We start from the raw sequence: 57,671 nt of genomic DNA on the forward strand, positions 1-57,671 counted from the left end.
GTCGTATTAAGAGAACTTTCCCTGATGATTGGGCGGCTGTTTGGATTAGGGGTCTTTATTCTAACGGTCATGAATGAGCCTTCACTGCGAACGCTAACCTGGTTAATTATTGTCCTAGGAGCCTTTCCGCTGATTGGCTGGATCTTTATGCGCAAGATGTTGACACACACGGAAGGACAAGGTACGGCGTCGTCATAATGCTTAGACCAGGGTTGGGTCTTACACACATTGCTTATCACTAGGTGGAGCTTCCTGTATGCAAGTGCTGCCTGCTATATGTATTGAAAAAGGTACGTTCAAGGATGTAACTCCTGTGAATGTACCTTTTTTTGTACCTGTTTTGAATTTAACTGCTTCAATTGCTGTTATGTCCAGACTTTAGTTACATCCCTATACTTGTTCGCTTACCCTTTTTATACCGGAGAAGGCTTGCTGGTTCTTGTAAGTGAAAATAGATCCAGGTCGGCGTGCTTTGTACCCGTAGCAATGAGCTCCGTAATCAACCTTGCACCAATCATGCTGTACACAGTACCGTTGCCTCCATACCCTTCTACGAAGTATGAATGTGGGTAATCCGGATGAGAGCCAATGAAAGGGAGGCCATCATGCGTACTACCGAAGACCGCTTCCCAAGCATAATCCACCTCAAGGTCGGATAAAGGGAAATATTCAGCAATCCGTTGCAGTAAAATATCACCCTTGTGAGCCGCCTTGATCTGACGTTGATCCTCACGTGGGCGATCTTCATCAAGTCCACCTGCAACAATTCGTCCATCCGGTGTAGTTCGCATGTACAGATAAGGTCTGGCAGTTTCCCATATCATGCATTGCTCATACCAGCTACTGAGATCCTTCAGTGGTTTGGTGGCAATGGCGTAAGTGCTCTTCAGATATGCTCCGCGGTCATTCTTGATCTCTTGAGTTTCATATCCTGTTGAAAAAATAACATGTTTAGCTCGAATTGTTCCCTGTGGTGTATAACACACCACCCCATCTTCATTGTAGTCGCAATGCGTCATGGCGGTGTGATTGAAGACTTTGGCTCCCTGACGGGAGGCCGAGTCGATGAGAGAGTGAACCAAGCGATACGGATTGACCTCCGCATCACCGCTCGTATACAATGCCGCTCTTTTATTAAAAGGGAACACGGAACGAATCTTCTCTTCATTCCAGAGCTCCACATCGAATCCATAATGCTTCAGATTGCGATATTCCGCTTCAAGCATGACCACATCATCCTTACCACTTGCGCAATATAGGCTTGTGCGAGGCACAAACCAAGGATCGATATCTAGCTTATGAGCAATGTCGGCTAGCTGCTGCATTGCCTCTCGGCACAACTCATAAAATCTTACTCCTGTCTGTTCTCCAAATGTCTCGATGCAGGAGGTTAGTGTCTTATCATTCGTATATTGGAGTAAGCCCGTGTTCGCCATACTACTGCCATGCCCGATCTCTCTCTTGTCAATGAGGATGGTTTGAATGCCACGTTCGGTTAGAAGTTTGGCAGATAATGCTCCAGCCATTCCACCGCCAATAATCAGGCAATCACATGTCAGATTCTCCTCCAGGACAGGGTAATTGCGTTGCGGTTGGAACGTGGTTGGCCAGTACGTTGTTCCGTTAATTAGTTCCACAATAGACCACCTCGGTTCATTTGATGAAGTATACTTTTTCAGGACAAGGTAACAATAATCTCGCATAAACTTTAGGTTAAGGAGGTCAGACATCTATGCAATATTCACAAATGCAAGCACTGAGCCCGAAAGAACTGAGTTATATTGCGGACTCAATTTCCAATGAAGAAATGCTGATTAAACAGTGTGCTGCTACAGCATCCATCTCACACCAACCACAGATTAGGCAGGCATTGAACCAATATGTTCACGCCCATGAACAACATCTGAACACGCTGATCCAGGCACTGCATCAACATCAATCCCTTGCACCTTCCCAGTCGCAATAAACCTCAAACCGTTCGCAAGTGATTTTAATGTTTAGGAGGAAAATACGTGTACACACAATCTTTGTCATCCAGTGGGAATTTTATGCAAGAACAAGACTTATTGAAGTCGATTCTTGCAGATTTGAGACGAACTTCACGGGAATATACGACAGCAACTACGGAAGCTTCCTGTCCTACGATTCGTAGAATGTTCAATGATCTGACGAATGATACTTTGCGTTTACAGGGTGAATTGTTCAATTTGATGCAACAAAACAGCATGTATTCTGTATCGTCCAAAGCACTTCGTACAGATGTAGACAAGCAGCTTCAGTCAGCACAGCAGACACAGCAGAAATGTCAGCAATTCATTCAGGATAAGAATACGCAAAGCAGTCCATACACTCAGGCACCCAATGTACCCCAGCATCAGCCTAGTTACGGTAATCCTTATTACATGTAACCTCCGTAAAAGGGGTTTGAAGCACAAGCCTGTTAGCAGACCATACCACCGCTTGCCTGAATTCGAGGCAGGCGGTTTTTGTCTTTGCATCAACGTTAAATTCATGTAATATAAGTATTAATTCATTGAAGAGATAGCTCGAATACGTACGTTACGGAACTTGGATGACGCTGGAGGGAAACACATGAAGGATTTGAACGACCTGCAATTGAAAGTTCTAAATCTGTTGAAGGAAGACGCGAGAAGGACTCCCGCGCTGCTATCTACGCTGCTCGGAGAGTCGGAAGATAAGATTAAGAATGTCGTCGCACAGCTGGAGCAAGAGCATGTCATCGTCAAATACGCAACGGTTGTAAACTGGAGCAAAATTGATGACGAGAAAGTCACAGCACTGATCGAAGTTCAGATTACGCCAGAGCGTGGTCGGGGATTCGAAGGTATTGCTGAACGAATCTACTTGTATCCTCAAGTAAAATCGGTTTATCTCATGTCGGGAGCATATGATTTGCTCGTTGAAGTTGAAGGTGGCAACCTTCGTGAAGTTGCTAATTTTGTATCCGAGAAACTGTCTCCAATAGATTCAGTGCTCTCCACCAAAACGAATTTTATTCTCAAAAAATATAAGCAGGACGGGATTATTTTTGAAGACCATCAGGAAGACAACCGTCTCATGATCTCGCCGTAAAGGAAGATGTGTCATGATAGTGAATGAACAGACAACAGGGAACAACAAGAAAATGACTTCGTATCTGGCACCTTTGGTACAGCAGATACCGCCATCCGGAATTCGTAAGTTTTTTGATCTGGTTGGTGATAACAAAGACATCATTACACTTGGTGTCGGGGAACCGGACTTTGTTACGCCATGGCACATGAGGGAAGCTTGTGTGTATTCATTGGAAAGAGGTATGACTAGTTATACATCCAATGCCGGTATGCCGAAGCTGAGAGAAGCGATCAGCGATTATTTGCATACCCAATTTGATACGAAATATGATCCGAAAGACGAAATTATCGTAACGGTTGGCGGCAGTGAAGCGATTGACCTCGCATTGCGGGCCTTGATCGTACCTGGAGATGAAATTCTGATTCCAGAGCCGTCTTATGTAGCATATTCCCCAATCGCTTCAATCGGTGGTGGTGTGCCTGTTGGTGTGGAAACCTACGCCAAAGATCAATTCAAAGTGACAGCAGAGGCACTCGAGGCAAGCATTACGCCTAAATCCAAAGTTGTGATTCTATGTTATCCAAGCAATCCAACCGGAGCGATTATGACGTATGAAGAATGGCTTCCGATTGCTGAAGTGATCAAGAAGCATGATCTTATTGTTATTGCTGATGAGATCTATGCTGAGTTAACGTATACACAAAAACACGTTAGCTTCGCTTCAATCCCTGATATGAAGGAACGTACAATTCTAGTCAGTGGATTCTCCAAAGCATTTGCAATGACCGGCTGGCGAATTGGATACATGTGTGGGCATCCTGAACTTATTGCAGCAATGCTCAAAATCCATCAGTATACGGTTATGTGTGCTCCAGCGATGGGGCAAGTTGCTGCACTGGAGGCCTTAACGAACGGATTAGGTGAGAAGGACAGAATGGTGGAGTCCTATAATCAGCGCAGAAGACTGATCGTGCAAGGCTTCCGTGATATCGGCTTAGACTGTCATGAACCTCAGGGGGCATTTTATGCCTTCCCAAGTATTCAAAAGACAGGCCTGACTTCCGATGTCTTCGCAGAGCGACTGCTTACGGAAAATAAGGTTGCTGCTGTGCCTGGGAATGTGTTTGGGCCACAAGGTGAAGGTTTCCTTCGTTGTTCTTATGCAACTTCAGTGACCCAATTGAATGAAGCTTTGGAACGAATCGGAAATTTTGTTTACAAGCTACAAAAAGAGGGTTAATAAGTAAGAGGATTCTTTTGTATGGTTAGAAAAGGATACACGAATGATACAATTTGTTATATTAGAAAAAATGACTTTCTTTTACAAATTATTGTGATATAATTTCAATTTGAAATAACTTTTTCTAACATTTAACATTCGGAAAAACATTTTCCAAGGAGGGGTTAGCTTGTTTTGTGTTGAATATGATTTACCGACGAATCGTGGGCAATATTTGGCTGAAGGCGATCATGGCGACCGATGGTCGGTGAAACCGGATCACGCATCATTGCATGACATTTCCTTGGAAGATGAAATTCATCTGCTGCGTCTGAAGATGGAGCAGATCTTCCTTGAAGAAAAATCATTCACTTCTGACATCGTTATCGAGATCAGCAGTTTGCTGGATCTGAAGATTAACGAATACATGAGAGCTAATCCGATCAAAGGCAAGTAATGCCTTGCCCGATGTATGTGATATAATTTGCTGTGATTGTAGGCTATCGAAACGTTACGTATATTGGCTATAGGGAGACCCTGAGGGGTCTCTTTTTTTTGTGGAATGAGTCGAATCATCGCCTAAGAAGGCGTGCTTGTTTTTTTGCGTGGAACAATTGTGATATATTGGACATAGGAGACAAAAGGGGGAGCTGGAATGAAAAGAGTTTGGGGTCTTATCGCAATCATCTCCATAATTTTGGTGCTTACTGGTTGTGGAGGAAAGAGTGGATTCACGATTTTTATAATTGATAACCAGGGTGATCCGTCCGTTATTTCAGAACAATTGCAGGCGAATTTGCAACAAAAACTAGGTGAAGAGCCTAAAGTGGAAGTTGTCACCAGTGCGATGTATGATGTACAGAAAATACTGGTTGAGTATGCCGCAGGTGGACATGATATTTTTATACTGCCTGAAGCAGACATGAAACAATATGGCAACAATGGTTCAAACGTATCTTTGGATGATACATTCGATCAAGAGAAATACGCACGCGGTGTGTTTGAAGGTGGAGTATTTGTCGAGGATGGCACAGGAGATGATGGGTCTGATATCAAAAAAGAAACACATCTCTATGGAATTCCGCTTGAAGACATGAAGATGTTCCAAGAAGTCCAGTATGCTGCGAAGAATTTATTTGCTACCATTCCAGTATCGGCTTCCAATATTGAAGAAGCGAAGAAAGTCTTGAAGGCATTAACAGAGTAAAAGGTGTACAACCTAGCTACAGAAGGAGGGGAGCGGATTGTTGATTACGGTCACTGGGGGTATAGGTAGTGGTAAAACGAAGTTTGCCCTTAGTTATGCGGCGGGGATCAGCCGGGAAGGCATCTATTTATCCACTGGCGATCATGAAGCGATCATTCCGGAATTTCCATCCGCTCACTATCGGGTCATTGAAGCTGGGAATGGTCAACATCTGACAGAGGTTATTCATCAGATTAATCGAGAATCTAATCTATTTCTGGCAGATCGTCGGATTGTAATCGTGGATAGTTTAACCTCGTGGATGGTTGCTGGTTTTAGGGCGTATAAGGATTTGGGTGAACAGCGGGGAGAAACGCAGCAGTTGCTGGATGCGATGTTATCTTACCAGGGAAAGATGCTTGTTATCACTAACGAAATGCATGGTTCACTGAACCCGACAGAAGAGGAACGTATCTTTGCTGCAAGGATGGCTTCTGTAAACCGGGCACTTCAGGCGCACTCTGAACAGGTCTATATGCTCGTATCAGGCTTAGCGATGGAGCTTAAGGGGCGTTCAGTACGCTATGAATAAGTCGTCTTATATCATATGAGTCATGGCAAAATGCTACATAATGGACATTTAATAAAGAAAGACGTGCGGTCTATAGGAGACGGCACGTCTTTCTTCGTAGGGGCACGAGTGAGTGACTGAGGAAATGATTTGGTTAGACTCTTCCCTTTATGTAACGCGAATTTACATTAGGGTGTAGCTTAAGTCAAATTCAAATAAGAGCTGGCGGAATTCTAAGACATAGTCTAGTTCCGAGATTTACTCCGTTTGATCCACCAAATGACGAAGCCTACAATAAGGACAGCGAGAATGATGTAAATCACAAGGGAGTACACATCCATAAAGCTCAGAATACTTTCCCATGAGGCTCCAAGTGCGGCTCCAACAGAGACGAGAATAATATTCCATATCAATGTACCGATTGTGGTAAAAAGCACGAATAATCCAAACTTCATATTGGACATACCCGCAGGGATGGAGATCAGGCTACGAACAAGAGGAATCATACGGCAGAACAAGACAGTCCACATTCCGTACTTATCGAACCATGCATCTACACGATGAATATCCTCTTTTTTAATACGTAAAATATGCCCCCAGCGGTCTACAATTTTCTCCAATTGATTCACATCAATCAGCAGCCCAATGGCATATAAAATGATAGCTCCAAGCACAGATCCAATCGTAGCAGCAATAATAACGCCAGGCAGTGTGAGGCTAGTATAGGTGGTCATGAATCCGCCGAAGGGCAAAATAATCTCAGAAGGAATGGGCGGAAATACATTCTCAAGAGCAATGATCAGTGCGATTCCTATGTATCCGTAGTGCTCCATGAAATCGGTTATCCAGTTCTGCATCATCGTCTCCTCTCTTATGGGGTTTAATTAATTTCGTGTATACTCAGCATTACAACCCAATTCAATATACGAGGCAAGCTTCCAGGCGGTTTCTGAAAAAAATGCATTTCCGTATCGAATGGTGGTCAAGTATACTGGTTAAGTTGAAGTTAAGGAATGTTCGCATTATTCATTAACCCGAATATTCTACCGCGCGAATCAATAACAATTGGAGGGATTAGCATGGGCATATACACACGAACAGGCGATGAAGGCCAAACATCAGTGATTGGTGGACGAGTCATCAAGGATGATGATCGAGTAGAGGCATATGGCACGATCGATGAACTGAATTGTTTTGTGGGACAGGCAATCAGTTTAATTGATCAAGCGACAGGGCAATTCGAGGATCTCCGGGAGCATTTGCTTGAGGTACAGCAAGAGTTGTTTGACTGTGGATCAGATCTCGCTTTTGTAAGAATTAGTGAGACAAAATATAAAGTTCGTGATGAGATGGTTACTAGACTGGAACAATGGATTGACATGTATGATGCAGAGAATCCAAAGGTAGAACGGTTCATTTTGCCAGGGGGAAGCCTGCTATCTTCTACACTGCATGTATGCCGTACCGTGTGTCGTCGTGCGGAACGCCGTGCGGTTACTCTTGGACAACATACAGATATTAATCCATCGGTAAGACGTTATTTAAACCGTTTATCGGATTATTTCTTCGTGGTTGCACGGACAGCCAATGCGAGACAACAGGTAGCTGACATTGAATATGTGCGGAGCAAAAAAGTTTTCCGCCGCAAAGAATGAGCCTGTATTATTCGCCGCTTGTCTATACGATTCCTGAGCAGGAGGATGGCTGGCTGCTGAAGACCGTGCTACAGCGGCGGCTGCAAATATCACGTAAACTGTTGTCGAGATTGAAGCTCACGGAGCAAGGAATCATGTTAAACGGAGAGCGTGTGTATATCAGCGTGAAGGTGTCTGCAGGGGATAGACTCGAAGTTCGTATGGAACAAGAAGAGTCGGATGACATTTTGCCAGAAGAGCTGCCTTTTAACATTCTATATGAAGATGAACATCTACTAATTGTTAACAAAGATTCGGGCATTATCGTGCATCCCACGCATGGACATTATACAGGTACGTTGGCTAATGGCGTCGTTCATTATTGGAAGGCAAAAGCAGAGCGGTTCCGCTTCCGCCCGATCCACCGTCTGGATCAGGAGACATCAGGCGTGCTCGCGATAGCCAAAAATCCTTATGTGCACCAGCATGTGTCAGAGCAGATGATTGCGGGAACGGTCGATAAAAAATATATGGCTATTGTGCATGGTTGCCCTGCTGAGTTGCAAGGTGCGGTAGATGGCCCGATTGACCGTGATCCGGAAGAGCCTCATCGCCGAATCGTAACACCTGATGGTTATGCCGCAAGAACCTTATACAACGTGGTAACGACATGGGGAAATGGCAGTGCCAGTGTAGTGAATCTGAAACTGGAGAGTGGGCGAACGCATCAAATTCGTGTGCATATGACATCTATTGGTTGTCCGCTAATTGGTGATCGAATGTATAAGACATTGCCAAGTGACGGAATCGATTCTGAGACAGTAACGATGCGTAACGAGCGGGATGGTTGGATTGATCGTCAAGCGCTTCATGCGTATGAGCTATCATTCGACCATCCTATTCTGAAGCAGCGCATGACATTTCAGGCACCACTGCCCCCAGATCTGGAAGCATTGGAGAAACGCCTTGATGCCGAAGCGCAACCCAGAGAGGATCGCATCTGATTTTCGCAGCCATGCCGAGTATTTGAGCAGTCCACATGAAATGGATTGCTTGAGAAATAAAACTGCAATGCGATGGTATCGATTTCGAGCGACTTTTGGATTTGCAAAGCAAACCAAGGAAAGCGAGAAACTGATACCAGAGCTAAGGAGGAGCAATGAGTCAATTAAAAGTATATCAGTATGCCAAATGCGGTACATGCCGCAAAGCAGTGAAGTGGCTGGAGGCTCAAGAGCATCAGCTTGAGTTAATTCCTATTTTTGATAACCCGCCTACCGAAGCTGAGCTTACCGATTTGATCCAGAAGAGCGGGCTTGAGGTTAAGAAATTTTTCAATACCAGCGGAGAGGTCTACAAAGAGCAGCAGCTGAAGGATAAGTTGCCGGGTATGTCGGCCGAAGAGCAGATTCGTCTCTTGGCTTCGAATGGTCGCCTCATCAAACGTCCAATTGTAACCGACGGAGAAAAAGTCACCGTGGGCTTCAAAGAAGATACGTATGAGCAGGAATGGAACAATCGTTAAGAACTGCGGATAACTTGGAATCTACCGTAATTGAAAAGGTAGGAGAATCACTGCCCTGAATGTTAAAATTCAGGGCTTTTTTGGCTGACCGATAAGTGGTAGAACTATGCTATAATGATAGAGTTATTTTGCAATTTTATTTTATTGGTTACACACAAGATAGGAGAGAGTAAACACAAGTGAATCAACGTAATGAACCTACTTTGTTGCTGGTAGACGGTATGGCAGTGTTGTTCCGGGCATTTTACGCAACATCTGCAAGCGGATATATTAGGCGTACAAAGGCAGGCTTGCCCACCAATGCAGTTTACGGATTTATCCGTTATTTCTGGGATGCGGTTCAGACCTTTGGGCCAAGTCACGTCATCTGTTGTTGGGATATGGGTGGTAAGACGTTTCGTGGCGAAGAGTACGCCGCTTACAAAGGCAATCGTCCCGAAGCCCCGAATGATCTAATTCCGCAGTTTGACCTGATCCGTGAAGTCATGGATAGTCTGAATATTCCGAACATTGGAGCTGCTGGATATGAGGCTGACGACTGCATTGGCACGTTGGCGAAATATTACACAGAGCAGACAGACATGAATGTGATGGTACTGACGGGTGATCATGACATGTTGCAACTGATTAATGATCGTACAAGCATTATTATTATGAAAAAAGGTCATGGCAACTATATGGTGTACACACCAGAGTCGCTTATGACGGAGAAACAGCTTACACCTCGCCAGGTCATTGATATGAAGGGCTTGATGGGGGATGCGAGTGACAATTATCCAGGGGTTCGAGGCATTGGTGAGAAGACGGCATTGAAGCTTGTTCAGGAGTATGGTTCGATCGAAGGTATTCTGGACAATTTGGATAAGCTGACACCTTCTGTACGCAAAAAGATTGAGAACGATCTGGAGATGCTTCATCTGTCTCGCAAATTAGCAGAGATTCACTGCGCGGTTCCAGTTGCATGTGCACTGGATATGTGTGAATTACGTCTAGATCCGGATATGGTGATGGACAAGTTTGAACAACTTGAGATGAAGAGCCTTGGCTCTTGGATGGGAGTGGCAATAGGGTGAGCAGTATTCAATCACAAAGAACAAGTAAGAGATGGTGGACAGGAGCTATGGCTCTTGTCCTAGCTTTACCGGTATTATTGTCAGGGGCAGTAAGTGCTCCACAGACAGTCGAAGCCAAAGCAGCAATCAGTACAAAAGTGCAGAAAGTAAAAGCAGCAGGACGTAGTTTCACCGTACAAACGGTTAGTATTCCAAAAGGCACACCAGTGACAGTAGGATTAGCGAAAAAGCAGGTAGGACAGACCGCAACATTGCCTTCCATTGTCAAAGCGTATGGGGCGCAAGCCGCGATTAACGGAGCTTTCTTTGAGGCTTATAATGGTGCTCCAGATCCATATGGCATGTTAATAGCTAATGGTAGAGTAATACATATAGGAAGATACGGTACAAGCATTGGTTTTAAAGAAGATGGCACAGCTATTATGGATTCACTTCGTGTAAACTTAACAGGCATGGTAACGACGCCAGAAGGCAAATCCCGCAGTTGGTATGCTACCTTTATTAACAGAACGCCTTCTGCAAATGCAAGCATTACGATGCTGTATACGCCTGAGCGTGGTTCAACGGTTGGGTTCAAAGGTGGTACAGCAGTAGTGATCGAGAAAGGGATCGTGACGAAAAAAGTACCGAATACCAATATTGCCATTCCGAAGAATGGTTCAGTTCTGGTCTTCACAGGTAGCCACAAATCAAACGCTGATCGTTTCGTAGTTGGCTCCACCGTTGAGATGAATTACAAGTACACGAATGCAGCAGGCAAGGAAATTCCTTGGGATGAAGTCGTTACTGCTGTTGGTGCCGGTCCTCGTCTCGTTAAGGATGGGAAAGTTTCCATTAATCCAGCAAGTGAGGGCTTCAAGGATCCGAAAATTCTCAACGCCTCTGGTGCAAGAAGTGGTATTGCCATTATGGCCGATGGTTCGGTTCTTCTGGCGACCGTTTCCGGAGCAACGATGAAGGAATGGGCTGCTGTAATGCAGAAGCTTGGAGCGAAGCAGGCGATGAATCTGGATGGTGGTGCATCTTCAGGCATGTATGCGGGTGGCAAGATGCTTACTTCTCCAGGTCGATTGCTCAGCAATACACTTGTTTTTGGCGGCTCTGTTAAATAAGACGTTGAACAAAGAAGGGGAGGAATGCACAAGTGAAACTCACACAACCATCCGAATTGGGCGACAGCCCTACGGCTGTGCTAGCCATAAATGTAGGTCAGCCTAAGCCCTTGCCTGGTCAGAAACGTGAAGTGCTGAGCGGAATTGTGAAGACTCCCGTTTCGAGTCCTGTTTTCTTGTCATTCACAGGCATGACGGGGGATGCACAGGCAGACCTAGAACATCATGGGGGACCCGACAAGGCGGTTTGTGTTTATGACCATAGTCGTTATCCGTTGCTGGAGCAATTGATGAATCGCAAGCTGGAGTGGGGCGCTTGTGGTGAAAATTTGACGGTCGAGGGCTGTGCAGAGGATCTGGTGCGAATTGGCGATGTGTATCAATTAGGCGATGCCATGGTTCAGGTTAGCCAGCCCAGACAGCCTTGCTTCAAGCTGGCAGCTCGGTATGATTATAAGGGGTTACCTGTATATTTTCAGGAAAGTGGTTATACCGGTTTTTATTTTCGTGTGTTACAAGAAGGAGAAGTGAAGCCAGGGTCTGCGTTCAGACGAATCAGCACGGATCTAACATCCATGACGATTCTGGAAGCGAACCGGGTGATGCATCAGGGTAAGCAGGATGCGGAGGGCATTCGTGCTCTGCTGGCCATTACAACGCTCTCGGACAGTTGGAGACAGACGTTGGTGAAGCGTTTGGACAAGCTGGAGGGTTAGTCTTTGGATTGAACAATTAGAATGATCGATGACAGAATGGAATTCCTTTTTAACTTAATTGAGGAGTGTGACGAACATGACGATCTTAGGCGCAATTGAAGCTGGAGGCACGAAGTTTGTATGTGGTATTGGGAATGAAAAGGGAGAGGTTCTGGAACGAGCTAGCTTTCCTACGACAACACCTGAAGAAACGATGGCGCAAGTCATTGCTTTCTTTGAAGGTAAAAATATTGAAGCACTAGGTGTAGGTTCCTTTGGTCCGATTGACCCGATTGAAGGCAGTCCAACTTATGGATACATTACAACTACACCCAAACCGCATTGGGGGCAATACAACCTTATTGGCAAATTGAAGGAACACTATGATGTGCCAATGACGTTTGATACCGATGTAAATGGAGCTGCACTTGGTGAAGCGACTTGGGGCGCAGCCAAAGGATTAGATAGTTGCTTGTATATTACGGTGGGTACAGGAATTGGTGCAGGTGCTGTAGTATCTGGTCAAATGGTGCATGGATTGTCTCATCCAGAGATGGGACATATCATTGTACGTAGACATCCGGAGGATACCTTCGAAGGCTTCTGCCCTTATCATAGCGATTGCCTAGAAGGACTTGCTGCAGGTCCAGCGATTAACAAACGATGGGAACAGCCAGCTTATGAGCTATCACCGGACCATAAAGCATGGGAGATTGAAGCCCATTACTTGGCACACGCACTGATGAACTATGTTCTGATTCTCTCTCCACAGAAAATTGTGATGGGCGGCGGTGTGATGAAGCAGGAGCAGCTCTTCCCGTTGGTACGCAAAAAATTACAGGAATTGCTGAATGGTTATGTACAGCATCCAGCACTTCAGTCCGATATCGATCAATATGTGGTTTCACCGGGTCTTGGAGATAACGCAGGGCTGTGCGGCTCCTTGGCACTTGCGAAGCTTGCATTAAATAAATAAAGTATACAGTACGAAATGATTGACGAATTTTTCCAATATGGTATGATATGAGCAACAGCATAGCACGGTTTGTTGAGGAAGCACCTCTCTTGCATTCATTCTGCAGGAGGGGTGTTTTTTTGTGCCTTTTTTGAAGGTGATAAGGGTGAGCCTTACAAGCGGTGTAGCTGAAACTCGAAGGAGGGATTGGTCAATGGAAGTCATTTTTATGAACAGATTAGCTAGAAGTACAGGTCAGAATGAAGAGCTCGCACAAGTGTGGATTGGCGAAGAGGAAGGAGCATGGCATCTGGGGTGGAGCTTGTACGAAGAAGGGGATCGAGAGGATATTATTTGGTATGAGGGCAGTTCATGGGAAGAGCTTATGCACATTTATCGGCATCAACTAGCACTACAGATGAGTGCAGGGTTCCGACCGTTACTGCAAGGGTTATTTCATGAAATTGAAGAGCTGCGATCACGAAATTATGGCGGACAACGGCTCCAATGTTACAGTGAATTGTATGCCAATGAGACATTGTACGAAGACTTATGCGCATGGCGTAGAAAGAGAGCTGCATCTGACCGAAAAGCACCTTATTTTATTGCAACGAACCGATTGCTTCGCATGATTAGCTCGTATGTGCCGTTGACGATGGATGAACTGATGCAGTTGCCGGGTGTTGGAGAGAGCAAGGCCTCGGAGTATGGTCAAGCATGGCTGGAGCTAACAAACGGGGTGGAGCGTTCCACCGTATTTCCACTCGACTGGGTATACTCTGCATTGAAAGAAGAGGAGTATGAGAACTGGCTGTATCGACAGAAAGAGCAGAAGTATAAGCAGGAACTAGATAAGTTCAAGACACGTAAGCAAGTACTGGAAGGTATGAAGGAAGGGCATACGTTAGAGGAGATTGTTAACCGTTCGGGTTTGTCACGTCGAGAGCTAATCGAATTACTGGAGATCTTGGATTTAGAGGGATATGATACGGATTGTCTTCTTGATGCAGAGCTTGCGATTATGCCTGAACAAGAACAGGAAGCCGTTTGGAGCGCGTATGAGGAGCTAGGAGATACGTTTCTGAAGCCTGTGTTACATAAAGTATATGGTGAAGAGAAGCCAGGCGGAGGTAGCCTGGAGCAAGTATATGAAAAGCTTCGTATGATCCGGATTCGTTATCGTCGTCATGTAGAGACAGAGCAAAACGCCGGTTGATGACGGATTAAACTCAAAAAAAGACGAGGCCTTATTCCCGGTAGGGAGGCTTCGTCTTCTGTTCTTTTTTAGATGTTGATTCTGCAGCTATTCAGATCCAGTCTTTTTTGCGGAAAATGAAGAACATACTCAGGCCAAGTGTTACCATAAGCCCAATCACAACAAAGTATGAATACTTCCAGTGCAATTCTGGCATAAATTCGAAGTTCATCCCATAGATCCCGGTAATAACGGTCAAGGGCATGAACACTGTCGTGATGGCGGTAAACACACGCATGATCTCATTCGCTCGGTTAGCGATACTGGATTGGTAAGCCTCACGTAAGTTGCCCATCAGATCCCGATAGGTTTCGAATGTCTCGGATATTTTCACTGCATTCTCATAAATGTCGCTGAAGTATTTCTGCAATTGATCATCAATGAGACGAAGGTCTTTTTTGTTGAGTGTATTAATGACTTCTTTTTGAGGGCCAAGCACTTTTTTGAGCCAGAGTATCTCACTACGAAGCCCGATTATTTCGTTTAGGTGAGATTTTTTGGTGTGCATTAGGATATCTTCCTCAAGCTTTTCGATCCGTGCCTCAATCCGATCACCGACAGTAAAATAATTATCGACAATTAAGTCAACCAGCAAATATAACAGACGATCTGGAGTGCTAACTTCCTGTTCCCATAGAATAGGTTTTAGAGTTCGCAGCTCACTGACTTTCTGTTTAGTCACACTGATAATAAAATGTCTGCCCAAGAACAGGTTGACGGCACGTAAAAATATCTCTTCATCATCAAAACGAATGCTATTAATGACTATAAAATAATGACTTTCATAAATTTCGATCTTCGGACGCTGTTCCTCGTCACTTAAGCAGTCTTCGACCGCCAGGTCATGCATCATAAATAGCGGCTGAAGCACGGCCAGATCATCCACATCTGCATCAATCCAGTAAAAGCCCTCCGCTGGTGGAGTCAGCGCTTGCTGAATGTCATCCACCGGGATAAATACACCGTTGTTTACCAACCGGATTTTCATCGTTATCGACTCCTTCTGCACCCGCCGGGTTGGCGGATCTTCATCATTATGGGCGCAAAAAGAATAGATCAGCCGGTCGGCAGCGGAGCCTGGTGATCAGGTCTGCGTTCGCTCTATATGCAAACGGAAGTAACGTCCCGCTGCCGGCATGCTGATGTCAATTCTCTATGCTGTTTGTCGGAATTCGGCTGCCAGTCAGGCCTCGGGTCGCCATCCATTGATTATGTCACCTCTCACATAAGGGTTTACAACACCTGTTTAGTATACCGCTGGTCCAAGGTGCTTTCAAGCGCAAAAATGTGTCTATTTCGCGCTCTGAGGCAGTGTATGATGGGAGGTGAAAAACGGTTCCGAGATGGATTAACTTCAGATGAACTGTAGCTTGACGTGGACGGATTAATGTTTTAAAGTAAACGGAAAGCAATTAAATTTCAAAATTAAATACAGCGAAATCTTATCAAGAGTAGGTGGAGGGACTGGCCCGATGAAACCCGGCAACCGGCGGTATACCGCACGGTGCTAATTCTTGCAGCGACTAAGTACCCAAGAGGTACTGTTGTAACTGAGAGATGAGAGAGGCGCATATCTGTTTACATATGACCTTTCTCGGAATCCGAGGAAGGTCTTTGTTATATGCCCCGACTTCTCAGCACTGATTTTCGCTAAGGAACTTGAGCTTGTTTCACTGCTTTAGATGTAGAAATCTAAGCTTGTCAGCAAGCTCAGGGCAGCAAATGCTGCAATCTATTTATGCTCAAGGAGGAGTTTGACACCATGCCAATCAAAATACCAGACACTTTACCTGCCAAGGAAGTGCTTGCAGGAGAGAACATCTTTGTCATGGACGAGACATCCGCATATCAACAGGATATTCGTCCGCTTCGTATCGCTATATTAAACCTTATGCCAACCAAAGAAACGACAGAGACGCAGCTCTTACGTTTGGTGGGGAATACACCTATACAGGTTGACATCGTTCTGGTGCATCCAAAATCCCATACGTCAAAGAACACTTCTCAGGAGTACCTGGATGAATTTTACAAAACATTTGATGAAATCGAGCATCGCCGCTTCGATGGTATGATCATTACAGGTGCACCTGTAGAACAGATGGATTTCGAGGACGTGAACTATTGGAAGGAAATCCAGGAAATCTTCGAATGGACCAAAACCAATGTAACTTCAACCATGCATATCTGTTGGGCCTCACAGGCAGGCTTATATCATCACTTCGGCGTTCCTAAAGTTTCACTGGACGAAAAATGCTTTGGCGTATTTCCACACACGATTAACAAATCTCATGTCCCACTCTTGCGTGGTTTCGATGAAGTGTTTAATGTCCCTCATTCACGTCACACTGAAGTGCGTCATGAAGATATTGAGAAGGACGAGCGTCTAGAAATTTTGGCTGAATCTGAGGATGCAGGTATTTTCCTAGTTGCAACCAAAGACGGTAAACAGATTTTCGTTACCGGACATGCTGAGTACGATCCGTTATCCCTCAAATGGGAATATGATCGTGATGCAGCCAAAGGATTAAATGTAGCGCTACCTAAAAATTATTTCCCGAAAGATGATCCTTCCCGTGTTCCTCCAGCGACATGGCGGGCTCATGCTAACTTATTATTCTCTAATTGGCTCAATTACTATGTGTATCAAGAAACACCTTACGATATTGGTCCGCAAATTTAATCGAGATAACAGGGGGATTCTGCAATGGAAGATAACAAGTTGAAAATCGAAAGCCGCTTAGCTCAAATTGGTTCTATTAATGAACCGGTCACAGGTGCAATTAACTTTCCAATCTATCAAGCAACAGCGTTTCGTCATCCGAAGCTTGGACAGAGCACGGGATTTGACTATATTCGTACAACCAATCCAACACGTAAAGTGTTGGAGGAAGCGGCCGCTGCACTGGAGTCTGGTGATGCAGGTTTTGCCTGTAGCTCAGGCATGGCAGCACTGCAAACGATTTTTGCATTGTTCAGTCAAGGAGATCATCTGATTGTATCACTCGATCTGTACGGGGGCACATATCGTCTGCTTGAACGGATTCTGTCTCGTTTTGGTGTAACAGCAAGCTATGTCGATACGAATGATCTGGTTGCACTAGAGAAAGTTCTCCAGCCGAATACCAAAGCGGTCTTTATTGAGACACCAACGAATCCGCTGATGATGATTACAGATGTTGAAGCGGTAAGCACATGGGCGAAGAGCCATAACCTGTTGACTATTGTGGACAACACGTTGTTGACTCCATTCTTCCAACGTCCAATCGAGCTTGGTGCGGATATCGTCATTCACAGTGCAACGAAGTACCTTGGTGGACATAACGATGTCCTTGCTGGATTGATTGTGACCAAAGGAGAGGAACTGTCAGCAGAAATGGCATTTCTACACAACTCCATTGGTGCAGTGTTATCTCCAACAGATTCCTACCAGTTGATGAAGGGGATGAAAACATTGGCTCTTCGGATGGAGCGCCATGAATATAACGCATTGACGATCGCGAAGTATCTTTTGGAGCATCCAGCTGTTGGTGAAGTCTATCACCCAGGATTGTCGGATCATCCCGGATATGAGGTGCAGAACAAGCAATCCAGCGGTAACACAGGTATCTTTTCTTTCAAAGTGAAGGATGCTCGTTACGTAGAGCCATTGCTGCGTCATATTAAACTCATCGCATTTGCTGAAAGCTTAGGCGGTGTTGAATCATTAATGACATATCCAGCAGTACAAACTCATGCCGATATCCCGATTGAGATCCGTGATGCTGTCGGTGTAGATGATCGTTTGTTGCGCTTCTCCGTTGGTATTGAGCACGCCGAGGATCTTATCGCAGATCTAGCCAATGCGCTCGCAGCAGCAAAACTCGAAATTGAAGGAGGAGCACATCATGAGTGAACAGAATAAAAATTCCGGTTCTTCTAATTCTTCTGAATTGAAATTCGATACCAAACTGCTGCATTTCGGGGACGAGGTAGATAAAACAACGGGAGCTTCCAGTGTGCCGATCTATCAGGCATCCACCTTCCATCACTTTGATATTTTCAATCCACCACAACATGATTACAGTCGTTCCGGGAACCCAACACGTCAGGCTTTGGAGGATTACATCACGCTGCTTGAAGGCGGGGTACGTGGTTTTGCGTATTCTTCAGGGATGGCAGCGATCTCCAGTGTGTTCATGATGTTCTCGGCAGGGGATCACATCATCGTGACAGAGGATGTATACGGTGGAACGTACCGCTTGCTAACCTCGATTCTTAATCGGATGCAGATCGAAACGACATTTGTAGATATGACTAAAATCGAAGAAGTGAAGGCAGCGATTCAACCGAATACAAAGGCTGTTTATATGGAGACCCCTTCCAATCCAACGCTGAAAATTACGGATATTGCAGCAGTGACATCATGGGCTCAGGAGCATGAACTCGTTACCATTTTGGATAACACATTTATGACTCCTTACTACCAGCGTCCAATAGAGCTAGGTGTAGATATCGTTGTACATAGTGCAACCAAGTTCCTTGGTGGTCACAGCGATGTGTTGGCAGGGCTTGCCGTGGCTCGTACAGAAGCGCTTGGCAAACAGCTCAAGCAGTTACAGAACGGGTTGGGAACTGTGCTTGGTGCACAAGAGTCCTGGCTGCTGATGCGTGGTATGAAGACACTTGGCGCTCGTATGGCACACAGTGAACAGAGCACAGCCAAGCTTGCAGCATGGCTGAATGAACGAAGTGATGTTTCAGCCGTTTATTATCCAGGGTTACAAGAACATCCAGGTCGCGATGTGCATGAACGCCAATCAACTGGCTACGGTGCCGTCGTATCATTTGATGTAGGTTCTGGTGATCGTGCCAAAGCAGTGCTTAATCGTGTGAAACTGCCAATCGTTGCTGTAAGCTTGGGAGCGGTAGAGAGTATACTGTCTTACCCAGCCATGATGTCTCATGCTGCTATGCCTGCGGCGGTTCGTCGTGATCGCGGAATTACGGATGGATTGCTTCGCTTCTCGGTCGGTCTTGAGGACATTGATGATCTGATTGCAGATTTGGAGCAAGCACTAGAGGAATCCAAGTAAGACAGGCTAAATTTTCTCTGAGCGTAGTAAATAAAAACAATTGGATATGTACGTGTTTTTGAACAATCTCTATATGTCTGAATTTTCACTTATTTTTAAAGCACCTGCTCATAAGGTGCTTTTTTTCACATGTAACCTGTGTTACGATAGTTGGAGTACAGAAATACGATGTTTTCACCGGAACTTGTGTATCTAATCCACAAGCTAGGATGATCGTTATCATATTTTCACTTCATGAGGGAGGCTTTTTTATAATGAGTACGGTAGACCGTATCTTAGATAAAGCCCTTCGGGGCGAGCGTTTGGATTTGGAAGATACGATTCAACTATTTGAATCGGACGAAGTGGACAAAATTGGGGCAGCAGCTAATGTCATTATGAAACGTATGCACCCTGAACCATACAGAACATTCGTAATTGGGCGTAACATCAACTACACAAACGTATGCGATGTATACTGCCGTTTTTGTGCTTTCTATCGTAGACCTGGTTCCGATGAAGGCTATGTATTGCCGGATGAACTAATCTTCCAGAAGATTCAGGAAACAGAAGACGTTAACGGTACAGAGATTCTTATGCAAGGTGGTACAAACCCAAATTTGCCATTTAGCTACTACACAGACATTCTCAGAGAGATTAAAGTGCGTTTCCCGAATATCACGATGCACTCCTTCTCTCCAGCTGAAATTATGAAGATGGTTGAAGTATCGGATGGTCTTTCACTGGAAGAGGTTGTTCGTGCGATTCACGAAGCGGGGTTGGATTCCCTTCCAGGTGGCGGCGCTGAGATTCTAGACGACCGCACACGTCGCAAGATCAGTCGTCTTAAAGGCTCATGGCGCGATTGGATGGACGTTATGCAAACGGCTCACCGGATTGGTATGAATACAACAGCAACGATGGTAATTGGTCTTGGTGAATCCATGGAAGAGCGTGCATTGCATCTGATGCGTGTTCGTGAAGCTCAGGATGAATGTATCGCTAATAAATATGATTCCGAAGGATTCTTGGCATTTATTCCGTGGACATTCCAGCCGGACAATACGAATCTCAAGTTAGAGCGTCAGACACCTCAAGAGTATCTAAAAACGGTAGCAATCAGCCGTCTCGTGCTGGATAATATCAAAAACATTCAATCCTCATGGGTTACAATGGGACCTGAGATTGGTAAGAAATCACTGGAGTTTGGTTGCAATGACTTCGGTAGCACAATGATCGAGGAGAATGTCGTATCCGCTGCAGGTGCAACCTACAAAGTAAACATTGGTTCAATTCTGCAACTAATTCGTGAAGCAGGCTATATTCCAGCGCAACGTAATACGAGATATGAAATTTTGCGTATGTTTGATGAGGAAGAGAACACCCTTGAGCAAGACTTCGTTATGCAAAACTAGTTATACATTGAGCATAAGCTTTTGATACCTTAAGAAGCCATAATGCCGCGATGATCCTTCATACAGAAGGACGTCGTGGCTTTTTGCATTCACCGACCATTATTTCCCATTTATACAATGGCAGAAACCTAATCAGATCATGAAACAGTATATAATTCACATTTGAAGGTATTTTATATTCTTTTTGAACTGTTACAATGAAAAGGCAATGCAGTTAGATGAGATCAGATGACATATGAGGAGAGGGGCAGGATGATGAAGCAAAGATTACTTGGAAGAACAGGACTGAACGTGCCCGTACTAAGCTTCGGCGCATCCTCATTAGGTTCGGTATTTCGTGATATTGATCCTAACGAAGGCATTCGAACTGTACATGCTGCACTAGATGCAGGAATGAACTATATTGATGTATCTCCTTATTATGGATTAACGAAAGCCGAGACCGTACTAGGTAATGCAATTCGTAATGTGCCACGTCAATCCTACACGTTATCAACGAAGGTAGGACGGTATGGTGAGGATGAGTTTGATTTTTCACGTAAGCGCATTCAGGAAAGTGTACAGCAGAGCTTAAAACGACTTCACACCGACTATTTGGATATGTTGTTTCTTCATGATATCGAATTTGTACCCGTTGAAATCATCATTGAAGAAGCTTTTCCAACTTTGTTAGAACTCAAAGAGCAAGGAGTCATTCGATATGCGGGCATATGTGGACTGCCGTTAACCTTGTTTGAGAAAGTATTACCACAGATCGAAGCCGATGCAATCATCTCGTATTGTCATTACACCTTGAATGATACGTCGTTATTGTCGTTACTACCACTATTGGAGAAACGTAATGTTGGACTTGTGAATGCTTCGCCACTCGCCATGGGGTTGTTAAGCACCAGAGGTGCATCAGCTTGGCATCCTGCGAGCGAAAAAGTGAAGCAGGTTTGTCTGGAGGCAGCACAATTCTGTGCCGAGCAAGGTAGTGATATCGCTAAGCTGGCTGTACAATATGCAACCGCCAATGATCAGATTCCAACCACTCTAGTGAGTAGTGCAAGTGTTGAGAATATTCGGAAGAACGCTGGTTGGGTAGATGAGACGTTAGACGAGGAATTGCTCTCAGCCGTGCTCCGTATACTTGCACCGATTCATAATGAAACCTGGCCAAGTGGTCTTTCAGAATATAATTGAGATCATCCAGAAAGCTTCTAAGGGGGAATAGAGATGAGAGCTGTCGTATGTGAAGAAGTTGAACATTTATCTTTACAGGATGTGCCTGAGCCTGAACGAACAGAGCATGAAGCGATTGTTTCAATTAAACGCATTGGTATCTGTGGTACAGACCTTCATGCATATAAGGGGAACCAACCCTTTTTTACGTATCCTCGCATTTTAGGACATGAATTGGCAGGCGTCATCGAGGAGATCGGACAGAACGAAGCAGGCCTACAGATCGGTGACACGGTTAGCATTATTCCCTATTTGCACTGTGGGCGATGTATTGCTTGTCGTTCAGGTAAAACCAATTGCTGTGTCTCTATGCAGGTGATGGGGGTACATGTGGATGGAGGCATGCGGGAAAGAATAGCCGTGCCTGTAACCCATCTATTGCGAGCGGATGGGCTGACGCTGGATGAAGCTGCTATGGTGGAACCCCTAAGTATTGGAGCTCATGCCGTAAGGAGGGCTAGATTACAACCCGGAGAACAGGTTGTTGTCATTGGTGCAGGGCCGATCGGGCTTGGTGTAATGGCATTTGCGAAACAAGCGGGAGCTAAGGTTATTGCCGTGGATCGTAATCAGGAGCGATTGGAACTTAGCCGCTCTTTGGCAGGGGCAGACGTCCTGGTACAAGCAACAGGACAAGCGGTAGAACAAGTCAGAGAAGTTACGGGAGGAGATTACGCCACCACAGTCTTCGATGCAACAGGCAACGTGAATTCGATGAATGAAGCCATTCAGTATGTTGCTCATGGTGGGCAGTTGATATATGTAGGTTTGGTCAAAGCGGATATTACCTTCCATGACCCGGAGTTTCATAAACGGGAGATGAGTATAATGGGAAGTCGGAATGCGACGCGAGAGGACTTTGAACAGGTCATGCAGGTTTTGCGAGCGAAGAAGCTGGATTTGGATACCTACCTTACGCATCGAACGCCATTTGACCTGTTACCTTCGGCAATTGAGCAGTGGCTGCTTCCAGAGTCTAGAGTCGTAAAAGCGATCGTTGAATTATAGAGTTCGTTCCTCACAATCATAAATACTAAAAACTCTCTCAGATCTTCAGGATAACAAGTATCCAGAAGGTAGAGAGAGTTTTTGGTGTCTTACCTATATAGTATTAATCGTGTTTAAGAAGTAAAGATCACTTCTCTGGATTGGTCACAAGACCCGCATGGGGATCAATGTGTCGCACGATTGATTTGAGCCAGATCATTTCAAGAAAGTGAACCTCGTAATAGAGTGCGCCTGGAAAATGTTGAACCCATCCATCGCTTGCAGCTGATTGTATAGAATGACTAGACGGGTTAGATGTTACAGGTTCTCTGCGCAATCGTTTCCGCAAAGCCTGCGTGACTTGATCCCTTTGCGCGGTTAAAATATACACCTTGCGTTTCGCAGAGAATCCACGGAAAGCCACGTACACCATTTCATAAGCAATCAGATATGCGATGACAGAATACATGGCCTGATCCCAACCAAATACAACACCTGCAGCCGTTAGAATCAGCAAGTTAAGCAGCATGATTATTTTTTCGATAAGCATCCGTTTCCCGCTAAATAAACGTTCAGGTGGCCGAGAAGACGGATCACCGATTTCCAGCGTATCCAGTGTCCCGCCATAACGCACCACTAGCCCAATTCCTATTCCCAGACATAACCCGCCGAACATCGCTGCGGCAAGTGGATGTTCTACTAGTGGTGGCATGGGATGAAGCACGATGGCACCGATCGAAAAGACAACCAGACCCAACACAGTAACGAGTACAAACTTTTTCTGCACGATCTTATAGGATAAAAATATAAATGGAACGTTGAATAAGAAGAGGAATAATCCAATTCTCATCTCAGTCCAATGGGCAAATAACGATGAAATGCCCGTAATGCCTCCAATAATGATTTTATTGGGATGAAGGAACAATTCAAGTCCCACGGAGGCCAGAATGCCACCTGCTATCACAAGTAAAAGATTTAACAGGCGACGGCTCGATGAGATTCTGGTCTTGGTGGTTTGTGGCGCCGGATTAGCCGATATCAGAGGTGCCTTCATACGTCATCCTCCTTTGTGCGGTTCCGAGCCCTTCTCCCTGGGTAATTCACAGAAAGATCGGCGTAGAGCCGCGAGTTGCTATATAATGCCTATTCAGATAGACATGTTATCCTTCTTTTTGCAAAACCTTAGGTTCTTCTTTTTTCTTGCGTGGATCTTTGAACTTGAATATTTTATCCAAAATTCTAAACACATGTTTGGACTCTTTGGTCAACAATGGTCCAAGGATTGCCAGAATGAGTACATACAACGCGGCAAATGGTTGAATCATTGCCATCAGTCCCCCGGCTTTACCCATGTTGGCCAAGATAATGGAAAATTCACCACGTGACACAATGGTTAATCCAATATTAGCCGATGCTTTTGGAGATAAGCCTGCGCTACGTCCAGCCAGCATGCCTGCAAGGAAATTACCAAACAATGTTAGAGCTACTGCAATCAGAGCTAACCACACGGCATCGCCACCCAGAGACAACGGATCAATGGAGAGCCCGAAGCTGAAGAAGAAGATAGCTCCAAAGAAGTCACGGAACGGCAGAATCAAGTGCTCAATCCGTTTAGCGTGTTCCGTTTCAGCAAGAACGAGTCCGACTAACAAAGCCCCAATGGCTTCAGCAACATGAATGGTTTCAGAGAAACCGGCCACGAGGAACAATGCACCGAATACAACGAGTGAGAATATCTCGTTAGATCGTATTTTAAGCAGTTTATTCAATAATGGCGTTGCTTTGCGTCCAAGAATAATCACAATTAACATGAACCCAAGGGCAATAAGTGCGGACATAATGACGCCTCCGATGGAGGATGAATCACTGAGTACCAGTCCGGACAAGATCGAGATGTATACAGCGAGAAACACATCTTCAAACATGATGATTCCCAGGATCATTTCAGTCTCTGGATTAGCTGTACGTTTCAGATCGACGAGTACCTTGGCTACAATGGCACTTGATGAAATAGTGGTGATACCTGCAATAACCAATGCTTCTGCAACTGGGAAACCGGAAGCAAAACCGAATATTAATCCCAGTGTAAAGTTAATACCGATATAGATCGAGCCGCCAACTGCAATAGAGCGACCCGATTTAACTAAACGACCTACCGAGAATTCAAGACCAAGGTAGAAGAGAAGGAACAAAATACCAATCCGACCCATGAAATCAATAAACGGCTGACTCTCAATGAAACGGAAGTCCATATGCCAAATCTTCATGGCATGTGGCCCAACGGCCATTCCGACTAAAATATAAAACGGAACAACCGAAAAACGTAGTTTAGCAGATAGGAGTCCGGCTGCTGCAATGAGCACCAGCGCCAGACCCACTTCGAATATCAAATGATCCATTCACTCACCCCCTCCCGCTCAGGAGGAGGGATTTAAACAGTTTCTGTTGATTGCGTTCGCCAACGGCTACCACCGTGGATTCTGCACTGATAACTACCTCCGGACCTGGGCTGATATGTTTTTTGTGGTTTTTCTCAACAACGGCAATAACCGTTGCTCCAGAGTTTTGACGTACGTCTAGTTCGCCAATGGATTTACCGATACATCCGTAGGATGCCTCAATTTTGTACCATTCAATGATCAGATCATCAAAAGTAACTTCAATGTTCTCAAGTTGTTTCGGCTTATAGGTCAAGCCGCCGACAATAGCAGCGATCTGTCTTGCTTCATAATCATCCAGGGTGATCATGGAGATGCTTTGATCTGGATCATCGTATTCAAAGTGATACATTTCACGACGTCCATCATCGTGAATAATGATTACAATTTTATCGCCACTGCTCGTTTCAATCTGAAATTTCTTACCGATACCTGGTAGATCCGTTTCGCGTACATCCATGGATAGTTGCCTCCTTAAAATGAGGGCTGGCCACAGAAGACAGGCTTATTTCCCGTAAATAGAATGATCTAACGATGGGAAGAAACATTAAATATGCGGGTAAACAGAGCCAGGGACTCCTGACACACAGCCGTTTTGTTTTGAATTGAATATGAAATATGGGTATGACAAAAGAGTGCTGCAAAGATTGGCATCAAAGCCAATAGGGTATTGTTATCTAACTTAGCTAAAAGAGTATTGAGTTATGCACAAGTATTCCGTCTTTTCATAAATGAGTAAAGAGGAACCTCTATGCAAAGCAACCTTAAATACGCTGCAACGACTAGCGAAGAGTGTACACGTATTTTGGTGCTATAGGAGTGGGGGAAACATACATACTGGTGTATTTGATAGGTAGCAGAATTAATCTGCGCTTAAACAGACAAATCAACGGTTTAAAGGGCAGACGTGGCGTCGGAATCCGAAGTATCAATAGCAATGCAAGCACAAGAAAGACTGGTTTCTTATGCACAACTGCAAGGAGTTTCGCCATCACTTGTGGGTATCTACGGATGACGGGCTTCTGTTGAGACTCTGGAATCTGAATCATTATTTCCTTGTTAGAGTTGGAATCAACAGATACGCCGACAGCGGATTCTGTCTGCATCGGAATAGGGAAGCAGAGGGCTTGGAATACGCACAAAATGATAATCAAAACGCTGCGAAGAATTCTTGGTTGTGTTCTCATTCTGGCTTCCCCCCTTTTCCGTGAAACATACTGTTATAAAAATAATAACACATTTTTGACTGATCTCCAAACCACTTTCGAAAATAGAATGCAATTTTTTGTGAATAAAGACCTCATATGATCAGCAATATGTAGTAGAAAACTAGGAAATAAGCCGCTAGATCTTGTACTTTAGAACGATTAGGAATGAATGTGGCAATTTGCCGAAATATACTGAGAAATCATGACACGCTTTCCATCAATCCGCTTCGTATATCCCCATACACCTTGCCATATACTTTGAACAGGACGGAAAGGAGTGATTCTTGTGGAACTGTTTACCGTATGGACAGATGTATCCGGGCAGGAGGAAGCGGATCAATTTCATCACTGTATCAAGGAAAAAACCAAAGGTTTACATATAAGTAAAAGAGGCTTCAGACTTACCTTCAAACATAACGATGGAAGGGCAGTCTGGGTATGCAGAGGTAATGAGAATCACAATGACTTCCAACAATGGCTACCACAGATTAGTGAATTATTTGCTAATGGCTTGGCTGATTTTATTATGCTTACCCGTGAGCGACATATGGTGGAAGATATGATCTCCAAAGCATGCTCTGTCATGGATGAGCACGAAGTAGAGAAGGTGAACCGGATTTGTATGCCGTTGTTAATCAATGGTGATCTGGATCAGCCAGGGCTTCGTGATCGTAGACGTTCAACTCTCGCAAGTGGATTGAAGCGGGATTTGGAGGAAGTTCATTTTTTTCATCTGGATGGGATTGTGAACTTTCGAATGAAGCAGTACAAACAAGAGCTGCATGAACTGGTGGAGTATGCTCTGGATGAGTTTTGGATGGATCGTCAATATGAAGAGTTCATGGGCTTGCTTAAATATTTTGTTTTCTTCCAGGAAGCAAAAGTGCCATTAATTCATCTCGTTCATAAAGGAAAGCATGAATTCCAAGTGTACGATGCTGCGCTGAATCTGTTGCCTGTGCAAAAGGATGAACAGGTTGTGGTGGAGATGCCTGGACTGGAACTGGAGATGGATATAGAAGATATGATCGTAAGTACGCTTATATCGATCTCGCCTGAGAAAGTGATGCTGCATACCAGCACGGCGGATATGCCCATTATTAATACCATTCGCCAGATCTTTGAGGACAAGGTGCAGTTATGTCATCATTGCCCGGAATGCGAGGTGCTGCGTTCGGGATTACTGACTGGTCTTGACGCAAGCGATCTCGGCAATTATAATAACTGTTGATCCACGAATTATGGGTCGCATTACTTATAATGACTAATGAACCAAAAGCGTTGACAAAGATATGAGCCACTCGAATGGTCGGTGCAGAGAGAGGAAACCTTGGCTGAAATTTCCTCCGGATGCCACGTTTGGTTTACCCCTTTGTAGTTGCGGTTTTGAAAGCGGAATGGTAAGAGCCTATGGTAAGATATCATAAGGATACAAAGCCGTGAGTAAGGATCTGCCGGGTCATGCCCGTTATCGTCATGCCAATGAGGGCTGTACATCCAGATCGGATGAATCAGCTGAATTAGGGTGGAACCACGAGTATATTACACTCGTCCCTTTACCGGGACGGGTGTTTTTTGCGTTTTTTTGCCTTTGTGCGAAAGAGTGCAATAGATAATCAGTCCATTATTGAATGGACAAAGGTTACATTTACAGGAGGAATGAGACAAATGGCAGTTAACATTAAACTCCCTGATGGTTCCGTACGTGAGTACGCTGAGGGAAGCAGTATCGAGGATGTAGCGGCTTCGATTAGTAGTGGCCTGCGCAAAAATGCAGTAGCGGGTAAATTGGATGGCATCGTAGTGGACTTGTCCACAACGCTTCATGAAGGTGCACTGGTAGAGATCGTAACGTTGGATTCACCAGAAGGTCTGGAAGTAATGCGTCACAGTACAGCTCACTTGATGGCTCAAGCAGTTAAGCGTCTATACGGTAACAAAGAGGTTCATCTGGGCGTAGGGCCTGTTATTGAAGATGGTTTCTATTATGATATGGATCTGGAACAACCACTCAATCCTGAAGATCTGCAGAAGATTGAGAAGGAAATGGAACGTATCGTTAACGAGAATCTGCCCATTGTTCGTAAGGAAGTTAGCCGTGCTGATGCAATCAAAACGTTTGAAGAAGTGGGCGACCCTTACAAGCTTGAATTGATTCGTGATCTACCAGAAGATAGCGTGATTACCATCTACGAGCAAGGTGAATTCTTCGACTTGTGCCGTGGACCACACGTACCATCAACAAGCAAAATCAAAGTATTTAAGCTGATGAATGTTGCAGGTGCATACTGGCGCGGAGACAGCAAAAACAAAATGTTGCAACGTATTTACGGTACTGCATTTGTGAAGAAAGCACAGTTGGATGAACATCTGCACTTGCTTGAAGAAGCTCGCAAACGTGACCACCGCAAATTGGGTAAAGAGCTGGAAATGTTCACATTCTCTCAATTGGTGGGACAAGGCCTGCCAATCTGGCTGCCTAACGGTGCCAAATTGCGTCGTACTTTGGAACGTTATATTGTAGATTTGGAAGAAAGTCTGGGATACCAGCACGTATACACACCTGTTCTCGGTAACGTAGAACTGTATAAAACGTCCGGTCACTGGGAGCACTACCAAGAGGATATGTTCCCGAAAATGGTTATGGACAATGAGGAACTGGTTCTTCGTCCAATGAACTGTCCTCACCATATGATGGTGTACAAGTCCAGTATGCATAGCTACCGTGATCTTCCGATCCGGATTGCTGAGCTTGGTATGATGCACCGTTATGAAATGTCAGGAGCACTCACAGGGCTGCACCGTGTACGTGCAATGACATTGAATGACTCTCACATCTTTGCACGTCCAGACCAAATTAAAGAAGAGTTCGCTCGTGTAATCGAGTTGATTCAAACGGTGTATAAGGACTTTGGTATTCATGAATACCGCTTCCGCTTGTCTTATCGTGATCCACAAGATACAGAAAAGTATTTCCAAAATGATGAAATGTGGGAAATGTCCCAACGCATGCTGCGTGAAGTTGTGGAAGAACTGGATCTACCATTCTATGAAGCCGAAGGTGAAGCGGCATTCTATGGTCCGAAGCTGGACGTTCAGATCAAAACAGCACTGGGCAAAGAAGAAACGCTCTCTACTGTGCAGTTGGACTTCCTGTTGCCAGAGCGCTTTGAGCTTGAATATGTCGGAGATGATGGACAGAAGCACCGTCCAGTTGTTATCCACCGCGGCGTAATCAGCACAATGGAACGCTTCACAGCATTCTTGCTCGAGAACTTTGCTGGAGCTTTCCCGCTGTGGCTCTCTCCTGTACAAGCAAAAGTAATCCCGGTATCGGGCAACTTCGAAGATTATGCGCGTGAGGTTGAAGAGAAGCTGAAACGTGCGGGCATCTCGGCGGAAGCAGACTTGCGGAACGAGAAGTTAGGATACAAAATCCGTGAAGCTCAGCTTGAGAAACTTCCTTACATGTTTGTCGTTGGTGAGAATGAGCGTAATGCTGGTAGTGTCTCTGTGCGTAAGCGTGGAGAAGGCGATCTCGGCATGAAGCCACTCGATGAAATTATTACTCAACTCAAAGAAGAAATTACGACACGTCTCGTGTAATGTTCTAAAAATAAGGTTATCACCGTCTGGTACAGTGGATTCGTCTGCTGTGCCAGACTTTTTTTATTTTGCCAGATACCTGTATAACGTGAATGCTTTTTGGAAAACCTTTGCAGTGAGGGGAGGTTTTATGATGAAAAAGCAATTTATATTACAACAGGGTAGTTTACGATTACTGATCTCATGGTGTGTGATCGCCGTCGGATTAGTGATAGGTATAAATCAGGCAGAGGCGTATACATTTGAAGAGGAAAATGCAGTGAGGCATGTTGAGAATCGTTATAGTAGTAGTCCAAACGTGGTACAGGTTGAAAAGCGGGAAGTCAAATTACCTGAGAAATACAGTGATCAAGCTCAACTAACGACGATGGTCTACATGGGTTTATTGTGGTCACCGCAACCCATTGTCATTCCTAAACCTGCAGTGCCTGGTCAACAAATTGTTCTTGATCCATCCATGCCTGTTTTGGCTCCGCGTTCAGAGCAAGTGCTTGGCACGCAAAAGGTAACTGCAACGGGTTATACCGCTGGAATTGAATCGACGGGAAAAGGGCCTAAGCATCCTCAATATGGAATTACATATTCAGGTGTTAAGGTAAGGCGTGATAAGGAGACGGTTTCTACGATCGCTGCTGATCCCAAATTGTTTCCTCTAGGTTCTATCCTTTATATTCCTGGTTATGGCTATGGGATCGTGGCAGATACAGGCTCAGCCATTAAGGGCAACAAAATCGATCTTTATTTCCCAACAACCAAACAGGTGTATAAGGAATGGGGAAAAAAGGATGTAGAAGTTCAGGTGATTAAACAGGGCGCCGGAAAATGTACGGAACAAATGCTGGACGAGCTCTCACAAGCGATTGATGTGTACAAGTCGGTACCGGATTCATGGCTTGATAAAGCGGTATGATTTTGGATGTTCCAATCCATGAATAAGCGCGGTGCTCTCTTCACATAATACTCTCTGGGGACGAACCCCACGGCTCAGCAATGAGGCGCAAATATGAAGAGAGAGGTGATTGTTTTGGCTAAGAAATCCCAAGGTTACAAAACGCCAAACGAGAAGTACAATGCGGAGTTTGGTCAAGAGAACGTAGCGAGCAAAATTAAACAATCCGAGCAAAACAAAGTGAAGGATAATTTCCAAACACCTGACGAAAAATATAACGCTGAGTTTGGCGTAGAAAACACAGGCAAAACACAAAAATAAGCTGCACACAAACACCTTGGAGCATGTTCTCCAGGGTGTTTTATTATGAGAATGTGACTAACGGATATATGTCTACTACATATCAGCATTCATGAAGCAACAACGCAAAAATTACCATAAATATCCTACGTTCTCGGTCTAGAGACTGAGATGACTTCCACCTGCCGCCGCTGTTATCAGCGCCTCGTCTGAGGTACACTGGATACAGAATACAGACGAAGGAGACATGAGCGATGAAACGATCTACGCGGGACCGCTGGTGGGTGGGCATTCCCCTCATAGCTATTGGTGCAATGATCTTGTTCAGACAATTGGGATATGACATTGATATAGGATACATTTTCAGAACCTACTGGCCGTTGTTTTTAATCTGGTGGGGTGCAAAAGGGATTTCCGAAATTCGGCGCAATGGGGGCTACGCCTTCATCGGTCCTGTTATCGTATTGTTGATCGGTGGTTACTTTCTTGCCCGCAACCTGGGATGGATCGACTATTCAATGGGAGAGTTCATCCGCTATTTGATTCCGGTGATGCTGATTGGCGGAGGATTGTTTGTATTGGTCGGACCACGGAGACGTGATCGGAAGCATCAGGATAAAATGCAGTCACCTCCACCACCTGAACAGCCTTATCAGCCTTTGCCACCAGAGGATTTGGAGATGCATTCAACATTCGATGAGCAGTTCGAGAAAACATTTGGTAAACCAAAGCAGGAACAGAAACAGAATCCACATGGTTCATTCCATACAGAGCAAGAGCACTCCAACTCTTATGAGCATGAGCAATATAAAAAGCACAGCACACAAGATACTTCTCACAAAAAATATGGAAAATTTGATTCGAGCGACCATTATGGTCAGCATTCCAACGATTACGGGAGCTACGGAGGCTATGGCGGCGATACAATCAACAAGTCTGCCTTTATAGGTGATCTGTACATGGGACAGGAAGTATTCACGCTGAAGCCGATGAACATTTCCGCATTTATCGGGGATACGGTAATTGATTTGACGAAAGCACAGATCCCGTATGGTGAGACCAAAATTGTGATCTCGAACTTTATAGGGGATGTCAAAGTATTCGTTCCAGAGGATATGGATCTTGGTGTGACCGTGACAACCAATTCCTTCATTGGTGATATGTCGCTGCTGAACCAGAAGCGTGGTGGTTTCATGAGCAGTGCCCAAGCTGAAACTGCACATTATCGTGAGGCGGGCAAAAAGGTGCGGATCATTGTGAGTGTATTTATCGGTGATGTCAAAGTCAATAAGGTGGGTTAACGCATGATTCGAACGATTCTCAAAGCGAATAAATGGGAGCTGATGATGTATTTTGCGCTAACGGGTCTAATCACACTTGGCGGCTTCTACCTATTATATGGAGATGTGCTAGCCGGAGAGAGCCGTCAACGTGCTTGGACCTATGTTGGCGTAGTTGTATTAGCCACTATCGTTACCGGATATATTGCTGCCTTGCGGCTACAACGCAAAATTGATCTGCTGGATCTCAATATGCTGAAAGTATCCAAGGGTAATCTATCAGTTCGTATGCCGGATGCAGATGATGCTTCGTTTGGTCGGGTATACCAGGAGTTTAATGTGATGATGGATTCCATTGAGAAAAAAATGAGACTTCTACAGCGCCTTGGTGAGCAGGAGGTCATTGAGAAGGAGCAAGCCTCAGAGCGTGCCGTTATCGAGGAGCGCAAACGAATGGCTAGAGACCTGCATGATACGGTAAGTCAGCAGTTATTCGCGATGCATATGTCGGCTTCATCTTTGCCACGTTTGTTGGAGATTAATCCGGAACAGGGGCATAACGTGCTGGATCAGCTCATTCAGATGTCTCATGTTGCACAGCGGCAGATGCGAGGGCTTATTGCACAGCTTCGGCCAGTGGAGCTGGAGGGACGTGATCTCTCCGCCGCACTGGATAGCTGGTTTCCTGACTACTGTAGACAGAATGGCCTCAAAGGTGTGAAAGAGCTGGAACTGGATGGCGGGATTTCGGATGCCATTGAGCACCAGCTGTTTCTTGTTATTCAGGAGGCTGTTGCCAATGTGGTGAAGCATGCCGAGGCAGGGCTAGTCAGTTTGTCGATCCGAGAAAGTGAGCATCAGATTAGCATGAGCATTAGCGACGATGGGCAAGGTTTCTTGCAACAAGCCGAACGTCCAGGATCTTACGGGTTATCTACGATGCGTGAACGGGCAGAGAAGCTTGGAGGACAGGTACAGATTATATCAAAGCCGGGAGCGGGAACAACGGTACGGGTGTTTATCCCGAAATTCCCGAACGAATCAGAGGGGGAGACCGAATGAGCGGAAAAGTAAAGGTAATGATCGTAGATGATCATGATATGGTTCGCATGGGGCTCAAGACGTATCTCATGCTGGAGCCGACATTCCATGTAATTGGCGAGGCGGGAAATGGAGAAGCGGCACTGCATCATCTGCGTAAATTGGATGAGAGTGAAATGCCTGATCTGATCTTGATGGATCTGATGATGCCCGTAATGAATGGTGCAGAAGCAACACAGGCTATTATGAGTGAATTCCCGGCTATGAAAATTGTAATGCTGACGAGTTTCCTTGAAGACGATCTGGTTGTACAGGCCATTGAAGCGGGTGCTGTGAGTTATGTATTGAAGACTGTATCTGCGGAAGAGTTGATCTATGCCCTTCAAGGCGCGTACCGTGGGATGCCAGTCATGACAGGCGATGTGTCACAGGCGTTAACCCGTGGGATCAGACAGCGGACTGCTCGGGAGAGTGAATCTGGTCTCACTGAACGAGAGAAGGAAGTGTTGCTGCTGATTGCAGAAGGTAAGACCAATAAGGACATCGGCGAAGAATTACATATTAGTATCAAAACCGTCAAAACACATGTCAGCAACCTATTAATGAAATGTGAGATGGATGATCGCACACAACTGGCAATCTATGCTCATCGTCAAGGATGGGTGAAGACGAAAGATTAAAATGCTGGTCGGACGGGAAAAATGAACTTATAGAGGTTGTTCAAAAAGTCCGCTTTTGATTACGAAGGATGCCCTGAGGCATCTCAGCATCGAATATGGGATTCAGCCGAAATGTCCGTTGCTCACGTAGCTCCATCTACGCTCCGCTACTCCATTTCTAGCTTCATCCCATCTTCTCGGTACTGAAAACCGCCCTTTTTGAACACGCACTTATAGAGGTCGGCACTAAAAATCGTACTTTTTTGAATATGAACATATTATGATAGGGTTTTATCTCCTTTTTAATTGTTTTTAAGGTACAGTTAAGGTTTAAAGTACAAAATAAGGACAGTTAAAGAATATCTCTTACGAAGAAGAGATTGGGAGGTAGAGAGGCATGGACGAACGTAATTATAGATCAAGCCGTCAAGACGAGGAAAATGAAACAAAGCAAACGGAGAACCGTAATTCTTCCGGAACGGACGATTCCTCATATTATTATTCTTATGGACCTTTTCAGTCCGTGAATCAGGAAGATACAGCAAGCAATCAAGCGAATGCGAACCCACGTGAAGAAGCAGACGTACAGATTACTAGACCTGATCCCGTGAAGCCGGTGCCTTCATATTACAGCCAAGGATCTTCCGAAGAGGCTGGTCGAGGTAAAGTAGGAAGCGGTGCTGGAAATGGCGGGAACGACGGTAAAGGTGGCAATTGGAACTATAACAATCGTCGCCCACGCTCGTCCGTCAGATCCCTTATGTTCTCTTTCATTGCAGGGATGTTAGTTATTACCGTTCTAATGTATGTGGCAGACACCACGAACATGTTTACACCACAGGCATCGATGACAAGCGCCCAAAGTGAAAGTACAAGCAAAGAATCTTCAACAAACACGGGTGGAGGAAACAATGTAACGGCATCTTTGCTGCCAACAGGTAAAACGGATGTATCATCCGTCGTGACGAGCACTAGCCCGGCTGTCGTCAAGATTGAGACATTGGCGAAGCAATCAACTCGTAGTGGTGGCTACCAAGGCGGCTCTACAATGAGTGACCCACTATACCAATATTTCTTCGGTAATGGTGGAACCAACGGCAATCAGGATCAAAATCAGCAGCAACAACAGCAACAGCAAAGCAGCAATCAACTTGTCCCACTGGGCATTGGTTCTGGATTTATTTTTGACAAAGAAGGTTATATCCTGACGAACCAGCACGTAGTCCAAGGTGCAGATGTCATTCAGGTTACTTTAGAGAACAATAGCAAGCCTTATGAAGCGAAATTGCTAGGAAGCAGCTTCGATCTTGACTTAGCTGTATTAAAAATTGAGAAAAACAGCGGGGATGCTGATTTCCCTGTGGCTCCACTAGGAGATTCGAACAGCACACAGGTTGGTGAATGGCTTGTGGCCATTGGTAACCCTGAAGGATTCGAACATACCGTTACTGCAGGTGTTCTGAGTGCGAAAGAACGTACAATTAGCATTCCGGACGAAGAAACAGGCAAAACACGTGAATACAGTCACTTGCTGCAAACAGATGCGTCCATCAACCCTGGTAACTCCGGTGGTCCGTTGCTTAACCTTAATGGTGAAGTAATTGGTATGAACGTTGCTGTTAGTGCAGATGCACAAGGTATCGGATTTGCTATTCCTTCCAGTGTAATTTCGGAAGCAGTGAAATACCTGAAAGAAAACAAAGAAGTTCCAAAAGAGCCAGTACCTTTCATCGGTGCTTCTCTGATGGCACTTACACCTGAAGTTGCTAAACAAATGGGAACTGACATCACTGAAGGTTCTGTGGTAGCAAGCACAATTTATCAATCTCCGGCTTATCAAGCAGACCTGCGGGCCTATGACATCATTACAGGTGCCAACGGTACGGCGTACAATACAAGCCAAGACTTGATCGATTTTATTAAGAAACAGGAAATTGGTAGTGAAGTAACGTTGAATGTCGTTCGTGATGGCAAGAAAATGGATATCAAGATCAAGATCGGCAACAAAAATGATTACGATACTTCACAAACTTCAAACGAGCAACAACAAACGCAGCCTTAATCGTTGAAAGACGGTTGTTGCAAAAGCAGATAAGCGGAAGGGTTTGAGGGCCCTTTCGCTTTTTTTGCCTGAAGATGCAGATCGTGCTTGTGCCTGTTACAATAGGAATAAAATGTAGGATAAAGGAGAAAGACCATGCGCTCAACTATTCTGATTGTTGATGATGATGAAAAAATCGTGTCCATGCTTCGTCGGGGGCTGGCATTTGAAGGTTATGAAGTACAGACAGCTTCTAATGGGGCTGAGGGTCTCAGTAAACTGATGGATAAGGAACCGGATATTGTCGTTCTGGATGTCATGATGCCCCAGATTGACGGATTCGAGGTGTGCCGCAGATTACGAGAAGCGGGCAGTAAAGTGCCAGTTCTTATGCTAACGGCCAAAGATGAAGTACAGAGCCGGGTTACAGGCCTGGATACGGGAGCGGATGATTATTTGGTTAAACCGTTTGCTCTTGAAGAGCTGCTTGCGCGAGTTCGCGCGTTGCTACGACGCAAAGCGGACATTGTCGATAAGCAGGATAACCGACTTATGTACGAGGACATCATTCTCGATAATGATTCCCGTGAAGTATTGCGTGATGGACAGCGGTTGGAACTCACGGCCAAGGAGTTTGAGCTTCTGAATTTATTTATGCAAAATCCAAAAAGAGTGTTATCCCGTGATCTCATTATGGATAAAATCTGGGGCTATGATTATAGCGGCGAATCTAATGTTCTAGAAGTATATATCGCGATGCTTAGACAAAAAACCGAAGAGTATGGAGGCAAACGCTTGATCCAGACCATTCGGGGAGCGGGTTACATTCTAAGAGGTGATTCCTGATATGTCCATTCGGTTAAGATTAACCGCATGGTATTCGGGTATTTTGGCAGCCGTGCTTATCTTCTGGGCAGTCGTGATTTATGCTTTTGTCTATTTTAACTCTTACCAGGAAGTGGAACAGCAACTAAAGGTTAAGAGCGAACGCATTACCGAGCAAATCGGTGTTAATCCGCTTTCCCAATCGCTCGACCTAGATCCATTTACAGAAAGTCAGCTTCAAGAAGCACAGATCTATATTCAACTGGTGGACTATCAGAGCAGATCGATCAAGATCTCAGGAAATATGGAGAAGGCTGGCATTGACTTTCCTGTGGTGGAGCTGAAGGACATACGGGAACAGCGAGGCATATCCAAAATATACGTACATGGTACTCCTTTTCTTGTGAATCAGCAGCCGTTATCCCTTCAAGGAACGAATGAAATTAGGGGACTTCTGCAAGTGGGTGCGAATGTTACTTCCCAGGAGCGGCTACTGGAAGCACTGCGTAATATATTGATTTTTGGCTGGCTTGTGGCGATGGCTCTTGCCATTACATCAGGGCTTATTTTGGCTCGTAAATCGATGCGGCCGTTGGTTAATGTCATTGATGCTGCCAATCAGATTCAGTCAGGAAATGACCTCAGTGTGCGGATTCAATACACAGGGCCAAAGGATGAGATTGGACGGCTTATTGAAACGGTGAATAACATGCTTGAACGAACAGAATTATCCTTCCGGGGCTTGGAGGAAACCAATGCGGCCCAGCGACGATTCGTATCTGATGCATCGCATGAGCTACGTACACCACTTACAACGATTCGGGGTAACGTAGATTTCCTGAAGAAGCTGTGGGATCAGGAGAGTACGGATCGTCCGAATCTTGATGAAGAGACCGTTAAAGAGATGTCGCTTGAGGCGATTGAGGATATGGCGGATGAGGGGAAACGGATGAGCCGACTCATTAGTGACATGTTGTCACTAGCGAGAGCGGATACGGGTCAGAAGATAGAGCTGAATCCAATTCCATTGCAGATTCTGGTGCAGGAAGTGGCTCGCAGATCGCAATTCCTAGATCGTCAGTCCGAATGGCGTCAGGGTGATCTATCGATCCTTAATGGCATTTATGTTAACGGTAGCAAAGATTATTTGCAGCAAATGCTGTTTATTTTTATTGAGAATGCGTTTAAATACACTCCGGAAGGGTCAGTCACACTTGACGCTATCCTGTACAAAGGTCAGGTAGGGCTACGCATCAGTGATACAGGCATTGGTATGGAGCGAGACGAGGTACCGTTTATCTTTGACCGTTTCTATCGTGCAGATGAATCACGCGGAGCGACACCAGGGATCGGCTTAGGGCTATCGATTGCCAAGTGGATTATTGAAGAGCATCATGGCTCGGTAGAAGTCGTTACTAAACGTGGAGAAGGTACCACATTTATTATCTGGTTGCCTGTTGTCTTTGCTCCCCCTATCGAATAAAGGTATAATAGAGTGGACTGCAATTACATCGGCAAGTTTGCCGAAGAAAGAAAGCGGGTGGCAACCAAAGTGGAAGTACTGCGAATTTCGCCACGGGGATATTGTTACGGAGTTGTGGATGCCATGGTATTGGCACGTCAGGCTGCACGTAATCTAGATCTACCCCGGCCTATATATATATTGGGAATGATTGTGCACAACAAACATGTGACAGATTCCTTTGAAGATGAAGGCATTGTCACATTGGATGGGCCTAATCGGATGGAAATTTTGAGCCAGGTAGAGAGTGGCACTGTTATTTTTACAGCACATGGTGTATCTCCAGAAGTCCGTAAGCTGGCACGTGATAAAGGGCTGACTACAGTGGATGCGACTTGTCCAGATGTAACGAAAACCCATGACCTTATTCGCGAGAAGACGGCTGAGGGGTATCAGATTATCTATATCGGCAAAAAGAATCATCCAGAACCTGAGGGTGCCATTGGTGTTGCTCCGGATCAGGTTCATCTGATTGAAAAGGAAGAAGAGATTGAGCAATTGAATGTACCAAGTGGCAAAATTCTGATTACCAATCAGACCACAATGAGCCAATGGGACATCAAACATATTATGAGTCGTTTGCTGGAGAAATTTCCAGGCGCTGAAATTCACAATGAGATATGTTTAGCTACACAGGTTCGTCAAGAAGCTGTAGCTGAACAGGCAGGACAGTCGGATCTCGTTATCGTTGTTGGTGATCCGCGGAGTAACAATTCAAACCGGCTGGCTCAGGTTTCCGAAGAAATCGCGGGTGTCACAGCTTATCGTGTGTCAGATGTATCTGAAATTCAGCAAGAATGGCTGAAGGGCGTGAACAAAGTAGCGGTTACTTCAGGAGCATCAACACCGACACCGATTACGAAGGAAGTCATCACGTATTTGGAGCAGTATGAGCATGATCAACCAGAGACGTGGGAAATCAAACGTACAGTGAATATGAGTAAACTGTTACCCCCTGTTCGCGAGAAAACACGTACAACCTAAATTACGAAAGAATCTTGTGCTAGTCCTCCTTTGTCGGGAGAACCTAAGCGCAAGATTCTTTTTTTTTTTTTTTTTTTGATGATGTACAAACGTTTGAGGTCCTTGACGAAGAAGGCAGACTATGGTATATTTACTTTAGTGATTAAAAGCTTAAAAGCGAACAAGCGTTTAAGCGCGACAGAGAAAAGTTGATAATCAGATGCACTTCTTATGAGTGCTTTTACGGTTCGTAATCAGAAACGGACATATTGAATAACCTCACATACAAGGAAGGATGGGAATATATTATGATCGTTATTGCAGGTAAAGCTACTCCGGAGGAACAGATTCAGGATATTGTAGCCGTAATTGAAAAGGAAGGTCTTCAGGTTCATATTTCACGTGGAGAAGATCGTACAATCATCGGCTTGATCGGCAAAGTAGAACCTAAAATGCAGGAGCATCTTCGCCAAATGAAGGGTGTAGAGAATGTAGTCAAAATCTCGAAGTCTTACAAATTGGCTAGTCGTGACTTCCACCCGGAAGATACAGTGATCTCAATTAAGGGCGTTGACATTGGCGGTAAAGAACTTGTCGTTATGGGTGGACCTTGTGCGGTTGAATCGGCTGCACAGATTGATGAGATCGCTGGCCTGGTCAAAGCAGCAGGAGGACAGGTGCTTCGTGGTGGTGCGTTTAAACCACGTACAGGTCCATACAGCTTCCAAGGTACAGGCGTGGAAGGTCTAATCATGATGGCTGAAGCAGGTAAGAAGCATGATCTGTTAACCATCACAGAGGTCATGACACCAGAATATGTAGATATCTGTGCAGAGTACGCTGATATTCTGCAGGTAGGTACACGTAATATGCAGAATTTTGATCTGTTGCGCAAATTGGGAGAGTGCGGTAAACCTGTCCTGTTGAAACGTGGATTTAGTGCGACTTATGATGAGCTGTTGAATGCAGCAGAATACATTCTTGCAGGCGGTAACCCTAACGTTATGCTCTGTGAGCGTGGTATCCGTACATTTGAATCTTACACTCGTAACACGCTAGACTTGTCAGCAATCCCTGTATTGCAGTCTCTGAGCCATCTGCCAGTCATTTCAGACCCAAGTCACGGAACTGGACGTCGTGAGCTCGTTGAGCCAATGACGAAGGCTTCTGTTGCGGCAGGAGCTAATGGTCTGATTATTGAGATGCATACGGATCCAGATAACTCCATGACAGGAGACGGTGTACAATCGTTGTTCCCTGATCAATTCGCGAACCTGTTGCAGGATCTTGAGAAGTTGGCACCAATCGTAGGTAAAACATTCAATACAGCTAAACAACCAGCAGAGTTCTTTCCAGCTAGAGTTGGCGTATAATTCATAAAGAAAGTTATATGTGCATAGTTCCGGACATTTACAGGCCGTTCATTCAACATGAATGCAGCTTGAGGATGTCCGGTTTTTCATTCTTTTGGGCATTGAATGGATTTATTAATCAATGGTGATAAGAAACATTTATGATGTGAAGTTTTTTCCACAATTTAGGTATAAAACCACCCGCTTTACCGCATTAAATCGATTAAATATAGCTTGTACATGTTGTTAAGTGAAGTGTGTGTATTTATAAAATGTAAGTATAGCTAACATCTTCGCAAAAAATACCTTACATAAGTATTGACGATGTCATGTTTGAGATTTTATAATGACGACAGAAAAAAATTCGAATATGGACATTTTCATTAGTGGGGTTGTTTATTGTTCGGAATATTTGGGAGGACGAATACATGTCGGTTGAAAACGTATTGAAATCAATTCAAGAGAACAACATCGAGTGGGTAGATTTTCGTTTTGTAGATTTAGCTGGTCGTGCACATCACATCTCGTTGCCAGCTTCGGCTGTTGATGCAGACACATTCGTAAATGGAGTAGCTTTTGACGGTTCTTCTATCCAAGGTTTCCGTGGAATTGAAGAGTCCGATATGGTTATGATGCCAGACCCTGAAGCGACATATGTCGATCCGTTCACAGCACACCCTACATTGAATGTAATGTGTGATATCTTCACACCTGATGGTGAGCGTTATGAGCGTGACCCACGCAGCATCGCTGTTAAAGCAGAAGCTTTCCTGCAAGAAAGCGGCGTTGGTACAGCAGCATTCTTCGCACCTGAGTCCGAGTTCTTCATCTTCGACGATGTACGTTACGAGAGCGGTACGAACAGCTCTTCTTACTATGTAGATTCCGAAGAAGCATCTTGGAACACAAACCGCAAAGAAGAAGGCGGTAACCTTGGCTTCAAAGTTCGCACTAAAGGCGGATATGTTCCAGTAGCTCCAGTTGATACGCAACAAGATATTCGTAGTGAAATGTGTCGTCTCTTGGAAGAAGCAGGTTTGTCCATCGAGCGTCACCACCACGAAGTGGCGACAGCAGGTCAAGCCGAAATCAACTTCCGCTTTGATACGTTGAAGAAAACAGCAGATAACCTGCTTGTATACAAATACATCGTGCACAACACTGCACGTCAATATGGCAAAGTAGCAACTTTCATGCCAAAACCATTGTTCGGTGACAACGGTAGCGGTATGCACGTACACCAATCCATCTTCGATGGCGATTCCCCATTGTTCTATGACAAAGCGGGATATGCTAACCTGAGCGAAATGGCTTTGCACTACATCGGAGGTATTCTGTACCACGCTCCAGCACTGATCGCTTTGACTAACCCTAGTACGAACTCATTCAAACGTCTCGTACCTGGTTATGAAGCACCAGTTAACTTGGTTTACTCCAAAGGTAACCGTTCTGCAGCAGTTCGTATCCCAGTTGCAGCAGTGACACCTAAAGGTTGTCGTATCGAGTTCCGTACACCTGACTCCACAGCTAACCCTTACTTGGCATTCTCCGCAATGTTGATGGCTGGTCTGGACGGAATCAAACGTAAAATCAACCCAACAGAGCTTGGATATGGTCCATTGGACAAAAATATCTATGACCTGTCCGATGCAGATAAAGAAAACATCCGCAGCGTGCCAGCTTCTTTGGAAGAAGCGCTTGATGCATTGGCAGCTGATAACGAGTTCTTGACTGAAGGCGGCGTATTCACTAAAGAATTCATTGATAACTATATCAACCTCAAGCGTGATGAAGCTAAAGCAGTAGCGATTCGCATTCATCCGCACGAGTACAGCCTCTACTTCGACTGCTAATCCAGTTGGAACGGACTGTTCCTCATTCAGAAAAAGCCTCCGGGATTCGTTCTCGGAGGCTTTTCCTCGAATTGAAATGTTGTAGTGCTTTAACTTTGCAGGGTGATAAAGGAATTTGATAGCTCAGATTGTGTTTTCAGTGCTTATTTCACTTGAAGCATATAGGGAATACTGATATCATAGCGATAATATTTACTTCTTATGTAAGCTACGGATGGAAAGGGTGGGGGATATTTTGACAAAGAGAGCGTATAATTTTAATGCAGGACCAGCGGCACTGCCACTTGAGGTTTTGGAGCGTGCTCAGGCGGAATTTGTTGATTTTCGTAATACAGGTATGTCGATTATGGAGATGTCCCACCGTGGAGCTGTGTACGAGTCCGTACATAACGAAGCTCAAGATCGTTTGTTATCTTTGCTTGGTAACCCGAAAGGTTACAAGGTTCTTTTTTTACAGGGCGGTGCGAGTACACAATTCGCTATGTTGCCTATGAACTTGCTCGGTGCGGGTCAGACAGCCAGTTACGTGAATACAGGCAGCTGGGCTAAAAAAGCACTGTCTGAGGCTAAACTGATTGGTGAGGCTCAAGTAGTCGCTTCTTCCGAAGCCGACAAATTCATGAAGCTGCCAGATTTATCGAATTTGAGCCTGCCAGAAGGCAGCGCTTATGTGCATTTGACATCCAATGAGACGATTGAAGGGACACAGTTCAAGGACTTCCCAGACACCGGCTCTGTGCCTCTGATTGCAGATATGTCCAGTGATATCTTCTGTAAGCCATTTGACTTGAATCAATTCGGGATGATCTACGCTGGTGCTCAAAAGAACTTGGGGCCATCGGGGATTACGGTTGTCATTGCTCGTGAAGAGCTAGTGAGCGAGTCACCGAAAACAATTCCGACCATGTTCCGTTACAGCACACATGTGGAGAATAACTCCCTTTACAACACACCGCCTTCTTTCTCGGTATATATGGTGAATGAAGTGTTGAAATGGATTGAAGAGCAGGGCGGCCTAACAGGTGTAGAGCAAAAAAATCAGAAGAAAGCCGAATTGCTCTATAATACGATTGATTCTTCCGGTGACTTCTATCGTGGTTGCGTAGATGTTAATGACCGTTCCTTGATGAACGTGACATTCCGTCTAGCGACAGAGGAGTTGGAGAAACAATTTATTAAGGCTTCTGAACAAGAAGGATTTGTAGGTCTGAAAGGGCACCGTAGCGTAGGTGGACTGCGAGCATCCATTTATAATGCAGCTCCATATGAGAGTGTGAAAGCACTCACGGACTTTATGAACCATTTCCAACAAACGAACGGGTAAAGAGGAGAGAGTTACAGATCAACAAGAGGTATGCGCATTAAAGCACGTGTTCAAAAGGTAAGCATCCTTCGTAATCAAAAGCGGACGATATGAACAACCTCTCAAACGTTGCATCTGTGCCTTTCCAGAGCCTTCCACATTGACGTGTGGAGGGCTTTTCTTTAAGATTAAGGGATTGTCGTTAAACATGAATAAAAAGGAGATCGAACCTATATGGCTTTACACATTGTTCTGGTTGAGCCCGAAATTCCTGCGAATACGGGCAATATATCCCGCACATGCGCGGCTACCGGCATCCACCTACATCTGGTTCACCCACTGGGCTTTCGTACGGATGACGCTACACTGAAGCGTGCAGGCTTGGATTACTGGCATGCTGTACACATTGAATATCATGATTCTTTTGCTGAAGTTCAAGAGAAATTCCCTGAAGGACGATTTTTCTACGCAACGACGAAGGCGAAAAATCGGTATAGCGATTTTGAATTCCGTGATGGAGATTTTCTCGTTTTTGGTAAAGAAACCAAAGGCCTTCCGCCGGAACTCATTGCAGCTAACCCAGAAACGTGCATGAGAATGCCAATGACAGGTGACGTAAGGTCGTTGAACCTCTCCAATTCTGCAGCGATTATCGCCTATGAGGCATTGCGTCAACTGGAATTCCCGGGTCTAGATTGACCGGGTTCCATCCTGCGAACAGGTTACGAATGGTCAAAAAAAACATTTTTCAAAAAAAAGGACAAAAAATGTTTATTTCCAGCAGGATTCGACAAAATGTTGGCGAATCTATAAACTTAGTACAAATGTACCTAGAAATTTAGAGTGAGATAGGAGAGGTGTGCCGTAGCTATGAAGCCAGCTGGAGTCGTTCGCAAAGTTGACCAATTGGGTAGGATCGTATTGCCTAAATCTTTGCGTAAAAGGTATCAAATGAATGAGGGAGATCCTGTAGAAATCCTAGTTCAAGGGGATCATATTATTTTGGAGAGATATCGCCCAAAATGTATTTTCTGCGGATCCATGGAAGAAGTCAATGAGTTCAAAGAGCGTTACATATGCGCACAATGTTTAGATGAAATGACCCAGCTTCCACAGCACGGGTAATAAGATTACGTCATGGAGGAACACTCCATGGCGTTTTTTCTTTTTGAAGACTAGATTAACACATGGATAGGATCGGGAGAATCTCAGTCCACACAGCGTCAAGAATCTGTTGCATTTGATCTTCTTCACTGTTGATCGAGATGACGGCTTGCTGTGCAGGCAAAATGATACAAAGTTGTCCGTGAGCTCCATCGGCACGATATGCATCATGCGAACACATCCAGAATTGATATCCGTAACCTTTACCCCAATCACCGGCTCCAGATGTCATAATCTGTCTACGTGTAGCACTTCGAATCCACTCAGCAGGTATAAGCTGCTGCCCCCTCCAGTTGCCCTCCTGAAGAAGCAATTGCCCGAATCGACTTAATTCCTCATTACTAATCCAAAGACCTGCGCAACCCAAAGTGACGCCAAGTGGAGAGGTTTCCCAATCAACGTCATGTATACCGAGTGGTTCAAATAAACGGGGGGTTAAATAGTCTTTCACAGTTTGACCGGTTGCTGCTTGAAACAGAGCAGAGATCATGAATGTATCCCCACTGCTGTATGTAAATTGTTCCCCTGGCATCCGATCTAAAGGTAGCGACATGTAATATTTGACCCAATCCTTCTCTTCCAAAGAAGCACGTTCTTCTACGTGTAGCGGAGGATTGTTATGTCCTGAAGACATACGAAGCAGATCCCCCAACGTTAACTGCTGTGGAGGAAAAAACGTCTCAGAGATGGAGGGGAGATTATCGTATGTGAAATACTCGCCAAGTGTTGAATTAAGGTGAAGTAAGCCTTCTTCAATCGCAAGGCCAACAGCCATGCATGTGAAAGATTTACTGATGGAGTGCTGTAAACGGCGAGCATCTTGATCGCGATCCCATTGTGCTATGAGATTCCCGTTACGCAAAACGCGAGCAGACAACAGGTTAAGTTGATCATTCTTTATTTTATGGACAAATCTATTTAGCTTGCTAGTCATATATAAACCACCTTTCGTCGGGTGAAACCCTAGTGAAGTAGGTTGGTGAAACGTTTCCGTAACGAAATCCAAAATCAGGGCTTATGTTAGTACATTCCGAGATTGATGTCAATGAATAATGTGCAAACGGTTACGAAAAAACAGGCACTTCCCTCAAAAAGTGTCTTTTAGCGTAATATATTCGTTGAGAACCACGTTTTTTAATAAAAAAAGCGCGAAAATTGTAAAAAGGTTATTGACAGGATTTACTGATCGGGATTATGATTTATTCGAAACGATTCGAAGAAATCGCTTCCAAGATAATTATGGGTTTTACAAGTCCATATATATTAAAGTTGATTGAATTTGAAACGATTCGAGAGAATCGTTTCGATAACCCAGCACACTACAGGGGAATCTACGACATGCTGCAGGCAAACACCGCTAACAGAGTAGAGTGAAGGCGGCAGTTGATAATGAAAGGGGTTACAAATGGCGCATATCACGATCGAAACGGGATCACCCACATTATGTATGAATACGAGCATACATGTTGTATCCAGCGACTCTGGAGAGACTTCAGGCGGTACGCTATATCTGCTGCACGGGGCAGGCGATAATGCAAGTACATGGCAGCGTCTGACGACAATCGAAATGTACGCTCAGCAGTATGGCTGTACCATCATTATGCCAGAAGCGAATCGAAGCTATTACACGGATATGGAATACGGCCTGAATTACTTCCACTACATCACTCAGGAGTTACCTGACTTATGCAAGCGTCAGCTTAATCTGAATTCCGATCCAGCGAAGACGTATGTTGCCGGTTTATCCATGGGTGGATACGGTGCACTGAAATGTGCACTGACATATCCGGAACGATATAGCAAAGTCGTTTCCTTATCGGGTGTGACGGATATTCAGAAACGTTTACAAGATCCTGTGATGCCTCCAGGCATGATCAAAGAAATGAAAGCGGTTTTTGGTGAACAGCTGACAGTGAAGCCTGATCAGGATCTATACACCTTGTCAGCCAACTTGTTGCAGCAGGGTGGAACCTTACCCCGTATTCTGAGTTGCTGTGGTGATCATGATCCATTTGTCGAGATGAATCGAGCATTTGCCGAGTACATGCAGGATACCGCTTTTGAATTTCAATATGTGGAGACACCAGGCACGCATGAATGGAGATTTTGGGAACAGCACCTAAGAACGATGTTTGATTTTCTGTATAACGACAAGACCAAAGTAGAGTGAGGAGATGCAAATGAAACCTGCAGCCGAAGGACCCAGCAAAAAGCTGAAGGGACACGTGAAAGACAATTCGCTCTGGAGTGAAATCTGGAAGCACCGAATGACATATACCCTGCTGATACCGGGACTTGTCTGGTTGATCCTATTCGCCTACATGCCAATGGGAGGCCTATCTCTGGCATTCAAAGACTACAAGGCGAACCTGGGAATCTGGGGTAGTCCATGGAGTGGATTTGAGAATTTTAAATATGTTTTCCGTGACCCGACCTTTATTGATGCCGTGTGGCGCACACTGTACATCAATATTCTGAAACTGATCATCCAGTTCCCATTCCCGATCATTCTGGCGTTGTTGCTGAATGCATTTCGAATGCGCAGAGGGAAGAAATGGTTCCAAACCGTCCTTACCTTCCCACACTTCCTGTCCTGGATCATTGTATCCGGTGTAGTTATCAACGTGCTGGCATATGACGGACTGGTAAACAGTGCGCTTGGATTACTCGGATTGCCAACGATTAACTTCTTAGGTTCCGAATCAAACTTTGTACCGATGCTGTTATTGACTGATATCTGGAAATCAAGTGGATGGGGCGCAATTATCTTCCTTGCCGCAATCTCCGGTATTGACCAGGATCAGTATGAATCAGCACAGATTGACGGAGCTTCTCGTATGCAGCAGATGTTCCGTATTACACTGCCTAACATTCTTCCGACGATCACGGTTATGTTTATTCTGTCGGTTGGTGGGCTGATGTCTTCCGGTTTCGACCAGATCTTCAACTTGGCCAACGCCGCAACCAAAAATGTATCAGAAGTACTCGATGTATACATCTATCGAATCACGTTCCAGTCTTCAACCGATTTCTCATTCTCGACAGCAGTCAGCCTATTCCGTTCCATCGTGAACATGATTTTGTTGCTTCTCGCTGACCGATTTGCGAAATGGCTTGGCGGAGACGGATTGTTCCGATAAGAGAGGAGGAGTAACGAATGAGTAAGAAAGTGAACAAGAAGCCGAGAATTGGCACTGAAAAAATGACATTTCTCGATTACATCATATTTGCCATTCTACTTGTGCTTGCATTGATGATTCTAATTCCGTTCTGGAATGTCATCATGATCTCATTTGCAACACAAAAAGAGTACGCTGAAAATCCATTTCTGATGTTCCCGAAAGAGTTCACACTGGATTCGTACCGAGCATTATTCGCTGATGGAAGTATCATTTCGGGGTACAAAAACACACTTATTTTGCTAGTCATTGGATTGCCGCTCAGCTTGTTCCTGACAACAAGTATGGCTTACGGCTTGAGCCGCAACAATTTTCCATTCAAAAAGTTTCTGTTTTTCCTGGTGCTGTTCACCATGATCTTTAACGGTGGGATTGTACCACTGTATCTCATTATGAAATCGTTGCATCTTACAGGCACGTTGTGGTCAGTGATCCTCGCGGGAAGCTTCAGTGCCTTCAATATGATCCTAATGATGAACTATTTCTATACCTTGCCAGAGTCCTTGATGGAGTCAGCGAGACTGGATGGCGCGGGTGAATGGAGAATCCTATTCTCTGTCGTTCTTCCACTGGCGACACCGATCATAGCGACCATCACACTCTTCTATGGTGTAGCATACTGGAACAGTTGGTATGATGCGATGATCTTCCTTCGAAAAGCCGATCAGTTACCTTTGCAGAACGTGCTCAGGACGATCATTGTTACGTCTCAGACGAATGCATCCAATGCATCTAGTGTCGATGCAACCCAAGTGAGTAACTTCTCTATGGGTATGAAGATGGCGGCTGTATTTGTAACGATGGTTCCAATTATGTGTTTCTTCCCAATGTTGCAAAAGCACTTTGCCAAAGGGGTATTAACAGGGGCAATCAAAACCTGATTATACGTATAGAAGTCATTCAAAAAAACGCTTTTGATTACGCAAGATGACTGTTGGTATCAGCAGCATCGAACGTCCTTTTTGGACACGAGTAGGCTTGGAAATTCAACTACAAACATGGGGGTAAGAGCATGAACACGAACAAAAAGTTGTCAGTTAGATCGATCTTTGCTATCACACTTTGTTTATTGATGCTGGTGGTGACAGCTTGTTCTAATGGTGGCTCGGAAGGCAGTAACGAAAAGGACGCTGATGGCAATTACAAAGATAACCTGACCATCTCTGTAGCGAACCTGACGGAAATTAAAAACGGAAATTTGGATAATGACTTCCATAAATTCTGGACAGACAAATTCAACGTAACTTGGGACTACAACTATATCGATTGGGATTCATGGGGTGAGAAGCTTCGTCTGTGGATCAACTCCGGTGACTTGCCGGATGTATCGGTATGGAACTACGTTCACGGGGATGCGCTGAATAACATTGATCAAGGTTTGTTCTACAAATTCCCGGATGACTGGAAAGAGCGCTGGCCTAATGTTGCTGCAGCTTATAACTTGACAGGGCTTGGTGATAAATTGGAGGAGCTGACAGGTGGAACGTATCTCTTGCCTAGACCGATTTATTATGAGAACAAACCTGCTGATCCACTTACAAACCAAATCGGTGTTATTGCTCTTCGTAAGGACTGGGCAGAAGCGGTTGGTTTCGAATTGAAGGATGCGTATACCACATCTGAATTGAATGAATATGCTGCACTTGTAAAAGAGAAAGATCCAGGCAAAGTGGGGAACAAACTTGTACCTCTGTCCTATAACGCCGCTGATGCGATGACAAACATCATTATGCCAAACAGCGTGCATGCGATCACAGATTCTCCGTTCTTCAAAGGTGAAGACGGTCAGTTCCACTGGGGACCAGCAGAGCCTGAAACACTTACAGGGCTGAAATTGATGCAAAAAGCATACAAAGATGGATTGCTTAACCCTGAGTTCTACACATGGAAGAACAATGAAGGTCAGAACAACTTTAAAGTAACAGGTACAGCAGCAGTAACCAGTCTGGGTGGACTTGCTTCATACAGACAAGGTCTGGATTCGGATATTCGCAAAAATCTAGGTGTAGATAGTGATGAGATGGTTCACACGGCAATCGTTCTTGGTGACGACGGTAAATATCGTAACCTGGAGCAAGCCAACTTCTGGTCCGCATTGATCTTCAATCCGGAGATTAGTGACGAGAAGTTTGAACGTATCATGGATCTGATTGACTATTCCGCAACCAAAGAAGGACAATTGCTCATCAACATGGGCTTTGAAGGAACCGATTGGAAGTACGATGAGAACAATGAATTGGTGAGCTTACTGCCAGAAGGAACGGTTCTGGAAGATAAGTACCCAGCTCGTTTCGAAGGATTGTACCTGCTCGGTGACGACTTCAGTGTAGTCAACCCTGCGATCAAAAAGGATTACCGCGATCGTGCTGTGAAACTGTTCGAGGAAAAAGCAAAACTCGGAACAGAGGGCCAATCGCTGGCAACATACGACTGGGATGTCAACCTATACGACTCCAAAGCGAAAAGTCAGGCTTCATTCGATTACCAGAACGAATATGCAAACCTGATTCTCAAAAGTGGAGATCTGGAGGCTAACTGGAAAGAATGGGTGAACAGTAAAATGTCTCTGGTTCAACCTTACCTGGATGAGCTGAACGAACAATTTTAAGTGAAGATTCAGGAAGTAGATGGGACATGGTGGAAGTAACCTGTCTCATCCACCCGAACCCGGTGCGTAGTTAAATATGCAGCCGGGTTCTTCAATTCAATGAGGTGTGGAGGAATACATGATGAATAATGAGCAATTGATCGATCTGGTGGGGCAGATGACTTTGGAGGAAAAGACAGCCCAGCTGCTCCAATTAACTTCTAACTTTTATGAAGGGACGGATACGCAGGGGCAGATTACAGGGCCGATGGAAGAGATGGGTATCACCAAACAGTCTGTGGAGGCCAGCGGCTCCATTCTAGGTTTGTCCGGTGCTCAGGCGATTATTGATGTGCAGCAAGCTTATATGGAAAAAAGCCGACTTGGTATCCCACTTTTGTTCATGGCAGATGTTGTGCATGGTTTCAAAACCATTTTCCCCATCCCGCTGGCAATTGGCTGTTCATGGGATACCCAGTTAGCGGAGAAATCTGCTGAGATTGCAGCACGTGAATCCGCAGTCTCTGGTTTACACGTTACGTTTGCCCCTATGGTGGATTTGGTTCGTGATCCTCGCTGGGGTCGTGTCATGGAAACAACAGGAGAAGATCCTTATCTGAACAGCTTGTTCGCGGCGGCCTTTGTTCGTGGATATCAGGGGGACAATCTGAAGGAGGAGACAGACCGTCTTGCGGCTTGTGTAAAACACTTTGCTGCATATGGTGCAGCAGAGGGTGGTCGGGATTACAACACGGTAGATATGTCAGAGCGCAATCTGCGGGAGTATTATTTACCTGCTTATAAAGCTGCGCTTGATGCGGGTGTAGAGATGGTCATGGCGTCATTCAATACAGTGGACGGTATCCCAGCTAGTGGTAATGAGAAGCTTATGCGTAACATTTTGCGTGAGGAATGGGGATTCGAAGGGGTGCTTATCTCGGATTGGGCTTCCATTCGTGAGATGATTGCCCACGGGGCAGCGGAGGATGATCGTGAAGCTGCATATCGTGCCATCCGCGCTGGCGTGGATATCGAAATGATGACACCGTGCTATGTTCACCATCTACCGGCGTTGATTGCAAGTGGTGAAGTGAACGAGAAGCTTGTGGATGAAGCAGTACTTCGTATATTGCAGCTCAAAGAAAAATTAGGCTTGTTCGATAATCCGATCCGTGCAGCTAATCCAGAACGGGAGCGGGAGATCGTGTTCTCGAAGGAACACCGTCAGGTGTCCTATGAGCTGGCTACCAAGTCTGCAGTGCTGCTGAAAAATGTGAACAACGTTCTTCCGCTGAATCCGCAGGCACATATTGCTCTGATTGGACCATTTGCCGAGAGTGAGGATATTCTGGGATGGTGGTCATGTGAAGGCGTAAAAGCGGATGCAGTTAAGCTGGGAACAGCATTGCAGGAACGTCTTGGCACAGATCAAGTTCATCTGGCTCAAGGCAGTGGTGTGCACACGATTACACCTGAGCAGATTGCGGAAGCGCTTGAAGTCGCAAGCAAGGCAGATCTGATTGTGCTTGCGCTGGGTGAAGATTCAGAGATGAGTGGTGAGGGTGGGTCACGCACCGATATTCGTTTGCCAGCAGCACAATTAGAGCTCATTAAGCATTTGAAAACAACAGGTAAACCGTTGGCGAGTGTCATCTTCAATGGTCGCCCACTTGATCTGCATGGTGTATGGGAAGAATCGGATGCTGTGCTTGAAGCATGGTTCCCGGGTAGTGAAGGCGGGGCAGCAATAGCTGATGTCCTGACAGGCGTGGTGAACCCTTCTGGTCGCTTGACGATGTCCTTCCCTCAATCGGTAGGTCAAGTTCCTGTCTATTACAATCATTTTAATACTGGCCGCCCATTGAATCCGGAGAAGACAGAAGAACGCTATGTTTCCAAATATATCGATAGCCCGAATGATCCATTGTTGCCGTTTGGTTACGGTCTATCTTATACGACGTTCGAGTATGGTTCACTTGATATCTCCAGTCAGGAGCTGAGTAATGAGCTTCCCCTGACTATCGAGGTAAAGGTAACGAACACTGGAGAACGTACAGGTGTGGAGACGGTTCAGTTATATGTGCGGGATGTAACTGGTGAAGTAGTGCGACCGGTGCGAGAGTTAAAAGATTACGTCAAGCTGGGGCTGGCTCCAGGTGAAACGGGTACAGCAACGTTTACGCTAAGTGAGGCACAGCTTCGCTATCACCACTCGGATCTGAGTTATCGTAGTGACAAAGGTGCATTCAACGTCTATGTAGGGCCAAATAGCCGCGATACTCAAGAGGGTAGCTTCAAATTAGTGTAGTCCGTTAGAGTTTAAGCGAGGCTACTGAAAGGTCTCGCTTAAACAAAACGTCATTTTGAATATTTAAAGCACATAGAAGACGTCGGGTTCTCTGATCTGGGGAGCCTGATCCATATAACAGGGGAGCGAAGAATGTGGTCAGTATTAAGGATATCGCCAAGAAGGCGGGGGTTTCGATCTCCACCGTGTCGTATGCACTGAATGGCAGCAACAAAGTGACAGATGAAACGAGCTCCAAGATTTTGGCCATCGCCAAAGAGCTGAACTATGTTCCTAATGCTGCTGCAAGGACGTTGAAGAAGAGGGAATCCAAAATTGTAGGCGTATTTCTGACCGATTTTAGCGGAGATGTCTATGGAGACTTGCTCACTGGCATGAAGGCGGTCTGTAATGCACAAGGGTATGACTTAATTGTATGCAGTGGTAAAGAGTCTCACCGGATGCTTCCGGAACGAATGATCGATGGAGCCATCATACTGGATCACACGTTTGCCAGTGAAGAATTGCTACAGTATGCTGATCGTGGACACAAAATCGTTGTGCTTGACCGGGAATTAGATCATCCGAACATCAATCAGGTTTTGCTGGATAATAAGGCTGGAGCAACGCTTGCGATGGAGTATCTCATTGAACAAGGGTTTACGAAAATCTATGTGGTGACAGGTCCAGAAGGCTCGTTCGACTCAGTACAGCGTATGAAGGCGGTAAGGCAGGTTACAGAGCGTGAACCCAACGTAGAGTGGATGGAGATTAAGGGAGATTTCGAGAAAAGTGGCGGAAAAATGGCTGCCAATCAGATCATTCATGAATTCACGAGCCCTGTTGGCGTATTCTGCTTGAACGATGAGATGGCGATTGGGTTATGCAACCAGATTGCCAGCAGTGAACTACAGGTTGGACAAGACGTTCATGTCATTGGATTTGATAATATTGAACTCAGCAGTTACGTTAGTCCAAGGCTCGTCACGATTGATTATTCCAAACTAAAATGGGGTTCATTGGCGGCAGAGCAATTAATCAAACTTATGGCGGGAGAACCAGTAGAACATGAACGAATCTACGTGCAACTCGTAGGAGGGGGCTCTGTTCGCAGTCAGACTGAACATACACCTGTGATAACTGTAGGAAACAATTCAGCGGCGCGCTATTGATGATGCAGTCTCATTGTAGCGATGATGCAATTCTTCGTGCACAAAGTTTAAGAGACAAGAATTAGAAGAATGACTACATTCTTTATAATCCTTGTCTCTTGTTGTATCGTCTATACCCTCTGCGATGGAGAATGCAACGTTAGTGATAGACTTCATTATAGCAAAAAAAAGAGCCTCTTCCGCGAAGAGGCTTGGCCATCAGAGACCTTTCGTTTTGTCATTGTTGTAGGATGCAGTCAGGATGCCTGTCATATACAAAGCGAGTACGATTGCGATAATCCAGAATGTCAATGAGAACGACATATACTTGCCACCTCCTGCACAATCTCAATTTCTTCTATTATAACCAATATGGGAAGAAAAGGAATGCCTATACAGTTTATTTATAAAATAAAAAGTGAGTAGGTACAGGTCTGAGATTTCCATCTGATGGATTGTTGACCACCCGATTGTTCAGAACCAGTGACGAAGATCCGCCTCCGTCCAGATTATAAGCGTCAACGACGCCAAGCTTGTACAGTCGGCCTTGTAGCTCTTCTAAGGTTGCCCCGGAGCTGCCTTTCTCGTTATAACCATCCACTACGATAATCAATAGCTGATCATCCTTATAATTGCCGATGACCGTACGTGGAGCCCGCTTAGGAGATACCTTCCACTTGGCAGGTATAGGCGTTTTACGACCATTTTGAAGCAATACAGGCACAAACGTAGCTCCAAATTGTGGTTGCAGGCGATCTAGGGAGCCTTTGTCAAAAAACTTGCCACCGACGAGCTTACCTGCATCGTTCAGTCCTACAAAAAATAAATCTTTAAAACTAGCTTGAAACCCATTTACGTACTTTCCGTCCATGACGGTTGTACTGAGAGGATAACGTTTGCCTCCGCTATCAGCGAAGCCGCCCGCATTAATTCCAGCAATAGCTCCATTACGTTTGACGGCCTGCATAGTCGTCTCTGACCTTCCAGCTTCACTACTGAGAGCCATCTGCATCGCTGTAGGGTCTTTAAGCTTGATTTTCATTGCATAGCCCTTATAGGTGCCTGGATTAACACGGTACATCTCAATTGTAAGACGGTCACTGTTAATTCGTTCAAATGGAACGCCTAGTTTAGACGAGATCCGTTGATTGTAGATCGCTTCTGGGCGAGTGGCTTGTGCCGTCGCCTTTTGCACGAGAGCTGACATTGTACTTGTTGTTTGATTGTATAATTGCGTTGTCTTTTTAATAGAAGAAGATGTTTGAACAGCAGCTTCTTCAGCCCCTGAGAGATTCTGACGAATCGCCTGGGTTTGAGGCGTGATTGTCTCTTCAGGCAGCGATAGATCCATTAGACTAGCCGGTTCAAGCGAAGGACGGAACAGCAGCAGACAGAGCATAAGTCCAACAAATGGAGCGAGTGCAAGCATAAAAAAACGATTAACCTGTTTAACGGGTGTAATCATTTGAGCAGATCCATCTTTTTCTGGAGGGTCTCCAGTTGTTTTTTGACTTCGCTCAGTTGGGTATACAATTTGTTGCTATTGTCCGTTTTGTCGCTTGCATTGTCCTTGGTGAAATTCAGCAATTCATTGAAGGATTGCACTTGTCCCTGAAGATCAGAAACTTCCTTCGATATCGTTGTTAGCTGCTTTTCGTATTCTGATTTCAATGCGTTAATCTGCTGTTGATTATGTGTCTGAAGCTGATCAATCATCTGCCGCTGGAGATGGTTACTATAATAGTAGGTTCCGATTACTCCGAGTGCAATGAGCACAATCCACATGACCAGAAACAGTTTAATTGAAGAACCGGCCTTGCTTTTGGTGCTCCGGGTGTGATGGGTGTCAGAAGGTTGAGCAGAAGGTTTCATATCATCACTCCTGGTTATTTATAGGTACTAAAAAAATTCCAATCCTCATTCTATCATGCCCCTATTGATTACGCAAAAATGAAATTCTTTCAGTAATAGGATAAAAAGAGATTGCATCGGAAGGAAGTCCTAGGATACAATTTCTTATAGATGCAATAAGTAGGAACTTTGGGCAAGTTTTTCGACCTTTTTAGCTAGTGATACAGGAGAATTATACTATATTGTGACCTAAATAAATGGAATAAATGGTATTTTATCACATTATAGAACGATTGTAGGGCTTATTTTTAGCCTTATCACTTATTTTTCTTCAAATTTCGACATTTTGCAGCGCATGCTTCTTCTATACGTGGACTGTCGCAGGCAAAGGTGAAGAGTGAAGTCGAAGGATAGAAAAGCAAATTTGTCCAATACATAACCAGGGGGAACAACAATGAAAAAAGTATGGCAGGTGGTCATCGTAGATATCCACCCCACCAGCATGCTGGGAACAAAACTAATTTTGGAGGAACAGCAGGATCTGTTGGTACGTGGTATGACTTCGACGGGAACAGAAGGACTTGACTTGGTGAAAGCTAATCAGCCTGATTTGGTATTGATGGATTACCGACTTCCTGAAGGTCAAGCAGATCAATTTATTTCCGAAATAAAAACGGTATCAGCGCACAGTCATATCGTTATTCTTACGGATGAGGATAACGTGAAGTTATTCCGTCATCTTATGAATCTCGGGGCAAGCGGAATGCTGTCCAAGCAGGCATCCCCTAGCCAACTGATTCATCTGATATCTGGACTGCGCGAAGGTTATGTATCCATGCCGATGTCTTGGTTGACGAGCGCAGAGTGGGCAGAGCCGATTGAATCGAGAGCGGAAGAATTCATCGTAGATTTGACGGAAACAGAAAATTTTATTATGGAAAGAATTGTTCAAGGGGTAACCTATGATAAAATAGCGAGTGAGATCAACGTTAGCCGTCGTTCGATCGACAACTATTTGCGTAAAATCTATGTGAAGCTAGACGTGAGCAGTAGAGCGCAAGCTATCGAGCGGTATGCGTTGTGTGCCAGACAGACAAAATCCATCTCTTGATGAGCCACATTTCATGACTCTCGCGTTCTAGGATTCGTTAGGTGACATGTACAATCGTCATATTCTGTGTTCTTCTGGAATAGG

55 protein-coding genes and 1 riboswitch (1 of these 56 cut by a window edge) are annotated in these 57,671 nt (G+C 44.9%); of the genes, 45 read left to right on the forward strand and 10 right to left on the reverse strand.

Features of this window, described 5'->3' with window-relative positions:
* On the forward strand, positions 1 to 198 hold the 3' portion of the coding sequence (locus M3636_RS13080) for an MFS transporter (RefSeq protein WP_251382825.1). It extends 1,020 nt beyond the left edge of the window; 198 of the gene's 1,218 nt are visible here — the last part of the coding sequence; its start codon lies beyond the left edge, outside the window; the stop codon is at positions 196 to 198.
* Positions 199 to 413: 215 nt separating this feature from the next.
* On the opposite strand, the gene M3636_RS13085 is transcribed toward M3636_RS13080, so the two are convergent.
* Entirely contained in the window at positions 414 to 1,637 is a 1,224-nt protein-coding gene (locus M3636_RS13085; RefSeq protein ID WP_251382826.1) for an NAD(P)/FAD-dependent oxidoreductase, read from the reverse strand.
* A 95-nt stretch (positions 1,638 to 1,732) separates the two neighbouring features.
* Between M3636_RS13085 and M3636_RS13090 the strand changes: the two genes are divergently transcribed.
* From M3636_RS13090 to M3636_RS13120, 7 genes are all read left to right on the forward strand, one after another.
* On the forward strand, positions 1,733 to 1,966 hold the full coding sequence (locus M3636_RS13090; protein WP_128101080.1) for a hypothetical protein: 234 nt from the start codon (positions 1,733 to 1,735) through the stop codon (positions 1,964 to 1,966).
* 46 nt (positions 1,967 to 2,012) lie between these two features.
* Positions 2,013 to 2,408, forward strand: coding sequence for a spore coat protein (locus M3636_RS13095; RefSeq protein ID WP_251382827.1), 396 nt, complete (start codon positions 2,013 to 2,015; stop codon positions 2,406 to 2,408).
* Between the two features lie 184 nt (positions 2,409 to 2,592).
* A complete protein-coding gene (locus M3636_RS13100) occupies positions 2,593 to 3,093 on the forward strand; it encodes an Lrp/AsnC family transcriptional regulator (RefSeq protein ID WP_056698588.1) in 501 nt (166 codons plus the stop codon).
* Positions 3,094 to 3,106: 13 nt separating this feature from the next.
* Entirely contained in the window at positions 3,107 to 4,315 is a 1,209-nt protein-coding gene (locus M3636_RS13105; RefSeq protein ID WP_145409179.1) for an aminotransferase class I/II-fold pyridoxal phosphate-dependent enzyme, read from the forward strand.
* A 214-nt stretch (positions 4,316 to 4,529) separates the two neighbouring features.
* The gene (locus tag M3636_RS13110) at positions 4,530 to 4,751 is read left to right on the forward strand and encodes an aspartyl-phosphate phosphatase Spo0E family protein (protein WP_174715335.1); all 222 of its coding nucleotides are present in this window, start codon (positions 4,530 to 4,532) and stop codon (positions 4,749 to 4,751) included.
* Between the two features lie 198 nt (positions 4,752 to 4,949).
* The gene (locus tag M3636_RS13115) at positions 4,950 to 5,501 is read left to right on the forward strand and encodes a type 2 periplasmic-binding domain-containing protein (RefSeq protein WP_128101084.1); all 552 of its coding nucleotides are present in this window, start codon (positions 4,950 to 4,952) and stop codon (positions 5,499 to 5,501) included.
* A gap of 37 nt (positions 5,502 to 5,538) precedes the next feature.
* Positions 5,539 to 6,072 (forward strand): bifunctional adenosylcobinamide kinase/adenosylcobinamide-phosphate guanylyltransferase, encoded by a 534-nt coding sequence (locus tag M3636_RS13120; protein WP_251382828.1) that lies wholly within the window; start codon positions 5,539 to 5,541, stop codon positions 6,070 to 6,072.
* A 224-nt stretch (positions 6,073 to 6,296) separates the two neighbouring features.
* Here M3636_RS13120 and M3636_RS13125 read toward each other — a convergent pair whose 3' ends face one another.
* On the reverse strand, positions 6,297 to 6,908 hold the full coding sequence (locus tag M3636_RS13125) for a DedA family protein (RefSeq protein WP_251383071.1): 612 nt from the start codon (positions 6,906 to 6,908) through the stop codon (positions 6,297 to 6,299).
* A 222-nt stretch (positions 6,909 to 7,130) separates the two neighbouring features.
* Here M3636_RS13125 and M3636_RS13130 point away from each other — a divergent pair, with 222 nt between their 5' ends.
* The 8 genes from M3636_RS13130 (at position 7,131) to M3636_RS13165 (ending at position 14,261) form a co-directional block, all read left to right on the forward strand.
* Entirely contained in the window at positions 7,131 to 7,706 is a 576-nt protein-coding gene (locus tag M3636_RS13130; protein WP_128101086.1) for a cob(I)yrinic acid a,c-diamide adenosyltransferase, read from the forward strand.
* Positions 7,703 to 8,689 (forward strand): RluA family pseudouridine synthase, encoded by a 987-nt coding sequence (locus M3636_RS13135; RefSeq protein ID WP_251382829.1) that lies wholly within the window; start codon positions 7,703 to 7,705, stop codon positions 8,687 to 8,689. Before M3636_RS13130 ends, M3636_RS13135 begins: the two co-directional genes overlap by 4 nt.
* Positions 8,690 to 8,844: 155 nt before the next feature.
* The gene (locus tag M3636_RS13140; RefSeq protein WP_128101088.1) at positions 8,845 to 9,210 is read left to right on the forward strand and encodes an arsenate reductase family protein; all 366 of its coding nucleotides are present in this window, start codon (positions 8,845 to 8,847) and stop codon (positions 9,208 to 9,210) included.
* Between the two features lie 179 nt (positions 9,211 to 9,389).
* Positions 9,390 to 10,283 carry a 5'-3' exonuclease gene (locus tag M3636_RS13145; protein WP_251382830.1) on the forward strand — a complete coding sequence of 298 codons (894 nt, stop codon included), beginning with the start codon at positions 9,390 to 9,392 and terminating at the stop codon, positions 10,281 to 10,283.
* Positions 10,280 to 11,395: a phosphodiester glycosidase family protein gene (locus M3636_RS13150; RefSeq protein ID WP_251382831.1), complete on the forward strand. Its 1,116-nt coding sequence runs from the start codon at positions 10,280 to 10,282 to the stop codon at positions 11,393 to 11,395. Before M3636_RS13145 ends, M3636_RS13150 begins: the two co-directional genes overlap by 4 nt.
* A 32-nt stretch (positions 11,396 to 11,427) precedes the next feature.
* Positions 11,428 to 12,111 carry an MOSC domain-containing protein gene (locus M3636_RS13155; RefSeq protein ID WP_251382832.1) on the forward strand — a complete coding sequence of 228 codons (684 nt, stop codon included), beginning with the start codon at positions 11,428 to 11,430 and terminating at the stop codon, positions 12,109 to 12,111.
* Between the two features lie 76 nt (positions 12,112 to 12,187).
* Positions 12,188 to 13,066, forward strand: coding sequence for an ROK family protein (locus M3636_RS13160; RefSeq protein ID WP_128101090.1), 879 nt, complete (start codon positions 12,188 to 12,190; stop codon positions 13,064 to 13,066).
* A gap of 193 nt (positions 13,067 to 13,259) precedes the next feature.
* Positions 13,260 to 14,261: an HRDC domain-containing protein gene (locus tag M3636_RS13165; protein WP_251382833.1), complete on the forward strand. Its 1,002-nt coding sequence runs from the start codon at positions 13,260 to 13,262 to the stop codon at positions 14,259 to 14,261.
* 91 nt (positions 14,262 to 14,352) lie between these two features.
* On the opposite strand, the gene corA is transcribed toward M3636_RS13165, so the two are convergent.
* Entirely contained in the window at positions 14,353 to 15,288 is a 936-nt protein-coding gene (gene corA, locus M3636_RS13170; protein WP_145047966.1) for a magnesium/cobalt transporter CorA, read from the reverse strand.
* A gap of 451 nt (positions 15,289 to 15,739) precedes the next feature.
* Positions 15,740 to 15,864, forward strand: a riboswitch (SAM riboswitch).
* 198 nt (positions 15,865 to 16,062) lie between these two features.
* Here corA and metA point away from each other — a divergent pair.
* From metA to M3636_RS13200, 6 genes are all read left to right on the forward strand, one after another.
* Positions 16,063 to 16,980: a homoserine O-acetyltransferase MetA gene (metA, locus tag M3636_RS13175; RefSeq protein WP_056698550.1), complete on the forward strand. Its 918-nt coding sequence runs from the start codon at positions 16,063 to 16,065 to the stop codon at positions 16,978 to 16,980.
* A 24-nt stretch (positions 16,981 to 17,004) separates the two neighbouring features.
* Positions 17,005 to 18,192 (forward strand): aminotransferase class I/II-fold pyridoxal phosphate-dependent enzyme, encoded by a 1,188-nt coding sequence (locus M3636_RS13180; RefSeq protein ID WP_128101092.1) that lies wholly within the window; start codon positions 17,005 to 17,007, stop codon positions 18,190 to 18,192.
* Positions 18,185 to 19,372 (forward strand): trans-sulfuration enzyme family protein, encoded by a 1,188-nt coding sequence (locus tag M3636_RS13185; protein ID WP_128101093.1) that lies wholly within the window; start codon positions 18,185 to 18,187, stop codon positions 19,370 to 19,372. The genes M3636_RS13180 and M3636_RS13185 overlap by 8 nt, the downstream gene beginning before the upstream one ends.
* Positions 19,373 to 19,626: 254 nt before the next feature.
* A complete protein-coding gene (gene mqnC, locus M3636_RS13190; RefSeq protein ID WP_128101094.1) occupies positions 19,627 to 20,766 on the forward strand; it encodes a cyclic dehypoxanthinyl futalosine synthase in 1,140 nt (379 codons plus the stop codon).
* A gap of 255 nt (positions 20,767 to 21,021) precedes the next feature.
* Positions 21,022 to 21,951 (forward strand): aldo/keto reductase, encoded by a 930-nt coding sequence (locus M3636_RS13195; RefSeq protein WP_251383072.1) that lies wholly within the window; start codon positions 21,022 to 21,024, stop codon positions 21,949 to 21,951.
* A gap of 33 nt (positions 21,952 to 21,984) precedes the next feature.
* Positions 21,985 to 22,998 carry a zinc-binding alcohol dehydrogenase family protein gene (locus M3636_RS13200; protein ID WP_251382834.1) on the forward strand — a complete coding sequence of 338 codons (1,014 nt, stop codon included), beginning with the start codon at positions 21,985 to 21,987 and terminating at the stop codon, positions 22,996 to 22,998.
* A 127-nt stretch (positions 22,999 to 23,125) separates the two neighbouring features.
* Here the strand turns inward: M3636_RS13200 and M3636_RS13205 are convergent, their stop codons facing one another.
* The 4 genes from M3636_RS13205 to M3636_RS13220 form a co-directional block, all read right to left on the reverse strand.
* The gene (locus M3636_RS13205; protein WP_251382835.1) at positions 23,126 to 24,031 is read right to left on the reverse strand and encodes a YitT family protein; all 906 of its coding nucleotides are present in this window, start codon (positions 24,029 to 24,031) and stop codon (positions 23,126 to 23,128) included.
* Between the two features lie 106 nt (positions 24,032 to 24,137).
* Positions 24,138 to 25,376, reverse strand: a complete 1,239-nt coding sequence (locus tag M3636_RS13210) for a cation:proton antiporter (RefSeq protein WP_145409566.1) — start codon at positions 25,374 to 25,376, stop codon at positions 24,138 to 24,140.
* Positions 25,377 to 25,380: 4 nt separating this feature from the next.
* Entirely contained in the window at positions 25,381 to 25,875 is a 495-nt protein-coding gene (locus tag M3636_RS13215) for a cation:proton antiporter regulatory subunit (protein WP_145409567.1), read from the reverse strand.
* Between the two features lie 322 nt (positions 25,876 to 26,197).
* The gene (locus M3636_RS13220) at positions 26,198 to 26,602 is read right to left on the reverse strand and encodes a hypothetical protein (protein ID WP_251382836.1); all 405 of its coding nucleotides are present in this window, start codon (positions 26,600 to 26,602) and stop codon (positions 26,198 to 26,200) included.
* A 307-nt stretch (positions 26,603 to 26,909) separates the two neighbouring features.
* On the opposite strand from M3636_RS13220, the gene M3636_RS13225 reads away from it, so the two are divergent.
* The 16 genes from M3636_RS13225 (at position 26,910) to M3636_RS13300 (ending at position 45,382) form a co-directional block, all read left to right on the forward strand.
* Positions 26,910 to 27,854 (forward strand): putative sporulation protein YtxC, encoded by a 945-nt coding sequence (locus M3636_RS13225; protein ID WP_251382837.1) that lies wholly within the window; start codon positions 26,910 to 26,912, stop codon positions 27,852 to 27,854.
* Between the two features lie 437 nt (positions 27,855 to 28,291).
* A complete protein-coding gene (gene thrS, locus M3636_RS13230) occupies positions 28,292 to 30,229 on the forward strand; it encodes a threonine--tRNA ligase (RefSeq protein WP_128101100.1) in 1,938 nt (645 codons plus the stop codon).
* 367 nt (positions 30,230 to 30,596) lie between these two features.
* A complete protein-coding gene (locus M3636_RS29540) occupies positions 30,597 to 31,139 on the forward strand; it encodes a 3D domain-containing protein (protein ID WP_128104379.1) in 543 nt (180 codons plus the stop codon).
* 93 nt (positions 31,140 to 31,232) lie between these two features.
* Positions 31,233 to 31,439, forward strand: a complete 207-nt coding sequence (locus tag M3636_RS13240) for a hypothetical protein (RefSeq protein WP_251382838.1) — start codon at positions 31,233 to 31,235, stop codon at positions 31,437 to 31,439.
* 233 nt (positions 31,440 to 31,672) lie between these two features.
* Positions 31,673 to 32,719, forward strand: coding sequence for a cell wall-active antibiotics response protein LiaF (gene liaF, locus M3636_RS13245; protein ID WP_251382839.1), 1,047 nt, complete (start codon positions 31,673 to 31,675; stop codon positions 32,717 to 32,719).
* A gap of 3 nt (positions 32,720 to 32,722) precedes the next feature.
* Positions 32,723 to 33,760, forward strand: coding sequence for a sensor histidine kinase (locus M3636_RS13250; protein WP_251382840.1), 1,038 nt, complete (start codon positions 32,723 to 32,725; stop codon positions 33,758 to 33,760).
* Entirely contained in the window at positions 33,757 to 34,419 is a 663-nt protein-coding gene (locus M3636_RS13255) for a response regulator (protein WP_128101101.1), read from the forward strand. The genes M3636_RS13250 and M3636_RS13255 overlap by 4 nt, the downstream gene beginning before the upstream one ends.
* Positions 34,420 to 34,795: 376 nt before the next feature.
* Positions 34,796 to 36,460 (forward strand): S1C family serine protease, encoded by a 1,665-nt coding sequence (locus M3636_RS13260; protein ID WP_251382841.1) that lies wholly within the window; start codon positions 34,796 to 34,798, stop codon positions 36,458 to 36,460.
* Positions 36,461 to 36,595: 135 nt separating this feature from the next.
* On the forward strand, positions 36,596 to 37,285 hold the full coding sequence (locus M3636_RS13265; protein ID WP_128101103.1) for a response regulator transcription factor: 690 nt from the start codon (positions 36,596 to 36,598) through the stop codon (positions 37,283 to 37,285).
* Position 37,286: 1 nt separating this feature from the next.
* Positions 37,287 to 38,747, forward strand: coding sequence for a sensor histidine kinase (locus M3636_RS13270; protein WP_145409574.1), 1,461 nt, complete (start codon positions 37,287 to 37,289; stop codon positions 38,745 to 38,747).
* Between the two features lie 69 nt (positions 38,748 to 38,816).
* Complete coding sequence (locus M3636_RS13275) at positions 38,817 to 39,770, forward strand: 4-hydroxy-3-methylbut-2-enyl diphosphate reductase (RefSeq protein ID WP_145409636.1); 954 nt, start codon at positions 38,817 to 38,819, stop codon at positions 39,768 to 39,770.
* Between the two features lie 287 nt (positions 39,771 to 40,057).
* Positions 40,058 to 41,122, forward strand: a complete 1,065-nt coding sequence (aroF, locus tag M3636_RS13280) for a 3-deoxy-7-phosphoheptulonate synthase (protein WP_056698489.1) — start codon at positions 40,058 to 40,060, stop codon at positions 41,120 to 41,122.
* A gap of 407 nt (positions 41,123 to 41,529) precedes the next feature.
* On the forward strand, positions 41,530 to 42,954 hold the full coding sequence (gene glnA / locus M3636_RS13285) for a type I glutamate--ammonia ligase (protein WP_056698488.1): 1,425 nt from the start codon (positions 41,530 to 41,532) through the stop codon (positions 42,952 to 42,954).
* A 232-nt stretch (positions 42,955 to 43,186) separates the two neighbouring features.
* Positions 43,187 to 44,278 (forward strand): 3-phosphoserine/phosphohydroxythreonine transaminase, encoded by a 1,092-nt coding sequence (gene serC, locus M3636_RS13290; protein WP_251383073.1) that lies wholly within the window; start codon positions 43,187 to 43,189, stop codon positions 44,276 to 44,278.
* Between the two features lie 213 nt (positions 44,279 to 44,491).
* A complete protein-coding gene (trmL, locus tag M3636_RS13295) occupies positions 44,492 to 44,956 on the forward strand; it encodes a tRNA (uridine(34)/cytosine(34)/5-carboxymethylaminomethyluridine(34)-2'-O)-methyltransferase TrmL (protein ID WP_056698484.1) in 465 nt (154 codons plus the stop codon).
* 171 nt (positions 44,957 to 45,127) lie between these two features.
* Entirely contained in the window at positions 45,128 to 45,382 is a 255-nt protein-coding gene (locus M3636_RS13300; RefSeq protein ID WP_024629045.1) for an AbrB/MazE/SpoVT family DNA-binding domain-containing protein, read from the forward strand.
* 55 nt (positions 45,383 to 45,437) lie between these two features.
* On the opposite strand, the gene M3636_RS13305 is transcribed toward M3636_RS13300, so the two are convergent.
* A complete protein-coding gene (locus tag M3636_RS13305) occupies positions 45,438 to 46,355 on the reverse strand; it encodes a serine hydrolase domain-containing protein (protein ID WP_251382842.1) in 918 nt (305 codons plus the stop codon).
* A gap of 471 nt (positions 46,356 to 46,826) precedes the next feature.
* Between M3636_RS13305 and M3636_RS13310 the strand changes: the two genes are divergently transcribed.
* From M3636_RS13310 to M3636_RS13335, 6 genes are all read left to right on the forward strand, one after another.
* The gene (locus tag M3636_RS13310; protein ID WP_251382843.1) at positions 46,827 to 47,591 is read left to right on the forward strand and encodes an alpha/beta hydrolase; all 765 of its coding nucleotides are present in this window, start codon (positions 46,827 to 46,829) and stop codon (positions 47,589 to 47,591) included.
* 10 nt (positions 47,592 to 47,601) lie between these two features.
* Complete coding sequence (locus M3636_RS13315; protein WP_251382844.1) at positions 47,602 to 48,561, forward strand: ABC transporter permease; 960 nt, start codon at positions 47,602 to 47,604, stop codon at positions 48,559 to 48,561.
* A gap of 17 nt (positions 48,562 to 48,578) precedes the next feature.
* Positions 48,579 to 49,481 (forward strand): carbohydrate ABC transporter permease, encoded by a 903-nt coding sequence (locus tag M3636_RS13320; RefSeq protein WP_251382845.1) that lies wholly within the window; start codon positions 48,579 to 48,581, stop codon positions 49,479 to 49,481.
* 131 nt (positions 49,482 to 49,612) lie between these two features.
* Positions 49,613 to 51,208, forward strand: coding sequence for a type 2 periplasmic-binding domain-containing protein (locus tag M3636_RS13325; RefSeq protein WP_251382846.1), 1,596 nt, complete (start codon positions 49,613 to 49,615; stop codon positions 51,206 to 51,208).
* A 121-nt stretch (positions 51,209 to 51,329) separates the two neighbouring features.
* Positions 51,330 to 53,495 carry a beta-glucosidase BglX gene (gene bglX, locus M3636_RS13330; protein WP_251383074.1) on the forward strand — a complete coding sequence of 722 codons (2,166 nt, stop codon included), beginning with the start codon at positions 51,330 to 51,332 and terminating at the stop codon, positions 53,493 to 53,495.
* 134 nt (positions 53,496 to 53,629) lie between these two features.
* A complete protein-coding gene (locus tag M3636_RS13335) occupies positions 53,630 to 54,646 on the forward strand; it encodes a LacI family DNA-binding transcriptional regulator (RefSeq protein WP_251382847.1) in 1,017 nt (338 codons plus the stop codon).
* A gap of 379 nt (positions 54,647 to 55,025) precedes the next feature.
* Here the strand turns inward: M3636_RS13335 and M3636_RS13340 are convergent, their stop codons facing one another.
* Both M3636_RS13340 and M3636_RS13345 read right to left on the reverse strand, forming a co-directional pair.
* A complete protein-coding gene (locus M3636_RS13340) occupies positions 55,026 to 56,090 on the reverse strand; it encodes a phosphodiester glycosidase family protein (protein ID WP_128101109.1) in 1,065 nt (354 codons plus the stop codon).
* Positions 56,087 to 56,497: a uroporphyrinogen-III C-methyltransferase gene (locus M3636_RS13345; protein WP_128101110.1), complete on the reverse strand. Its 411-nt coding sequence runs from the start codon at positions 56,495 to 56,497 to the stop codon at positions 56,087 to 56,089. Before M3636_RS13345 ends, M3636_RS13340 begins: the two co-directional genes overlap by 4 nt.
* 433 nt (positions 56,498 to 56,930) lie before the next feature.
* Between M3636_RS13345 and M3636_RS13350 the strand changes: the two genes are divergently transcribed.
* The gene (locus tag M3636_RS13350) at positions 56,931 to 57,587 is read left to right on the forward strand and encodes a response regulator transcription factor (RefSeq protein ID WP_128101111.1); all 657 of its coding nucleotides are present in this window, start codon (positions 56,931 to 56,933) and stop codon (positions 57,585 to 57,587) included.
* Positions 57,588 to 57,671 lie beyond the last annotated feature (84 nt).

It is taken from the genome of Paenibacillus sp. MER 99-2 (assembly GCF_023714095.1).
Classification (GTDB): Bacteria; Bacillota; Bacilli; order Paenibacillales; family Paenibacillaceae; genus Paenibacillus.

What these genes read in the sequence shown, in the direction of transcription:
- M3636_RS13090 (WP_128101080.1), top strand. Translation starts at nt 1,733, where the DNA reads ATGCAATATTCACAAATGCAAGCACTGAGCCCGAAAGAACTGAGTTAT.
- M3636_RS13100 (WP_056698588.1), top strand. Translation starts at nt 2,593, where the DNA reads ATGAAGGATTTGAACGACCTGCAATTGAAAGTTCTAAATCTGTTGAAG.
- M3636_RS13105 (WP_145409179.1), top strand. Translation starts at nt 3,107, where the DNA reads ATGATAGTGAATGAACAGACAACAGGGAACAACAAGAAAATGACTTCG.
- M3636_RS13115 (WP_128101084.1), top strand. Translation starts at nt 4,950, where the DNA reads ATGAAAAGAGTTTGGGGTCTTATCGCAATCATCTCCATAATTTTGGTG.
- M3636_RS13125 (WP_251383071.1), bottom strand. Translation starts at nt 6,908, where the DNA reads ATGCAGAACTGGATAACCGATTTCATGGAGCACTACGGATACATAGGA.
- M3636_RS13130 (WP_128101086.1), top strand. Translation starts at nt 7,131, where the DNA reads ATGGGCATATACACACGAACAGGCGATGAAGGCCAAACATCAGTGATT.
- M3636_RS13135 (WP_251382829.1), top strand. Translation starts at nt 7,703, where the DNA reads ATGAGCCTGTATTATTCGCCGCTTGTCTATACGATTCCTGAGCAGGAG.
- M3636_RS13140 (WP_128101088.1), top strand. Translation starts at nt 8,845, where the DNA reads ATGAGTCAATTAAAAGTATATCAGTATGCCAAATGCGGTACATGCCGC.
- M3636_RS13160 (WP_128101090.1), top strand. Translation starts at nt 12,188, where the DNA reads ATGACGATCTTAGGCGCAATTGAAGCTGGAGGCACGAAGTTTGTATGT.
- M3636_RS13165 (WP_251382833.1), top strand. Translation starts at nt 13,260, where the DNA reads ATGGAAGTCATTTTTATGAACAGATTAGCTAGAAGTACAGGTCAGAAT.
- corA (WP_145047966.1), bottom strand. Translation starts at nt 15,288, where the DNA reads ATGAAAATCCGGTTGGTAAACAACGGTGTATTTATCCCGGTGGATGAC.
- metA (WP_056698550.1), top strand. Translation starts at nt 16,063, where the DNA reads ATGCCAATCAAAATACCAGACACTTTACCTGCCAAGGAAGTGCTTGCA.
- M3636_RS13180 (WP_128101092.1), top strand. Translation starts at nt 17,005, where the DNA reads ATGGAAGATAACAAGTTGAAAATCGAAAGCCGCTTAGCTCAAATTGGT.
- M3636_RS13185 (WP_128101093.1), top strand. Translation starts at nt 18,185, where the DNA reads ATGAGTGAACAGAATAAAAATTCCGGTTCTTCTAATTCTTCTGAATTG.
- mqnC (WP_128101094.1), top strand. Translation starts at nt 19,627, where the DNA reads ATGAGTACGGTAGACCGTATCTTAGATAAAGCCCTTCGGGGCGAGCGT.
- M3636_RS13195 (WP_251383072.1), top strand. Translation starts at nt 21,022, where the DNA reads ATGAAGCAAAGATTACTTGGAAGAACAGGACTGAACGTGCCCGTACTA.
- M3636_RS13200 (WP_251382834.1), top strand. Translation starts at nt 21,985, where the DNA reads ATGAGAGCTGTCGTATGTGAAGAAGTTGAACATTTATCTTTACAGGAT.
- M3636_RS13205 (WP_251382835.1), bottom strand. Translation starts at nt 24,031, where the DNA reads ATGAAGGCACCTCTGATATCGGCTAATCCGGCGCCACAAACCACCAAG.
- M3636_RS13210 (WP_145409566.1), bottom strand. Translation starts at nt 25,376, where the DNA reads ATGGATCATTTGATATTCGAAGTGGGTCTGGCGCTGGTGCTCATTGCA.
- M3636_RS13215 (WP_145409567.1), bottom strand. Translation starts at nt 25,875, where the DNA reads ATGGATGTACGCGAAACGGATCTACCAGGTATCGGTAAGAAATTTCAG.
- M3636_RS13220 (WP_251382836.1), bottom strand. Translation starts at nt 26,602, where the DNA reads ATGAGAACACAACCAAGAATTCTTCGCAGCGTTTTGATTATCATTTTG.
- thrS (WP_128101100.1), top strand. Translation starts at nt 28,292, where the DNA reads ATGGCAGTTAACATTAAACTCCCTGATGGTTCCGTACGTGAGTACGCT.
- M3636_RS29540 (WP_128104379.1), top strand. Translation starts at nt 30,597, where the DNA reads ATGGTCTACATGGGTTTATTGTGGTCACCGCAACCCATTGTCATTCCT.
- M3636_RS13240 (WP_251382838.1), top strand. Translation starts at nt 31,233, where the DNA reads ATGAAGAGAGAGGTGATTGTTTTGGCTAAGAAATCCCAAGGTTACAAA.
- liaF (WP_251382839.1), top strand. Translation starts at nt 31,673, where the DNA reads ATGAAACGATCTACGCGGGACCGCTGGTGGGTGGGCATTCCCCTCATA.
- M3636_RS13250 (WP_251382840.1), top strand. Translation starts at nt 32,723, where the DNA reads ATGATTCGAACGATTCTCAAAGCGAATAAATGGGAGCTGATGATGTAT.
- M3636_RS13255 (WP_128101101.1), top strand. Translation starts at nt 33,757, where the DNA reads ATGAGCGGAAAAGTAAAGGTAATGATCGTAGATGATCATGATATGGTT.
- M3636_RS13260 (WP_251382841.1), top strand. Translation starts at nt 34,796, where the DNA reads ATGGACGAACGTAATTATAGATCAAGCCGTCAAGACGAGGAAAATGAA.
- M3636_RS13265 (WP_128101103.1), top strand. Translation starts at nt 36,596, where the DNA reads ATGCGCTCAACTATTCTGATTGTTGATGATGATGAAAAAATCGTGTCC.
- M3636_RS13270 (WP_145409574.1), top strand. Translation starts at nt 37,287, where the DNA reads ATGTCCATTCGGTTAAGATTAACCGCATGGTATTCGGGTATTTTGGCA.
- aroF (WP_056698489.1), top strand. Translation starts at nt 40,058, where the DNA reads ATGATCGTTATTGCAGGTAAAGCTACTCCGGAGGAACAGATTCAGGAT.
- glnA (WP_056698488.1), top strand. Translation starts at nt 41,530, where the DNA reads ATGTCGGTTGAAAACGTATTGAAATCAATTCAAGAGAACAACATCGAG.
- trmL (WP_056698484.1), top strand. Translation starts at nt 44,492, where the DNA reads ATGGCTTTACACATTGTTCTGGTTGAGCCCGAAATTCCTGCGAATACG.
- M3636_RS13300 (WP_024629045.1), top strand. Translation starts at nt 45,128, where the DNA reads ATGAAGCCAGCTGGAGTCGTTCGCAAAGTTGACCAATTGGGTAGGATC.
- M3636_RS13305 (WP_251382842.1), bottom strand. Translation starts at nt 46,355, where the DNA reads ATGACTAGCAAGCTAAATAGATTTGTCCATAAAATAAAGAATGATCAA.
- M3636_RS13310 (WP_251382843.1), top strand. Translation starts at nt 46,827, where the DNA reads ATGGCGCATATCACGATCGAAACGGGATCACCCACATTATGTATGAAT.
- M3636_RS13315 (WP_251382844.1), top strand. Translation starts at nt 47,602, where the DNA reads ATGAAACCTGCAGCCGAAGGACCCAGCAAAAAGCTGAAGGGACACGTG.
- M3636_RS13320 (WP_251382845.1), top strand. Translation starts at nt 48,579, where the DNA reads ATGAGTAAGAAAGTGAACAAGAAGCCGAGAATTGGCACTGAAAAAATG.
- M3636_RS13325 (WP_251382846.1), top strand. Translation starts at nt 49,613, where the DNA reads ATGAACACGAACAAAAAGTTGTCAGTTAGATCGATCTTTGCTATCACA.
- bglX (WP_251383074.1), top strand. Translation starts at nt 51,330, where the DNA reads ATGAATAATGAGCAATTGATCGATCTGGTGGGGCAGATGACTTTGGAG.
- M3636_RS13340 (WP_128101109.1), bottom strand. Translation starts at nt 56,090, where the DNA reads ATGATTACACCCGTTAAACAGGTTAATCGTTTTTTTATGCTTGCACTC.
- M3636_RS13345 (WP_128101110.1), bottom strand. Translation starts at nt 56,497, where the DNA reads ATGAAACCTTCTGCTCAACCTTCTGACACCCATCACACCCGGAGCACC.
- M3636_RS13350 (WP_128101111.1), top strand. Translation starts at nt 56,931, where the DNA reads ATGAAAAAAGTATGGCAGGTGGTCATCGTAGATATCCACCCCACCAGC.